46 protein-coding genes are annotated in these 46962 nt (G+C 25.7%); 36 read left to right on the top strand and 10 right to left on the bottom strand.

The window, feature by feature from the left end; all coding sequences use genetic code 11:
• Positions 1–273: 273 nt before the first annotated feature.
• The 7 genes from Q1K13_RS13010 to Q1K13_RS12980 all read left to right on the top strand — a co-directional run bounded on the left by Q1K13_RS13010 (position 274) and on the right by Q1K13_RS12980 (position 9761).
• Positions 274–1011, top strand: a complete 738-nt coding sequence (locus tag Q1K13_RS13010; protein WP_300351750.1) for a glycerophosphodiester phosphodiesterase — start codon at positions 274–276, stop codon at positions 1009–1011.
• A gap of 257 nt (positions 1012–1268) precedes the next feature.
• Positions 1269–2546: an MFS transporter gene (locus tag Q1K13_RS13005; RefSeq protein ID WP_300351749.1), complete on the top strand. Its 1278-nt coding sequence runs from the start codon at positions 1269–1271 to the stop codon at positions 2544–2546.
• 544 nt (positions 2547–3090) lie between these two features.
• Positions 3091–5706 carry a 3'-5' exonuclease gene (locus tag Q1K13_RS13000; protein WP_300351747.1) on the top strand — a complete coding sequence of 872 codons (2616 nt, stop codon included), beginning with the start codon at positions 3091–3093 and terminating at the stop codon, positions 5704–5706.
• Between the two features lie 182 nt (positions 5707–5888).
• Positions 5889–6554 (top strand): tRNA (guanosine(46)-N7)-methyltransferase TrmB, encoded by a 666-nt coding sequence (gene trmB, locus Q1K13_RS12995; RefSeq protein ID WP_300351745.1) that lies wholly within the window; start codon positions 5889–5891, stop codon positions 6552–6554.
• Between the two features lie 277 nt (positions 6555–6831).
• Entirely contained in the window at positions 6832–8115 is a 1284-nt protein-coding gene (locus tag Q1K13_RS12990; protein WP_300351743.1) for a glycoside hydrolase family 125 protein, read from the top strand.
• A 137-nt stretch (positions 8116–8252) separates the two neighbouring features.
• The gene (locus tag Q1K13_RS12985; protein ID WP_300351741.1) at positions 8253–8828 is read left to right on the top strand and encodes a hypothetical protein; all 576 of its coding nucleotides are present in this window, start codon (positions 8253–8255) and stop codon (positions 8826–8828) included.
• A 405-nt stretch (positions 8829–9233) separates the two neighbouring features.
• On the top strand, positions 9234–9761 hold the full coding sequence (locus tag Q1K13_RS12980; protein ID WP_300351739.1) for a hypothetical protein: 528 nt from the start codon (positions 9234–9236) through the stop codon (positions 9759–9761).
• 18 nt (positions 9762–9779) lie between these two features.
• Here the strand turns inward: Q1K13_RS12980 and lepB are convergent, their stop codons facing one another.
• On the bottom strand, positions 9780–10322 hold the full coding sequence (lepB, locus tag Q1K13_RS12975) for a signal peptidase I (protein ID WP_300351737.1): 543 nt from the start codon (positions 10320–10322) through the stop codon (positions 9780–9782).
• A gap of 113 nt (positions 10323–10435) precedes the next feature.
• On the opposite strand from lepB, the gene Q1K13_RS12970 reads away from it, so the two are divergent.
• Positions 10436–11278: a metallophosphoesterase gene (locus tag Q1K13_RS12970; protein WP_300351735.1), complete on the top strand. Its 843-nt coding sequence runs from the start codon at positions 10436–10438 to the stop codon at positions 11276–11278.
• 495 nt (positions 11279–11773) lie between these two features.
• Positions 11774–12253: a GNAT family N-acetyltransferase gene (locus Q1K13_RS12965; protein WP_300351733.1), complete on the top strand. Its 480-nt coding sequence runs from the start codon at positions 11774–11776 to the stop codon at positions 12251–12253.
• Between the two features lie 79 nt (positions 12254–12332).
• Here the strand turns inward: Q1K13_RS12965 and Q1K13_RS12960 are convergent, their stop codons facing one another.
• The 3 genes from Q1K13_RS12960 to Q1K13_RS12950 all read right to left on the bottom strand — a co-directional run bounded on the left by Q1K13_RS12960 (position 12333) and on the right by Q1K13_RS12950 (position 13407).
• Entirely contained in the window at positions 12333–12668 is a 336-nt protein-coding gene (locus tag Q1K13_RS12960) for a hypothetical protein (protein ID WP_300351730.1), read from the bottom strand.
• Between the two features lie 3 nt (positions 12669–12671).
• Positions 12672–13091: a YtxH domain-containing protein gene (locus tag Q1K13_RS12955; RefSeq protein WP_300351727.1), complete on the bottom strand. Its 420-nt coding sequence runs from the start codon at positions 13089–13091 to the stop codon at positions 12672–12674.
• Between the two features lie 166 nt (positions 13092–13257).
• A complete protein-coding gene (locus tag Q1K13_RS12950) occupies positions 13258–13407 on the bottom strand; it encodes a hypothetical protein (protein ID WP_300351725.1) in 150 nt (49 codons plus the stop codon).
• A 258-nt stretch (positions 13408–13665) separates the two neighbouring features.
• On the opposite strand from Q1K13_RS12950, the gene Q1K13_RS12945 reads away from it, so the two are divergent.
• The gene (locus tag Q1K13_RS12945) at positions 13666–15006 is read left to right on the top strand and encodes a hemolysin family protein (protein ID WP_300351722.1); all 1341 of its coding nucleotides are present in this window, start codon (positions 13666–13668) and stop codon (positions 15004–15006) included.
• An 81-nt stretch (positions 15007–15087) separates the two neighbouring features.
• On the opposite strand, the gene Q1K13_RS12940 is transcribed toward Q1K13_RS12945, so the two are convergent.
• The 5 genes from Q1K13_RS12940 to Q1K13_RS12920 all read right to left on the bottom strand — a co-directional run bounded on the left by Q1K13_RS12940 (position 15088) and on the right by Q1K13_RS12920 (position 19644).
• Positions 15088–15657, bottom strand: coding sequence for a 4Fe-4S binding protein (locus Q1K13_RS12940; protein WP_300351719.1), 570 nt, complete (start codon positions 15655–15657; stop codon positions 15088–15090).
• Between the two features lie 58 nt (positions 15658–15715).
• The gene (locus Q1K13_RS12935) at positions 15716–15937 is read right to left on the bottom strand and encodes a 4Fe-4S binding protein (RefSeq protein ID WP_300351717.1); all 222 of its coding nucleotides are present in this window, start codon (positions 15935–15937) and stop codon (positions 15716–15718) included.
• 370 nt (positions 15938–16307) lie between these two features.
• On the bottom strand, positions 16308–16868 hold the full coding sequence (locus Q1K13_RS12930; protein WP_300351715.1) for a DUF3794 domain-containing protein: 561 nt from the start codon (positions 16866–16868) through the stop codon (positions 16308–16310).
• A gap of 17 nt (positions 16869–16885) precedes the next feature.
• Positions 16886–18136 (bottom strand): DUF3794 domain-containing protein, encoded by a 1251-nt coding sequence (locus Q1K13_RS12925; protein ID WP_300351712.1) that lies wholly within the window; start codon positions 18134–18136, stop codon positions 16886–16888.
• Positions 18137–18216: 80 nt separating this feature from the next.
• Positions 18217–19644, bottom strand: a complete 1428-nt coding sequence (locus Q1K13_RS12920) for a collagen-like domain-containing protein (protein ID WP_300351710.1) — start codon at positions 19642–19644, stop codon at positions 18217–18219.
• A 184-nt stretch (positions 19645–19828) separates the two neighbouring features.
• On the opposite strand from Q1K13_RS12920, the gene Q1K13_RS12915 reads away from it, so the two are divergent.
• The 7 genes from Q1K13_RS12915 to Q1K13_RS12885 all read left to right on the top strand — a co-directional run bounded on the left by Q1K13_RS12915 (position 19829) and on the right by Q1K13_RS12885 (position 24629).
• The gene (locus Q1K13_RS12915; protein WP_300351707.1) at positions 19829–20335 is read left to right on the top strand and encodes a hypothetical protein; all 507 of its coding nucleotides are present in this window, start codon (positions 19829–19831) and stop codon (positions 20333–20335) included.
• A gap of 202 nt (positions 20336–20537) precedes the next feature.
• The gene (locus Q1K13_RS12910; RefSeq protein ID WP_300351704.1) at positions 20538–21227 is read left to right on the top strand and encodes a ferredoxin-like domain-containing protein; all 690 of its coding nucleotides are present in this window, start codon (positions 20538–20540) and stop codon (positions 21225–21227) included.
• 167 nt (positions 21228–21394) lie between these two features.
• Positions 21395–21568, top strand: coding sequence for a (2Fe-2S)-binding protein (locus Q1K13_RS12905; RefSeq protein ID WP_300351701.1), 174 nt, complete (start codon positions 21395–21397; stop codon positions 21566–21568).
• A 200-nt stretch (positions 21569–21768) separates the two neighbouring features.
• Complete coding sequence (locus tag Q1K13_RS12900) at positions 21769–22140, top strand: GntR family transcriptional regulator (protein WP_300351699.1); 372 nt, start codon at positions 21769–21771, stop codon at positions 22138–22140.
• 306 nt (positions 22141–22446) lie between these two features.
• Positions 22447–23319: an ABC transporter ATP-binding protein gene (locus tag Q1K13_RS12895; RefSeq protein ID WP_300351696.1), complete on the top strand. Its 873-nt coding sequence runs from the start codon at positions 22447–22449 to the stop codon at positions 23317–23319.
• A gap of 1 nt (position 23320) precedes the next feature.
• Positions 23321–23947, top strand: coding sequence for an ABC-2 transporter permease (locus Q1K13_RS12890; RefSeq protein ID WP_300351693.1), 627 nt, complete (start codon positions 23321–23323; stop codon positions 23945–23947).
• A gap of 1 nt (position 23948) precedes the next feature.
• Complete coding sequence (locus tag Q1K13_RS12885) at positions 23949–24629, top strand: ABC-2 transporter permease (RefSeq protein WP_300351690.1); 681 nt, start codon at positions 23949–23951, stop codon at positions 24627–24629.
• Between the two features lie 244 nt (positions 24630–24873).
• Here Q1K13_RS12885 and Q1K13_RS12880 read toward each other — a convergent pair whose 3' ends face one another.
• Positions 24874–25719, bottom strand: coding sequence for an AraC family transcriptional regulator (locus tag Q1K13_RS12880; protein ID WP_300351687.1), 846 nt, complete (start codon positions 25717–25719; stop codon positions 24874–24876).
• Between the two features lie 189 nt (positions 25720–25908).
• Between Q1K13_RS12880 and yiaY the strand changes: the two genes are divergently transcribed.
• The 19 genes from yiaY to Q1K13_RS12785 all read left to right on the top strand — a co-directional run.
• On the top strand, positions 25909–27057 hold the full coding sequence (yiaY, locus tag Q1K13_RS12875) for an L-threonine dehydrogenase (RefSeq protein ID WP_300351684.1): 1149 nt from the start codon (positions 25909–25911) through the stop codon (positions 27055–27057).
• A gap of 219 nt (positions 27058–27276) precedes the next feature.
• Positions 27277–27660 (top strand): SMU1112c/YaeR family gloxylase I-like metalloprotein, encoded by a 384-nt coding sequence (gloA2, locus tag Q1K13_RS12870; protein ID WP_300351681.1) that lies wholly within the window; start codon positions 27277–27279, stop codon positions 27658–27660.
• 304 nt (positions 27661–27964) lie between these two features.
• Positions 27965–29560 (top strand): DUF4091 domain-containing protein, encoded by a 1596-nt coding sequence (locus tag Q1K13_RS12865; protein ID WP_300351678.1) that lies wholly within the window; start codon positions 27965–27967, stop codon positions 29558–29560.
• A gap of 607 nt (positions 29561–30167) precedes the next feature.
• Positions 30168–30872 (top strand): response regulator transcription factor, encoded by a 705-nt coding sequence (locus Q1K13_RS12860; protein WP_300351675.1) that lies wholly within the window; start codon positions 30168–30170, stop codon positions 30870–30872.
• Positions 30847–33105 (top strand): sensor histidine kinase, encoded by a 2259-nt coding sequence (locus tag Q1K13_RS12855; protein WP_300351672.1) that lies wholly within the window; start codon positions 30847–30849, stop codon positions 33103–33105. Before Q1K13_RS12860 ends, Q1K13_RS12855 begins: the two co-directional genes overlap by 26 nt.
• A 150-nt stretch (positions 33106–33255) precedes the next feature.
• Entirely contained in the window at positions 33256–34305 is a 1050-nt protein-coding gene (locus tag Q1K13_RS12850; RefSeq protein ID WP_300351669.1) for an FUSC family protein, read from the top strand.
• A 651-nt stretch (positions 34306–34956) separates the two neighbouring features.
• On the top strand, positions 34957–35457 hold the full coding sequence (locus Q1K13_RS12845) for a MarR family winged helix-turn-helix transcriptional regulator (RefSeq protein WP_300351666.1): 501 nt from the start codon (positions 34957–34959) through the stop codon (positions 35455–35457).
• A gap of 422 nt (positions 35458–35879) precedes the next feature.
• The gene (locus Q1K13_RS12840; RefSeq protein WP_300351664.1) at positions 35880–36566 is read left to right on the top strand and encodes a YveK family protein; all 687 of its coding nucleotides are present in this window, start codon (positions 35880–35882) and stop codon (positions 36564–36566) included.
• Positions 36567–36580: 14 nt separating this feature from the next.
• Positions 36581–37234, top strand: coding sequence for a CpsD/CapB family tyrosine-protein kinase (locus Q1K13_RS12835; RefSeq protein ID WP_300351662.1), 654 nt, complete (start codon positions 36581–36583; stop codon positions 37232–37234).
• Between the two features lie 203 nt (positions 37235–37437).
• Entirely contained in the window at positions 37438–38100 is a 663-nt protein-coding gene (locus tag Q1K13_RS12830) for a sugar transferase (protein ID WP_300351659.1), read from the top strand.
• Positions 38101–38116: 16 nt separating this feature from the next.
• Positions 38117–39163 (top strand): mannose-1-phosphate guanylyltransferase, encoded by a 1047-nt coding sequence (locus Q1K13_RS12825; protein ID WP_300351657.1) that lies wholly within the window; start codon positions 38117–38119, stop codon positions 39161–39163.
• A gap of 26 nt (positions 39164–39189) precedes the next feature.
• Complete coding sequence (locus tag Q1K13_RS12820; RefSeq protein ID WP_300351654.1) at positions 39190–39924, top strand: WecB/TagA/CpsF family glycosyltransferase; 735 nt, start codon at positions 39190–39192, stop codon at positions 39922–39924.
• Between the two features lie 12 nt (positions 39925–39936).
• Entirely contained in the window at positions 39937–41046 is a 1110-nt protein-coding gene (locus Q1K13_RS12815) for a glycosyltransferase family 4 protein (protein ID WP_300351651.1), read from the top strand.
• Entirely contained in the window at positions 41015–42433 is a 1419-nt protein-coding gene (locus Q1K13_RS12810; protein ID WP_300351648.1) for a hypothetical protein, read from the top strand. Before Q1K13_RS12815 ends, Q1K13_RS12810 begins: the two co-directional genes overlap by 32 nt.
• On the top strand, positions 42430–43509 hold the full coding sequence (locus Q1K13_RS12805) for a glycosyltransferase family 4 protein (protein WP_300351646.1): 1080 nt from the start codon (positions 42430–42432) through the stop codon (positions 43507–43509). The genes Q1K13_RS12810 and Q1K13_RS12805 overlap by 4 nt, the downstream gene beginning before the upstream one ends.
• A 5-nt stretch (positions 43510–43514) precedes the next feature.
• Positions 43515–44324, top strand: coding sequence for a LicD family protein (locus tag Q1K13_RS12800; protein WP_300351644.1), 810 nt, complete (start codon positions 43515–43517; stop codon positions 44322–44324).
• Between the two features lie 4 nt (positions 44325–44328).
• Positions 44329–45354, top strand: a complete 1026-nt coding sequence (locus Q1K13_RS12795) for a glycosyltransferase (protein WP_300351641.1) — start codon at positions 44329–44331, stop codon at positions 45352–45354.
• Positions 45347–46369 carry an acyltransferase gene (locus Q1K13_RS12790; RefSeq protein WP_300351639.1) on the top strand — a complete coding sequence of 341 codons (1023 nt, stop codon included), beginning with the start codon at positions 45347–45349 and terminating at the stop codon, positions 46367–46369. Before Q1K13_RS12795 ends, Q1K13_RS12790 begins: the two co-directional genes overlap by 8 nt.
• Positions 46362–46962, top strand: a 601-nt coding sequence (locus tag Q1K13_RS12785; RefSeq protein WP_300351636.1) for an oligosaccharide flippase family protein, incomplete at its 3' end; no start/stop codon positions are given. The genes Q1K13_RS12790 and Q1K13_RS12785, both read left to right, overlap by 8 nt.

Raw genomic sequence — 46962 nt, 5'->3', positions numbered from 1 at the left:
CAATTAAATATAGATTTTTGAAACGTTTAATAATAAATAAAACATAAACTTATTTTTTTAATAAATTGATATCTTAAGTTTAAGAAAATGTTTTCATAAATGATATAATATTAAATATAAAGTAAATAATGATTAGACATATAAGTTAGACAAGGAGATTTAGAGAGAAGTTCAACTTAATTTTTAAAGTTGGGCTTTTTATTTAAGGAAGCTATTAAATTTCAAATAAATAGTTTTAAAAACAATTTAGTAGAAGATGGAAGGAGAATAATTATGAAAAGAACATTAAATATTGCCCACAGAGGATTAAGTGGATTGTATCCTGAAAATACAATAATAGCTTTTAAAAAAGCTGTTGAAGCCGGATGCGATGGTATAGAGATGGATGTTCATCTTACAAAGGATGGTATACCAGTTGTAATACATGATGAAGAAGTGGATAGAACAACTAATGGATCTGGATTTGTAAAAGATTTTTCATATGAAGAACTTTCAAAGTTAGATGCTGGTATTAAGTTTTCAGAAGAGTTTAAAGGAGAAAGAATACCTACTTTAAAAGAATTTTTTGATCTTATGAAGGATAATGACAAGCTTATAAATATAGAACTTAAAAATAGTATTATTCATTATGAGGGACTTGAAGAAAAGGTTTATAATGAAATAAAAAATTATGGATTTGAAGATAGAGTAATAATATCATCTTTTGATCATTATTCAATAAGAAAATGTATAAGAATTAATAGAAATATTAGAACAGGAATACTTTATTGGGATTGTATATTTGAACCACATAATTATTGTAAAGTAGTTGGAGCAAATGCTCTTCATCCAGAATTTAATAGTGTTACAGAGGAAATTGTAAAAAAAGCACATGAAGATTTCCAAGAAGTGAATGTATATACAGTAAATGAAGTTAAAGATATGGAAAAAATGATTGATTTAAATGTTGATATGGTAATAACAAATTACTGTGATGTATTTAAAAAAGTGTTAGAAAATAGATGCAAATAGAAAAAAATAACATTTAGTTTTAGCATTCGTTTAGAGAATTTTATAATTTTTATAAGTTACTTATATTTTAAAAGACTTTATAAATTTTTATTTTATATTTAAACATAAATGGTTAATGGTCAAAAAATAAAACATTTTAATAATTGGTTTTATTTTAAAATAGTATTGATTTCTACATATAACTAGAAAGTTACTTATATTTAATATAGAACTTAATAATTAAATTTGTTTTATAAATAAAGAGGGGTTGAAAAGAGATGAAGAATAGTAAGGCTAAGAAATGGATTACTCTTTTAGTTTTGTGTGCCGGTGGTGGTGTAATTTATAGATTACCATATTTAAGAGAAGTTTTTTATATACCAATGCAAAATGCTTTTCATTTAACTAACTTTCAAATGGGATTTTTAACAAGTATGTATGGTATAGTTAACTTCTTATTATATATACCAGGTGGAGTTATAGCAGATAAATTTTCATATAAAATATTAGTGCCATTTTCACTAATAGCAACAGGTCTTTTAGGTTTTTGGTATGCAACAATACCATCATATACAGTATGTTTAATAATAAATGGAGCTTGGGCAATTACAACAGTATTTACTTTTTGGCCAACAATGGTTAAGGCTGTTAGAATGCTTGGCGATAGTTCAGAACAAGGAAAATTATTTGGTGTATTAGAAGGTGGAAGAGGGGTTGCTTCTACTATAGTATCTTTCATAGCATTAGGAATGCTTGCAAAACTTGGAGAAGGATTATTAGGAATTAGATCAATAATAATATTCTACTCAGTAACAGTCATTGTGATTGGTATTGCAGCTTACTTTTTATTAGATGATTCAAAAGAAGAACAAGCTAAAGATAAACAAACAAGAAATGATATTATGAATGGTATTAAAAAAGTTGTAAAAATGCCAGAAGTTTGGTTAGTTGCATCATTAGTATTCACAACATATGCAGCATTTTCAGGACTTTCATTCTTAACACCATATGTTACAGAAGTATTCAAAATGTCAGTTTCAGTTGCAGCATTCATAGGAATAATAAGAAGTTACGTAATCATGGCATTTGCACCTCCTATAGCAGGGGTTATTGCAGATAAAATGCATTCAACAATTAAATTTATGATAATTGGCTTTGTATTATCAATAATATTTACAGCAGTTTATGTTTTTATTCCAGGAAACACTTCATTTATAGTTATTGTACTAATTAATATGTTAGTTTTATCAATTGTTTTACTTGGAATGAAAGGGGTATTCTTTGCTCCATTAGATGAAGTTAATGTACCAAGAGAATATACAGGTATTGCAGCTGGTATAGTATCATTTATAGGATATGTACCAGATATGTTTATAAATTCTTATTATGGAGGACTTTTAGATGCTCATCCAGGAATAACAGGATATAATCTTATATTTATATCAATGATAGTTCTTTGTTTAATTGGACTTGCTTGTGGATTGGTTCTTTATAAATTAGTTTATACTAAAAGAAAAGCAAAGGATTCAAAGGAAATAAAAACAGAAATAGCCTAGGATAGTTTATTAGAAGTTTTTAAGCCAGTATTAATTTTATATAGAGGTATGTACAGTTTAAAGTAGAGATAAAAATTAAAATAGAATTTAAAATATGATGATAGAAATAGTAAGTGGTATAGAGTATATAATAATTAAAAATGCTTTATACCACTTTTATTTTGATAAAGTATTTTTATTTTAGTCAATATGAAAGTAATTTTTACTTTTACATAAAATTTATAATATATAAATTGAATTTTAGAGCTAATATTAATATATAACGATTTTGTAGGTTTATAGATTATTGTAATTTTATAATAATTTAAATTTTAAGTCATAAATAAATTTTAACTGAATCTCTAATATATTATTATAATGTTATAATAATAGTGGCTTTTTATTTTAAGATTTTGTTTTAATAGAGTATTGATTTTAAATTGAAAAATTCTAAGTAATTGGGTTTCAAAGAATAGCTAAAATTAATACTAGTTTAAAGTAGATTATATTTTAAAAAGCATAATTTTTTTATGTATTAGATTTAATTTAGAATGGGTGATAGTTTATGTCATTTTTAAATAAAGAGCAACAAAAAGTAGTTAATGAGAAAAGGGAAAATGTACTTTTAGTAGCATCAGCAGGTACTGGGAAAACTAATACCTTATCTGAGAGAGTAGCATCAATAATTAAGAATAAAAAATGTAAGCCATCAGAGATTTTATGTATTACCTTTACTAATAAGGCTTGTAAAGAAATGAGTGATAGAGTTTTAAAAGTAATAGGGGGAGAAGCTAGGGAGGTTGTAGTAAGAACTTTTCATAGCTTTTGTTTTGATATAATAAAAACCTATGCAAAGAGAAATACTGATATATTTTCTGACTTTACTATTTATGATGAGGAAGATTGTAAGGAGATTATAGGTAAGCTAAATTATTTTTATGCTTCTAGTAATTTAATGGCTGGCCCATCTTTGATTCAAAGAGTTATTGATTTCATAAAGGTTGAAAAAGTTAGAAGAGAGCTTCAAGGGAAAAGTTCTTCTGTAGATTATAAAGAAGTAATAGATGACTTATTTAAATTTAATCAGGAAAAGGTAAATCAAGCTTGTAGTGAGAAAGGAGTTTTAAATTATAGATTAAAGGATTATATAAAAATTCATGGACATGAGTTAGTGGGTTTATATGAAAAACTGTTAAGAGATGACCATGCTTTGGATTTTAATGATTTAATCATACAAACTAAAGAATTGTTTAAAGATGAGAATGTTGTAGATTCTTTAAGAAAGAGATTTAAGTATATAAATATTGATGAGGTACAAGACACAAGTCTTGTGGAATATTCAATAGTAGAAAAGCTTTTTGAAGGAAATAATGTTTTAATCTGTGGAGATTTCTTTCAAACCATTTATACTTGGAGGGGGTCAAATCCTGAGATAATATTTAAAAGATTTAAAGAAAAATACAATCCAGTAGAAATTGTTTTTTCAAAAAATTATAGAGCCACTAAGAATTTAACCAGTTCCTCATTAAACTTTTTAAATAATGCCTTTTCAGATAAGGTTTCACAGCTTTATAAGGATGGAATCACAGCAGAATCTGAAAAAGAAGGGGAAAAAATTATTGTAAAAGGAACAAGGTCACCTAGAGAAGAGGCTAGATTTATATTTAATGGAGTAAATCAATTGGCTAAAAAGGGGGAAGACATAAGTAAAATTTGTGTATTAACTAGAGATAATAAATACAATATTTCTTTAAGTGAAGAACTTTATGCAATTGCTTCTTATGAGGGAGCGGATTTTGAGTTTATACTTGTTGATCAGTTTAAATTTTTTAGAAGACAAGAAATTAAAGATATATTAGCTTTCCTAAAATTAATAGCTAACAGATATGATTCACTAAGTTTAAAAAGAATAGTTAATAGGCTTCCGACAGGAATTGGAATGACTACCTTAACTCATATAGATTCAAATGTTTATAAAAAAATAGGAATTAGCTTAGCAGATTTCATAGATCCTATTGTAAGAGAGTATGGAGAAAAGTATGCTCTTTTAATAAATGAGTTTCATAAAGAAAATATAATTGTTTTTGATGTGGAAAGTACAGGGGTAGATGTAACAGAAGATGAAATTATTCAGATTGCTGCCATAAAAATAAATAATCAGGGTGAAATAGTAGATAGATTTGAAAAACTTCTAAAAAATAATAAGCCAGTTGGAGATTCAGAGTATGTTCATGGTTTTTCTGATGAAAGACTAGCTAATGAGGGAGAAGATAAGGAAAAGGTATTAAAGGAGTTTGTGGAATATTCAAAGGACTCCATAATTGTTGGTCACAATGTTCAGTATGATATAAACATATTATGTAGTGAACTAAATAGGGCAGGCCTTGGAAAACCTAAGTTTAAAGCTTTTTATGACACCTTAGATATTTATAGAAGATTTTATCCAGGAGAAAAAAATTATAAACTTGAAAATTTAAGTAGGGTATATGAAACAAAGCATAAGCCAAGCCATGATGCCATGGATGATATTATTGCAACAGGAGAACTTTTAGTACGTGCTTTAAATGAGAAAGTAATTAAAACATCCATGGAGAGAATTTCATTAATGGAAAAACATTTAAAACAATTTACTAAAATATCAGAAAAGTTAAATCAGCTTTTTGAAGAAGCTGAAAATAAACGTCCTTATGAACTTGTTGCATATATAATGAATGAGTTTAATATAAAAAGTATGTATTCAGGGGAAGCGAATGTTGAAAAATTAAATAGATTAAGAGATTTGTATGCCTTGTTAAGAGATTTAGATGATAAAACAAAGGGTAATAGAGATTCACTTTTAGATATTATAAGAATTACAGGCCTTTCAAATGGAGAGCTTGAATCTTTAATAATAAATAGAACTAAAAAACCAAGAATTCCAATAATAACAGTTCATCAGGCTAAGGGGTTAGAGTTTGATACTGTGTTTTTAGCAGGAATTCAAAATAATACATTCCCTTCTTATATGGCAATAAAAAGTGGAAATTTAGATGAGGAAAAAAGAGTCTTTTATGTTGCAATAACAAGGGCTAAAAAGAGGCTTGTTATAACATATACTCATGAAAGTAAATTTGGAAGAAGAAATGATTGTAGTGACTTTATAAGCTATCTTCCAGAAGAAAATATAGTTCAATTGAATTAGTTAAAATATCCTTAATATTATAAACATTGATTTCTAAAATTTTTAATTCAATTGTGCATTAAGGGTATAATTGAATTAAAAATTTGGTAATGTGTTAATAAATTTAGATAAATACTAAGGTTTACATACTTACTATAAATCTGTATAATAATTCTGAAACTAAACAATGGAGTGGATTAAAAATGAGAATGAGAAGAAAACCTTGGGCAAGACCTGAATTAGAGGCTTGTGACTTTTTCGTAGCTAACCCAAAAGAGAATAAAGGAAATTGGAAAAATACTTTTAAGAATACAGAGAATCCAATATATTTGGAGCTTGGATGTGGTAAGGGAAATTTTGTTGCAGTTAAAGGTTCAGAAAATCCGGATATAAATTACATGGCTATAGATATAAAGGATGAGGTTATAGTTTTAGCTAAGAGAAATATTGAAAAGGCTTATGGAGAAAAAAATATGCCAATAGAAAATGTTAAAATAATGCCTCAAGAAATAGCTTTAATAGATAATATTTTAGATAGTAATGATAAAATAGAGAGAATTTACATAAACTTCTGTAATCCATGGCCAAAGGATAGACACAAGAAGAGAAGATTAACTCACACAAGACAATTAACAAACTATAGAAATTTCTTAGTAGATAATGGAGAAATACACTTTAAAACTGATGATGATGAATTATTTGAAGAGTCATTGGAATATTTTAAAGAGTGTAATTTTGAAGTTACATATATAACTTATGATTTACATAATAGTGGATATGAGCATAATGTTGTAACAGAGCATGAAGAAATGTTCTCAAAGCAAGGAATAAAAATAAAGTTTTTAATAGCTAAAAAATTAAATGCTTAATTTACAAAAAAGAGTTTTGAATTTTATTTCAAAACTCTTTTTTCTATTAATATTTGGCTACTTTCTAGATTTAGGTGATAAATTTTAGAAACTTAAACAAGTTTAATAAAGTATATTTATTACATTTATGAAATGGTATACAATGTATCTTAAGTTACTAAAAACTTTATTTAAGATTTCCTTTTTATAAAAACATCTTGAAAGTTTTTGTTAATTCAAATGTTTTTTAAAAGTAAATCATTCAAAATAATTATTTAAACTTGTGGGGGGAAAGTAAATGAGTTTATCAACTGATGAATTAAAAGGATTAGTAAGAAAAATCGGTAAAGATTTATCAACTAAAATAGATGACAAAGAGTTACAAGAATTATTTTATAACTGTTTTATAAATACAATGGATACAACTGTTCAAATTTCTAATGGGGATGCCTTTGTAATAACAGGAGATATTCCAGCTATGTGGCTTAGAGATTCTACATCTCAAATTGAGCATTATTTACCATTTGTAAATGAAAATCCAGAATTAAAAGAAATTTTTGTTGGATTAATAAATAGACAGGTTAAGTGTATTTTTATAGATCCATATGCAAATGCTTTTAATAAGGAGCCAAATGGACAAAAATGGGATAATGATATAACTAAGGATAGTCCATGGGTTTGGGAGAGAAAATATGAAATAGATTCTCTTTGTTATCCAGTAAGATTAATGTATAAATATTGGAAAGAAACTAAAGATGAAACTTTCTTTAATAAGGATATTAAAAAGGCCTTAAATATGATAATAGATCTTTGGATAGTTGAGCAATATCACAGAGAAAAATCAGATTATAGCTTCCAAAGATTAAATTGTTCTGTAACTGATACTTTAAGTAATGAAGGACTAGGAACTCCAGTAACTTACACAGGTATGACATGGTCAGGATTTAGACCAAGTGATGATGCTTGTGAGTATGGATATTTAATTCCTGCCAATATGTTTGCTGTTGTTGCCTTAAGATATATGGCTGAGATTGCAGAAGAAGTATTTAAAGATGAAGAATTAAAAGAAAAAGCAGACAGCTTAAGAGTTGAAATAGAGGATGCTATAGAAAAGCATGGAAAAGTTTATAAAGAAGGCTTTGGAGAAGTTTATGCATATGAAACTGATGGTTTTGGAAATTATAACTTCATGGATGATGCTAATGTGCCAAGTCTTTTATCAATTCCTTATTTAGAATATAGAGGAATTGATGATGAAGTATATCAAAATACTAGAAGATTCATTTTAAGTGAAAACAATAGATTCTTCTTTGAAGGAAAAGCTGCTAAGGGAATTGGAAGTCCACATACTCCAGACAAATATATTTGGCATATTGCATTGAGTATGCAAGGATTAACTACTAATAATAAAGAAGAAATAGATAACTTGGTTAAATTATTAAAGGAAACTCATGCTGGGACAGGATATATGCATGAAGGATTCCATGTTGATGATCCAACTAAATTCACAAGAGATTGGTTTGCATGGTCAAACTCATTATTCTCACATTTCATATATGAGAAAGTTATAGAGAAAAAATAATAAATTATATTTATAGATTGAGGGCGTAAAACCTAATGGCTTTATACTTTAGGTAGTCCAATTAAACTTATTTTATGAGATATTTAAAATAGAATAAAAATTTCTTTTAAAGGGAAAAATATACTGAGGTGAAGTTTATGAAAAAAATAAGCATAATTCTACTCAGTTTATTTTCCCTTTTTTTATTTATATCTTGTGGAAGTGAAGGGAAAGATATTGTTATAAATATTATAGATAATGAAATAGAAGTTGAAGAAAATGAAAAAAGAGATATAAAAATACAATCTAAAGATACATATAAGCAGTTTAGAGAAAACAAAAAAAAGGTTAATAAAAATGATTTAAGAACATATTATAAAAATGATTTAACACTTAAAAAGTTTCAAGCTCCAAAGAAAACCATAGAGGAATATGAAAGTTGGTTTATTGATATGGTGAGAGATAGAGGGGAAAACACTAGAGTTCTTTCTGATGCATTTAGATCAGTTGATATTTTAGTTGGAGAGAATATTGTTAAATACCCTGTAATTATTGATACTGTAATATTTAATGATAAAGAATCATATATCATAGCATATCTTTTTGAAGAGGTGGAAAACTTAGATATGGAATCACAAGAAGCTATGAATCTTAGAGAGTTTAAAGATGTATTAGTCATAGGGGTTTATAAGGAATCATCAGATGTATTTTATGAAAATAGGTATAAGTTTTAAAAAAGTTATATTAATTAGTAAGTTAAGAAATTTTATAAGTGGTGTTATATAAAGTTTTAAAATCAATTTTATTAACTAATAAGTATTAACTTCTATAAAGGGTTGAATTAGTGAACTACTCACTATTTACTCCTTTGAGGTAAGAAAATTCTTTAATATTTAGCAAAATAGATTAAATCAAAATTTCTATAGTAGCTATATATAATTAAAGGAAAGAGAATCAAAAAATGTTTATTTTTTGAAAAGATACTTGTAATTTAGTTAATATTATGTTAATATAATATTAACAGGTTAAAGCATAAACCTAATTTCCCTATATTTCATATATATATGCATTTGTCCTATAAGTATCCCTTAGCTTATAGGACTTTTTATTATATTTTAAAAAATAAGTGAGGCGTAATTATGTTTGGTAAAAAAATTAAAGGGTTAACAAAAGTGATTTTAGTGCTTATTTTATTAGTACCAATAACATTTAAGGTTTACGACCTTTATTATTCTAATGCTAATTTGGATATAAATTCTAAAGTTATTAAAAGAGGAAAAACATATAGAGATTATAAAAAAGTAAAAAATAAAGTAGGAATACCTAAAGTTTATTTTACATATAAGAAGTTAACACCAGAAGAGATGATGACTTTAGATATATTGTCAAATACTAATGGGTATAATATAAATGATACTATTTTAAATGTTAAAAGTTTTGTTTTAGCACAACATGGTAAAAGTTTAGATTCAACACTTTCAAAGAATGAAAGTGTAGAAGTTGATAAATATATGGATCAAATAAAAAGTAGTGTAGAAAATAATTTAAAAAAGAATTCAAAATATATATATGGAATGAAAATAATTTTATCAGTGGCTACATCATTAATGATTGTCATGTTAATTTACAATATTTGCATGACTGCTGTATTTATGAAAGAAAAATAAAATACAAGTAATTTTATTTTAACTTAAAAACCCAAATCTTTTACAAGAAGAAAGGGTGAAAAAAGCTTTTCCATCTAAATTTTTTTTATGAACATAGGGATTATCCCATTTTCTTGCGTCAAAAGAGGAAATTCTATTATCTCCAAAAAATAAATAATGATCTTCAGGAACATTAAATGTTCTATCTAAAATTTCATTATTTTTTACGTAAGGTTCATTTAAAAGTTTTCCATTTATATAAATATTTCCATTCTTTAGGGTTATTGTTTCTCCAGGAAGTCCAATAACTCTTTTTATTAACAATTCTTTAGAGGACTCATGAGAAAAAACAAAAATATCTCCTCTCCTTACATGAGAAAAGATCTTACTTACTAAAAGAACGTCTTCTTCAACTATGGTTGGTTTCATTGATCCAGTTGGCACATATGCTTTGAAAAATAAATAGTTATTAACAAAGTATAAAAGAATAAAAAATGCAATAAAAAAAAGAAATTTTCTTTTTTTATTATTATAAATTTTAAAATTAAAAGTAGATTTCTTTTTCTTTACTATTGACTTCATAAACATATCCCCCTATCTTAGAAAACATATTACCATAAAATGGAAATTTTTAAAAGTGATTATATTAAAAATATCTAATATAAATATATAAAGAAATTTTTTAGAGGATTCTTATGGATGATATTTCAGATTTAGTTAAGATTACATCAGTCTTAGGTACTGTTACTTTAGGGTATTTAATATATGAAAATAACAGTATAGAAATAAGAGAGTTTGATTTATTTACTAAAAAAACACCTCATTATTTTAAGGGATTTAAAATTCTTCATTTAAATAATTTGTATGGAAAAAATTTTGGGGAAGCAAATAGTAAACTTTTAAATAAAATACATGAATTAAAGCCAGATATTATTGTAACCACAGGAAATATGTTAAAATCTAATTTAGATAGGGGATGGACTTTTTTAGAACTTTGTAAAAACTTAAGAAGATTTTATCCTATTTATTATTTAGTTGAAGAAAGTATAGTTAATGAAGAAAAAAAAACTAAGGAGTATTTGCTTTATTTAAAAGAATTAAGTAAAAATGGAGTAATACTTATTAATGATGGAAAAGTAGCACTTATTAAAAGAGAAGATAAAATAAATATTTATGGTATTTTCATAAGAAGTGATGAGATAAAGGATTATAAATTTGATAAAAAAGATGGGAAAATAAATTTTTTAAAGGAAAATATAGAGAATAAAATAGGACTTCCCAATAAAAGTGAATTTAATATAGTGTTGACTAATGAGGTTTTAAATTTTGACTCTTATGTTAAATGGGGAAGTGATATTACTTTTTCAGGATATAATAGGAGGATTAACAAATATATTTTTAATAATTTAAATGATAATAAGAAGGGGATTTTTATAAAAAGAGATTCATCTATGATTTTAAGTAGAGGTCTAGGAAATAAATTTTTAAGAGCTAGATTATTTTATAGACCTGAAATAACTCTTATAACTTTACGGTAATATTGCATACTTTTAAATAATATGAATTTAGTGTAAAACAAATATCAATGACCTTATAAAATATAGCTTAAAAAGGTGATGAAATTTAAAAACATAAATAAATAAGATGTGATTTAGGAAATTTTAAAGTTCAAAATAAATGTATAAATAGAGAAGAAAAGTACTATATTTAATATGGAATATAGTACTTTTTATTTATTTAAAATATATAGAATATTGAGTTTAAAAGCATATTTAGTGTATATTTATATTAAAATATTTAATTTTAGACCTTAAACCTAAACTATGAAATATATAAGTTAAGAGTGCTTTTGAATTAGTGTATAAATTAGAATAAATGTACATATAATATGTATTCAAAGCTTTAAAATTAGTATTTATCATTGGAAATAATAGAGAAAAAATTCTATAATAAAATTTAAATGGTAAATTTTTTTTATTAAATTTACAAATAAATAATATTTTAAATATAGTTTAAATTGTAGGTGAGTCAATGTGGATAATAAAGAAAATAGTGAAAAATTAGTGAAAATTAAAAGTAAATTAGAAAAAGGTTATAGTAGCTCCTTACCTCATGGGTATAGATTTACTAATTTTAGAGAGGGAGATGAAAATAACTGGGCATATATTCAGTATAAATCAGGTTCTTTTAAAGAATATCAACAAGCTATTAGAGTTATTTTTAAAGAGAGTAGATTGTTGAAGAATGAAATTAAGAAAAGATGTATATTTCTTGAAAACGAAGTAGGTGAAAGAATAGGAACTTTTATTCTTATGCCTAAAAATAGTAATGAAAATAATATAGAAGAAATAAGATACTTAGCTATAAATTCTAAGTATAATGATAAAGGATTAGAAAATCTACTTGTTTCTAAGGCGTATCAAATTGTTAGTGAGTTAGGTGGAGAAATTAAAAAAGAGTTAGAAGAAGCAAAAAAAAACTCAAGTGATGGATTAGAATTAGGATTAGTTTAAAACAGAGCCAAATAATAAGCTAAAATAAAATTAATATGTAATTTAAAAACTCATTCCTAAAATATAGGAATGAGTTTTTTTATCTTTTTAAGAAAACCTGGCTAATTATTTTAGCTATTTCTCTAACAGTTTCAACATTAGTTTCAATATTTTCCTTAGCAACTATTAAGTCAGCTGTAGTTTCTGTTGCAACTTCAGATATATCTTTAATGTTTTGACAAGCATCATTTACATTATTAGCTATGCTAGGTAAGTCTGCAATTGTTCTACTTAGGTTGTCCTTATTTTGATCTAAAATACTATTAACATTAGTTAATAATTTTAGAATCTTATTTAAAGTAAGGATTAAATAAACTACTGCAACACATCCCAAGATTGCTAATATTAAGTATATTACATTTAAGTCTATATACATTAGTTATTGGTTATTTTCTCTAATTTCTTCAGTTTCAGCAGCAACTTCTTCACTAGCTTCAACTGGAGTTTCTATTAAATTTTCTTCTACAGCTTCTTCAGTTTTTTGTCCTTTTTTGCTAGCTAAGTATTCTTTTATTTTACTTTTAGCTTCACAAATATTTTCTTTTCCTTTTGAAACTTGTGTATTTAAATTTCCTTTTAAATCTACAGTTTTATCATTTAAAGTTTGTATGGCTTTTTTTGATCCTTCTTTTAAATCATTTCTAGTTTCTTTTCCAGATTTAGGAGCGAATAATAATCCACCTAAAACTCCTGCTAATGTACCAACAGCAGCACCAGTTACTGCAACTTTAGCTTTTTTATTTCTTTCTACTCTTGCTTTAGCTTTTCTTTTTTCTTCAATTAATCTTGATAAACTCATATTCCATACCTCCTAAGTTATTAACCTTCTATATAATTAAATTATACTATACAGTATAAAAAAATCAATAATAATTATCATTTAACATAGATATGAGTTTTTACTTAGTATTTTATAATCAAAGGTTAATTTTAGAAAATTATTTAAAATAAAGATTTACATTAGTTTAAATTTTATGATTATTTATTTTAGAAATCTTAGATTTAAGTTTAGTTTTTGAATATTTCATTGCATTTGAAACTACATCTTTGCTTGTATTATATAAGAGTAAGGTTGTTACTAAGATGAATTTTAAAAGTTTTAAATTTTCTTTCACAATAAATCACCTTATTCATATTATTTATTATAAAAACTTAAAAAGGAGAAACTTTACAATATATTATATGTACACTAGCTTTCATAAGTTAAATATTATATAAGTATATTTCAAATATATATAAGTAATATAATTTGAGATTTAAATTATGTATTTGGCATAATTTGGCTTAAATTGTACATATTATATAATTGAATAAAACACATTGATATGTTATTATGGTTTAAAAATTATTTATTTTAGAGGAGGAATTATAGGATGGACCCGAGTCCCAGTATTTTACCTAAAATTATTCTAATATTAGTTCTTATCTTAATTAATGCATTTTTTGCAGCTGCAGAGATGGCAATGGTATCTGTGAATAAATCAAAGATAAAGGTACTTGCAGAGAAAGGGAATAAGAAAGCCCTTTTATTAAGAAAGGTGTTAAAATCACCAAGTAACTTTTTATCTACTATTCAAATTGGAATAACATTTGCAGGATTTTTTGCCAGTGCATCAGCAGCCACTAGCATTTCAGAAAACCTAGCACAATTCATGCATAAGCTAAACATTCCTTATGGTAGTGAAATATCAGTTATACTTATAACTATGCTTTTGTCTTATGTAACTTTAGTATTTGGAGAGTTACTTCCAAAGAGAATTGCATTACAGAAGCCAGAAGAAATAGCTTTAATGGCTATAAGACCAATATCTTTTGTATCTAAAATATCAACACCCTTTGTAAAACTTTTATCAGCTTCTACAAATTTATTTATTAAAATTTTAGGATTAAATAATAAGCATCAAGAAGAAACTGTGTCAAAGGATGAAATAATGTCCATGATAAATATTGGACAAGAAATTGGTGTAATTGATAAGACAGAAAAAGATATGTTAGATGGTATATTTGAATTTGACCACAAATCAGTAAAAGAAGTTATGACACCTAGAGGGGAAGTTTTTGCAATAAAATCTTCAACTCCAAATGATGTTATAGCTAAGAATCTTATAAGTGAGCAGTTTTCAAGAATTCCTGTTTATTCTGATAATAAGGATAACATAGTAGGAGTACTTTATTTAAAAGATTTCTTTGAAGCTGTTGTTAAGGTTGGAGTGGAAAATATCAAATTGGATCAATTAATAAGACCTGCTTATTTTGTTCTTGAAAATAAAGTTATTGATGATTTATTTAAAGAACTTCAAGATAGTAAACAACATATGGCTGTTGTAATAGATGAGTATGGTGGTTTTTCAGGAATTGCTACTATAGAAGATTTAATTGAGGAAGTTATGGGCGATATATTAGATGAATATGATGACTCAGAAAGCTTCATAGATAAAATAGATAATAATACCTATGTAGTTGATGGTTTATTACCTTTGGACAAGTTAAATGATAGTTTAAATTTAAATCTTGAAAGTAAAGACATTGAAACAATTGGTGGTTTTGTGGTTAATCTTATAGGTAATATACCACAAAAAGAAAATGAAATGATTGAATATCAAGATCTTTCATTTCAAGTTTGTAAAACAAATAAGAAGAGAATAGAGAAACTTAGGATTTGTTTAAAAAATCAAACTAGTTCTTTTAAACCTGAGATTATATTAAACAATTAAAAAATAAGTAATAGTATTCAATAAGTAATAAAGAAGAGTATGAGGTTTTAATACTAACTCATACTCTTTAATTTTTTTATTTTATTTGTTTTTTAATTTGCATATTCCTTGAGTCATTGTTCCCATTGGACAATAAATACACCAAGAACGAGGCTTATATAGAATTGAAGTTATTATTCCTAATAGGGTTGAAGTCAACATTAAACTATAGAAACCAAAGGCAAACTGAGTTATCCAAGGGGATACATTAGTTAAGCCATTTAATTTCCAAGAAAGTTTAAATGTCCAAAGCAGTGTAATAACTTCTTTTAAGGAGTTTGTACCTTTAAAAACAAGGTAAGTTGAGATAAGCATATTAAAAAACATAAATAAAAAGAAGGTTAAAAATCCATATCTAAAATATTTGCTTACAAAAAATCTAGGCATAGTTTTTTTCCTAGATAGTTTAAGTTTTTTTCCTAATAAATCTAATAGTTGTCCTCTACCACAAAACTCATTACAATATTTTTTACCTCCTCCTAATAAGGAGATAAGAAGAGGAACAATAAAACATATAAGTCCAAGCCAAGCAAAAAGTATATTAAATAATCCAAGTATTAAATATAAACTAGAAAATATCCAAAGATATTCTCTAAAAAGTTTCTTTTTCATATATAAATCCTCCATAATTTAAAGTTTTTATTATGTTTTAAGTTATTATTGATTTTAGCTATCCCATAAGATCTACTATTTCTATTATAGAAGCAGGACATTCTTTAGCACATTTAGAGCAACCTATACATTTATTTAAATCAACATTTGCATGAATCCCTTTATTTATAGTAATTGCATTTATTGGGCAGACTTTAGTGCAAGATCCACATGCTACACAAAGAGATATATCTACAAAGGCTTTTTTTTTAACAATAAGTTTTGTTGATTTTTTATCCATTTAAATCCTCCTTATTAATAACTAAGTTTATTACTTAAGTATATTTGATTTTATAAAATACTTAAGTGACTAAGTTACATAAGAATAGATAAAAATATTTTTATCTATTCTTATAACAAATGATAGAGATTAACTAAAAAATTATAAGGTGAAATTGTAGAACTAAAGAGTGCAAAGATGGGTAGAGTTGGAATTATAATAGAATTAAGTTGAAAATTATAAATTATAGCTTTAAATTAATTAGGCTATATTATGATTTTAAATAGTAAAACTTATAAATATACTTTTAATATTTATAAGTTTTATGAAAAATCTTAATATAGCCTTTTATAATATATTATTATTTTAAAAAAATTAGTTATAGCTAGTACTAATTATCTGAACTACTTAAAGGTAGACATGATGGAACTAGCTTTTCTGCAAGTAAGAATAAAGTTACACTTTTAAATATTGTTTTTGGAGTTAAAACTTTAGCATAAACATCTTCAACACAAGCTTCAACACAGAAATTTTGATCTAAATCAACATCTTCAGGTAAAACTATATATTCACAGAATGGATATTCAAAGTTTACTGAATGAAGAGATTGAACGCAAACATCAGCTGTATAAACTATTGTTTGACATAACTTTCCACTAACTATTAATTTTCTACCAGTTGCTATAGCGCCTTCATTATTCATACCATCAATCAAAGAATCTCCATTGGCATCTTTAATTGAACTAGGAGTTTCTATAACCATTGATTTTGTAATTTCAACAGTTATATAAATTTTTTCGATATTTTCAATATCTGGATAACAATCTGGTATATATAATACTTCAGGTATTATTACTTGAGCCCAATTTTTTTTACCTGATACATCTAAATCAGCTACATCACATAATCCAACTACTTGGTAATTATGACCTTTATTACATGTGCAATACATAATACAAATCCTCCTTATTAATCACATACCAAAGATTCAGCTTTGATAAATAATGTTGTATTTTTAAATACTTGTCTTTCATTAATAGCGCAAGCAAATAAATCTTCTATATAAGCATCTATTTTGAATTTAGAACCTATATCAAAGTTGTCGTTATCTGGGAGAATTATATAAGCTGAGATTGGTATATCATAGTGGGCAGAATGAACAGAATTACAGTTTTCAGTTGACACATAAGTTATTCTTTGTCTTAATATTAAATGAACTAAAAGTTTTAATCCAGTTAAATTAAATCCTTCATTATTCTGTGGAGGAATAGGAGTTTTTATAACATTTTGGCATACTATTTTAGCACTAGATGTTACACTTAGAAGTTTCTTCACATCAGGTTTAAAGCAAGGAATTGTTAATAATTCAGGAACTGAAATTTCAGTCCATAGTCTTGGGTTTTTTCCAGGTACTAAGACTTTAGTTAATTCATCCTCTGTTGCAACCCCTTTTATTATTAGAGGTTCAATACCACATCCATGTTCTGAACAATTTGAAGTGTCACAAGTACAATCAACCCCATAATTTTTATAAAAAGATTCAGCACAAAGATTAACACTTTTTGTTGCTTTAATCATTATAGCGGCTGTTAAATCTATACTTCTTTCACAAACTTTATTGACACAAATTTTTTCTATACAAGAATCAACTAAGAAGTTTTGGTCCAAATCTGTATTTTCAGGTAAAACTATGAAAGAAGAGAATGGTATTTGGCCGTGGAAACTGTGAACACTTTGGTCAATATTTAATGACACATAAGAAATACTTAAGCAGATTAAACCTTCTACTATAAGCTTTCTACCAGTAGTAATTTTACCTTCTATATTAGTATTTTGTAATCCAGTAGCATCTTTCAAAAAAGGAGTTAGTATAACTTTTTTACTTATTATTTGAACATCAGCATTTATTGAATCTATTTGTTCTATGGATGGTTTTTCACATGGAACTACAACGGTACCGACGAATACTTCTTCTTGCCAATTATCACCTAAAATAAAGCAATCTGGATGTTCGCAATTAGTTGAAAAGAATATGCTATCTTCATCAACACAAATATTACAATCATCTTCATATTTTATACAATCACCATTGCATTTACAGCCTTTACATTTATCTTTAGAACAATCTTTTTTACATATTTTATCACATGAACAAGGTTTTAATTTACAATCAAGATTTTTATTTTTATCATAACCACATAAGCAGTTTAGTTTATCCATTCTTATAATCCTCCTAAGATTTAGTTTAAGGTATCATTTGCAATAAAATAAATATATATATATTTTAAAATTTGAATTCATTAAGATAATATAACATCATCTATTAGCCATATACCACCAGGTCTACTTGTATTATAAGATTCTGCTACAAATACGATTGTAGCTTTATTTGTTCCAGAAGGAATATTGCTAGTAGTATTACAAATAGAACTTCCATCACAATTAGGAATTAGAGTATATGATTCAAAATCATAATTTTGTAACTTAAGTGTAGGGCTTTCGCCAGATATTTCTACTTGTTCTGCTCCTCCTATAGGAATATATATAGAAGCAACAGGATCTGCTTCTGAATAGTTACAAATTTTTTCGGTTATTGGCCAATTTGCTGGATTTTCTATGAATTGGGTTATAGGATTTGAGATATTTACAAAGTCACCCCAAAAAATATATGCACCAGTAATTAAATTATATGCTGCTCTATCTCTAGTGTTTATATCATCACCAGTTATATAATGATTATAATCAAATTTTGCTCCCCAGAAATTTAGTGAATAGGAACATTCAGGATCTATATCAACAACTTGTATTAGATAGCTAGGAGAAAATTCACTTCTATCTACATTAGGTTGGGGCTGTAGATAAGCAGAAAATTCTCCGCTATGAGAAACGTTCCAAAAATTCCCTGTATCTACATTGACTTGAGTTCCTAAACCTTCTAAGGTTATTGACGATGCTAAGGAATTAATAGTTTTTTCATCAGTTCTTTTAACACCTTCAATATTCCAAATACAGTTGCTATTTAGTGGGAATTCAAAACTACTGTTACAAATATGGTTACATTTTAAGCAACAACATCCATCCTTACCATCTTTACCATCTTTGCCATCTTTGCCATCAGTACCATCTTTACCGTCTTTACCATCAGAACCATTTATACCATCTTTACCGTCTTTACCAGGAGGACCTGGTATGCCTTTGCATCCACAACAACAAGAATTACAGCAACAATTATTCATTCCATAATTCATTATAGGATAGTATATAGGTAAAATTTGTCCGTTATCACCTTTAGGACCAGGAGGACCTTGGCAACCTTGAGGACCTGGAGGGCCTTGAGGACCTTGAGGACCGGGACATCCAGGAAATCCATTTTGACCAGGAGGACCTTGGCAACCCTGAGGACCTTGAGGGCCAGGACAACCTTGAGGACCCTGAGGGCCTTGGCAACCATTTTGACCGTTCTGACCTGGAGCACCAGCAGGACCGTTTATTCCATTTTGACCGTTCTGACCTGGAGCACCAGCAGGACCATTCATTCCATTTTGGCCGTTTTGACCTGGAGCACCAGCAGGGCCATTTACTCCATTTTGACCATTTATTCCATTATAGGAAATATCGTTTGGTGATTGAGGAATTACATAATTAATATGAGATGAGTGTTGTAAATAATCATCTGATAAATTTTTACTATTTGATTCTGGATTATAGTAAATTGGATACATACTCATTTTTATCACCTCTCATTCTATAAATATGCAATAAAAGACAAGTTGTTCCATGAAATTATAAAAAACAACATTTATATTTAAAGTAACAACACATATTGCTTTTGAATAAAATATAGTGAATATAAAATATTATTTTATAGATTGAGTGTGAAAGGAGAATTTACCTTTGGTAAAGTAATTTTATATGAAGAACAAGTGTAATAAATCTTATAAATGTTTTAATTTTAATAAGGTAAAGGACTTTAAATATATTGATGAGGTTTGTTTAGCAAATAATTGTTTTAAAGTAGATTATATATTAGAAGTAAGTTGTTGTGTTGAAATCATTGAGACTAAAGTTATAGAAATATGCTCTGAATACTATCTTATAGTTAAGGGTATTAAAATATTGAAAGTTTTTTATGAAGCTTCAAATTTATGTACTTGTGGAAAAGTTTTAAGTAAAAAGTTTGTGGTTCCTTTCTTTGAAAAAATTAAAATAAAATGTGGAAGTAAGATAGAAAATGTAGAGGGACATGTTTCTTATTGTGATTTTGATAATTGTGGTTTAGAACATATATTTATTAATACAATAATTACAATATGCATTGAAGGAATTAAAAAGTGCGAAGAGCCAACAATATGTTTTGAGGAAAAGGAAGATATATGTAAAGAAAAATGGCATTTAAATAATGACTGTATTAAGTATTAAAATACTATAGACACCTATAATAATTAAATTTGTAACTAAGGTTACGTTAAAATTTTTTATATAAGATATAATAATGTTATAGGATATATAAAAAAATTATTGATTAGAAAGTGAGGTGTCTAGTAGTTAAGCTTTTTTTATAAATATATTGGGATTTAATATTAGTAATTTTATTATAAATTTAGCTTGCTATAGTGTTGATATGGATAAGATAGGAATTGAGATTCCAAAGATGGTTAGTGGAACTCATCATGGAAATTTACAAAAGATAAGAAATGGCAAAAGAACATTTGGAATTACACCACATATTCCAGGTGGATTTATTAGTCCTGAGAATTTAGAGAAGATATCTAAAGTTGCTAAGAAATATGGTGGAGTAATTAAGATAACTTCAGGACAAAGAATTTTGATTACAAATTTACAGGGAGAAGATTTGCCAAAGATTTGGGAAGAACTTGGGATGGAACCTGCTGTTATGAAGCAAAATTCAATTAAGAATGTGGAGATTTGTCCAGCTGGTTTTTGTAAGAGATCTAAATTTAATACTATAGGAACTGGAATGAAAATATTAAAGAAGTATAAACATATGGATATGCCATGTAGAACTAAAATTGGGGTTGCTGGCTGTAGAAATGCATGCGGAAGTGTTTATGCTAAAGATATTGGAGTTATTGCAGATAAAACAGGATTTTTAATTTCTGTAGGAGGATCTGCAGGTTATAATCCTAGAATGGCTGATATTCTTATTAAGGATGTTGATGAAAAAGAAGCTTTAAGAATAGTTGATAAAGTAGTAGAAGTTTATAAAAAAGAGGCTGAAGCTGGAGAAAAACTTGGTGATTTTATAGATAGAATTGGAATTGATAGCTTTAAAGCGAAAACAATAGAATAAAAGAGAAAATATATTTATATTCGACTAAAATAGTCGGAAATGAAGAAGAATAAAATGTGCAATAAATATAAAATTTTGATATTATTATCTCACAATAAAGAATAATTATTATTAATTAAAAATAAAAATTGCTTTAAACATATAGTTAGTGAGAGGAGAGTTTAATTATGTCAAATGTTTGTTTATGTAAAGGTGTTTCAGAAGAGAAAATAGTAGAGGCTATCAAAGAAGGAGCTCTTTCATTTGAGGCTGTTGGAGAAAAAACTGGAGCAGGAAAAGGTGCTTGCTGCGGAGCTAGATGTAAGTGCAAAATTGAAGAGTTAATAGAAGAAAATAAATAATTTATAATTAATTACATAGTCTATAGCAAAGAGATACAAAGTATGTATCTCTTTTTTTTATGCAAATTTTTAATGATCTAAATTAGAAGAAAATAGAATTATAAAAAATATTTAGAAAATATATTGACGCTATATGGTAAGTGTGTATATACTGTATATATAAAATATATACAGTATATACAGAGAGAAGGGGTGAATTTTTGAATATAGTAGTTTCAAACACTTCAGGGTTACCCATATATGAACAGATAGCTAAGGCTATAAAAAATGATATTTTATCAGGAGAGTTAAAAGAAAATGCCTCCTTACCATCTATAAGAAGTTTAGCATCAGAACTTAGAGTAAGTGTAATTACAACTAAGAGAGCTTATGAAGAACTTGAGAGGGATGGATTTATATACACATTACCTGGTAAAGGATCATATGTAGCAGAACAAAACAAAGAACTTTTAATTGAAGAAAAGTTAAGAGAAATTGAGGAGAAGCTTAGTGATGCATTAGATATTGCTAATAGTATTGGACTTGACTTTGAAGAATTAGTTAAGATTCTAGAAACATTGAAAGATATTTAGTTTTATGACTTTGTTTTGAAAATATGTGTTGGTTTTATTTAAAACTAAGCTTATGTTTTAGGTGAATATTAAGCTTAACTAGAAATTTTAAGTTTTATTTAATGGAGGTTTATACAGCTTATTAAGATTGTATTTATAACTTTATTTAAAATCAACACTAGTTTAAAACAGAGCTATAAAGAAAAAATTATTTATTAGACAATTAAAATTAAGAGGTATTAATTAAAAAAGAATATTTACTAAGATAGGATTTTCAATAACTTATGATAATAATATTTTATGGTTATAAGAAGGAGCGCTATTTACATGAAAAACTATGAAAATACATTGGAAGTAAAAAATATAAATAAAGAGTATAAAGAGTTTTCTTTAAAGAATGTTAGTTTTAACATACCAAAAGGATTTGTAATGGGACTTATTGGGCCAAATGGTGCAGGTAAGACAACTACAATAAAAGCCATAATGAGTTTAGTACATTTAGATAGTGGAGAAATAAAGGTATTTGGAGAAAGTTTAAAAGAAAATGAAATTGAGATAAAAGATAGAATTGGATTTGTTTATGATGACTGTTGTGCTTTTGAAGATTTCACAATAAAAGAAAATAAAAAAGTAGTTTCTTCATTTTATTCAAAGTGGGATGAGGAAAAGTTTAAATATTATTTAGAGAGATTTGAATTAAGTGAAAAGAAGAAGGTTAAAGAGTTATCTAAGGGACAAAAAATGAGATTCTCCTTAGCAATAGCACTTTCTCATAATGCAGAGCTTTTAATACTAGATGAACCAACATCAGGATTAGACCCAGTATTCAGAAGTGAAATGCTTGATATTTTATTTGAAATAATAGCAAATGGAGAAGTATCAGTTTTATACTCAACTCATATAACAACAGATCTTGAAAAATTAGCAGATTATATAACTTTTTTAAATAAGGGAAAGGTTCAATTCTCTATGGAAAAGGACTTATTATTAGAAAAATATATGGTTGTTAAGGGTGGTTTAGATGACTTAAGCAAAGAGCTAGAGAATGAGCTAATTGGAGTCAGAAAGAGTAGATATAATTTTGATGCTTTAACAAGGGATATCAGTAAAATAAGAAATATATGTGGAGATAAGGTTGTTTTTGAAAAGGCTACTTTAGATGACATTGTTGTTTATTATTCAAAGAGAGGTGTGAATTAGTATGAAAAATTTAATAGAATTAGATTTTTTTATACAAAAGAAATTCTTAAAAACTTTGATTTTAGTTTTTGTTTTCCTAGGCATATCTTATGGTGCTATTTATGGGGTTGAATTTTTATATCCAGCAGGAATATTTGTAGTTTTTTATCTTATGATAATTCCAATTGAGTATGAAAAGAGAAATGGATTCACAAAAGGAATAAAATCACTTCCTGTAAAACCAATTGATTATGTAGGTGCTAAATATATAACTAATTTAATTTATGTATTTATAGTAAATATTACTTTAATTTTATTAAGTTTTGTAATTGAAAAGAATACAGGACAGAATATGAGTATAACTTCTGGTATTGTATTATCAACAATAACTGTTCAATTGTTATACATGGCAGTAACTCAGCCAATATATATAGCTATAAATTATAAATATTTTAGATTTGTTAATATTATATTTAGCATTATGGCAATGATTGGAATTGTAGGATTTTTCACAGGAATACAAAATATGAAATTGGGGTTTTTATTTCAAAAGTACACAAGCTTATATGGCTTTATATTTGGAATCCTAATTTTCATCATATCATTCATAATATCATTGATTATCTATGGTAAAAAGGAGGAGAGATAGGATGAAGACCCTAATTTTAAGAGATATTAGAAGTATTAAGTCTGTATTAATATTTTTATCAGTAGGGGGGATATTAATATATGGTCCATTTTTTATTGCTTTTAAAACAGGAGAAGTTGGAGAACTAGGAGAAGTTGGTAATATTATATTAGGATTTTATCTTTTAATAGCTTCTATGGGATGTGTAAATTGGATTATTGCAAAAAATACAAACAAGGGGGCAGGAACAAACAAATTGTTAAGATCTCTTCCTATTAATCCTAAACAAATAGTTATTAGTAGATTTTTAGAACCTTCACTTATTTATGGTATGTTTTTAATAGTTAATTTATTGTTGATTGGAGTAAGTTCAATAATATTAGGTACTAAGCTGTATATTTCAATAAGTATAATGATTTTATGTTTTTTAGTGGCGCAGATTTATGGAGTTATTTCACTAGGGGTTGATTTAGCATATCCAGAAAGTAGCTATGTTAATTATGTAAGAACTATTCCATTTTTCGTAATAATATTAGCATTTTCATTAGGCAGAAAGTTTTTTGAAAACTATGGATCATATATAAAAATGGATATAAATTTGGCAGTAATATGGTTTACAGGATTATTATTAATAGCAACCTTAGTAATTACATTCGTAATGTATAAGTTATCATTAAGAAAATTTTTAGTTAAAGAGTTTTAGTTTATATTTATAGAATGAGGGCGTAAAACCTCGTGGCTTTATGCCCGAGGCTATAAGCCTATTATTTTAATTTTTGTTCTTGTATATATTTTTTGATTATATAGAAATAATAAAGCTTTAGATTAATATATGATAAAACTTTATAATATATTTAAAAGTTGTATGACGAGTTTTGCTCATTATACAACTTTTTATTGAATATTGCTTAAGTAAGTGTTTATTTTAGATTTTATTTAAAGTCCTATTACTCACAGTTAGAATAATTTAGTGAATATTGTTTAGGGGTTAGTCCAAACTTCTTTTTAAATAAGTTTATGAAGTGTGATATATTTTCATATCCTAATTCATAAGCCACTTCAGTAACTGATTCTGTTTTAAGAAGTTTTTTAGCCTCATCTAATTTTAAGTTTTTAAGATAATCATTAGGTGTTATTCCAATAACCTTCTTAAATTTTGATGAGAAGTTAGGAAGAGACATATTTAAATCAAAAGCAATTTCTGAAACTGTTATATTATTTTTTAGGTTTGATTTCATTAATTGAATTGAACGCTTTATTGGGTTATTAAATTCACTAGCTAATATATCTTGAGCACCCTTAGTATTAAGAAGACTATAGGTTATCTCTTGAGCATATAAATCAAGAAGAAATTCCTTATGATTAGTAGAATTTGTTGAGGTTTCAACAATTTTTTTTAGTGTTGAATCCATAAGTTCATTACTATTACTAAAAAAAGGCATATCTAAATTAGTATTTGTTAAATCTATATCTAAATCATAACTTAGTTTTTCAGAAACATTATTTATTAACTCATCATTTAATTCTAAAACAAGAGCTTTGGTTGGCTTTTCTATTTTCATTTCAATACTTGAATTTGGAGGAAGTAGCATATACTTAGAAGAATCATAAGTAAAACTTTCTCCATTATTTATTTTCACATTTTTTTCGCCATCAATTATTGTGCATAATCTTTTATATTCATAGGATTTATATGTATCCTTATAATTTTTATCAAAGGTGTAGTATAGAACTCTTAAATACTCTGTTTCTATACCATTTGATAACTCAAGTTGTCTATGAAATTTGTCCATGTTTTTCACCTCATAATCAATAATATATAAGCTATTATAATGTTGTCAATTTTTGAAAATTAAAAATTGGCTATTTTTAAAAAAAATGAATTAGTTAAATTTTTAACATAGTCATAAAATAAAAGTGTAACAAATGGAAATTGAATATTAAAAATTTAATGTATGGGTATATACTTAGGAGGAATAAATATGAGTTACAAATTTTTTATGCCAGCTATAAGTTTAATGGGAGCAAACTGTTTAGAGGATGCTGGAAATCAAGTAGCAGAGTTAGGATTTAAAAAAGCTTTGATAGTAACAGATAAGGTTTTAGGTCAAATAGGAATAGTTAAAAAGGTAACTGATGTTTTAGAAAGCAAAAATATTGATTTTGCAATATATGATGAAACAAAACCAAATCCAACAGTTAAAAATGTTAATGATGGATTAAAGGTTTTAAAAGAAAATAAATGTGATTTTGTAATATCATTAGGTGGAGGATCAGCTCATGACTGTGCTAAGGGAATAGCTTTACTTGCAACTAATGGTGGAGAAATAAAGGATTATGAGGGAGTAGATAAATCTGAGAAACCTCAATTACCAATGGTAGGCATTAATACAACTGCAGGTACTGGTAGTGAAATGACTTTATTTGCAATCATCACTGATGAAGAAAGACATATAAAAATGGCTTTAGTTGACAAACATTTAACACCAATTATTGCCGTAAATGATCCAATGTTAATGCTTGCAATGCCAAGATCATTAACAGCAGCCACAGGAATGGATGCTTTAACACATGCTGTGGAAGCTTATGTTTCAACAATAGCTACACCAATAACTGATGCTTGTGCAGAGAAGGCTATAGAGCTTATAAGCCATTATTTAGTAAAAGCTGTTGAAAATGGAGAAGATGTAGAAGCAAGAGATATGATGGCTTATGCTGAATATTTAGCAGGAATGGCCTTTAATAACGCTAGCTTAGGATATGTACATGCTATGGCTCACCAATTAGGTGGATTCTACAACTTACCTCATGGAGTATGTAATGCAATATTATTACCTCATGTTCAAGAATATAACAAGGCTGTAAGTTCAAAGAGATTAGCTAAAATAGCTAAAATAATGGGTGGAAATATAGAAGGATTAACAGATGAACAAGGGGCTGACCTTTGTATAGATATGATTAAATCATTATCACAAACTGTTGGAATTCCAGAAGGGCTTAATATTTTAGGAGTAAAAGAAAGTGATTTTGAAACTTTATCAAATAATGCCTTAAAAGATGCTTGTGGATTAACAAATCCTAAACAAGCTAATTTAGAAGAAATAATAGCTATATTTAAAGCAGCTATGTAATTTAAGTCACCACTTGAATTTTTCATAAATTCACAATAATATATGAGGGAGATGCAATTTTTTAGTGCATCTCCTTTTTTAATTTTGATTTAGCTATGGGCTAGATTAGGTTTTTTTAAATAAGTTAAGAGTAGCATTGATATGTATTGATATAACTTAAAATCCGATATTATTTTGTTATGTAATTTTTATATTTTTTATAGTATAAGGAGAAAAGATATGAATTTGAAAAAAATACATCATGTAGCAATAATTGCTTCAAATTATGAAAAATCAAAGGAATTTTATGTTGATATACTTGGACTTGAAGTTATAAGAGAGGTTTATAGGGAGGAAAGAGATTCTTACAAACTTGATTTAAAGATTGGAGATTCACAAGTAGAATTATTTTCTTTTAAAAATTCTCCTAAAAGACCAAGTTATCCAGAGGCTTGTGGACTTAGACATTTAGCTTTTGAGGTTTTAGACATAGAAAAGGAAGTTAATGAGTTAAAGAAAAGAGGAATAAAGGTTGAGCCTATAAGAATTGATGAGTTTACAAATCGTAAATTTACTTTCTTTTTTGACCCAGATGACCTTCCAATAGAGCTTTATGAAATTTAATATTTAAATTTTGAACAAACTTTAGATAATTTTTCATTTTGTAAGTATTATATGAAGAGCTGAAAATTTATATAATATGAAATATTAATATATATTTCTTATATAAGTGAAATTATAATTTGGAATAGAAAATTTTTAAACTTATAATTATTTTGCTTGTTTCCTTTAAAATGTATTTTTGGTAAAATTATCTTAAATGTTTTTAAAAAAGAATTTATTGGCTCTTATGAAATAAATGTTTAATCATGAATAAGATAGGTTATTCTTTAAAGTTTATATTTTAAATTTAGATAGGGGAGAATTTATGGGTATGATTTTAGGGTTTATGAGTAAGGATAATCATTATTTAAGTAGTGATTATGAAAATTTTAAGGGGAAAGTTAAAGAGAGGGTATTTAAAGAAACTGCTTGGAAAAATGAGAAGATAACAGGTGAATTCATAGTTTTAAGGGAAGAGGGTATTTTAGAGGAAAATGATGAATTCACTTTAAAAATTACTGACTTAAGTAATGAAAGTGGAGAAAAAATAAAGGCAGAAAATATAGAGTTTAGCCTGATTAAGCCTGTAAGAGCAGAAGGTGAAATGATTCCAGACATCTTAGAAAAAGCAGAGAGTTTTTCTTTTAAAGATGAAAAGTTTAAGAGTTTTTGGTTTTCAATAAAAGTTCCTGAAAATTGTGAAAAGGGAATTTATAAAGGGAAAATAAAAATTATACAAGGGGAAGAAGTAAAGGAAAGTTTGAGTATAAATTTAGAGGTTTTAGATATAACTTTGCCTTCTGTTGAAGAGTGGACATTCCACTTAGATTTGTGGCAGAATCCATATTCAGTTGCTAGATATTTTAATGTGGAGTTATGGAGTGAGGAACATTTTAATTATCTAAAGCCTCATATGGAAAGACTTAAAAATGCAGGTCAAAAGGTAATAACAACAACCATAGTACATGATCCATGGAAAAGTCAGACTTATGATCCCTATGAATCCATGGTTAAGTGGATAAAAAAAGAAGATGGAAGCTTTGAATTTGATTATTCTATTTTTGATAAATGGGTTGAATTTTGTATGGATATTGGAATTGACAAGCAAATAAATGCTTATACAATGGTTTCTTGGAATGAAAAGTTTAAGTATTTTGATGAGATTCAAGGAGAATATATAATTAAGGATGTAAAAATAGGGGGAGAAGAGTGGAAGGAAAACTTTAGACAGTTTATAGTTTCATTTAAATCTCACCTAGAAGAAAAGGGCTGGAAAGAAAAAACTTATATTGCCATGGATGAAAGACCAGTTGAAACAATGAAGGCTGTTTTTGAATTGTTAGATGGAACAGGATTTAAGATTTCAGGTGCTATGAATTATGGGAATGTAGGAGAAATAGTAGATAAAATTGATGAAATATCTATGTCTATTAATGAGGTTAATGAAAACTTCAAAAAGATATTTAAAGAGAGGAAAGAAAAGGGTAAGGTAAGTACTTACTATGTGTGTACTGGTTTATATCCAAATGTATTTACAAAATCTAAACCTGCTGAAGGGGTATGGCTTGCATGGTATGCAGAAAAATGCAAAGTTGATGGATTTTTAAGATGGGCGTATGATTCTTGGGTGGAGAATCCTTTAGAAACAACAGACCATGTAACTTGGGAATCTGGTGATTGTTTCTTAGTTTATCCAGAAAGAAGTTCTTTAAGATTTGAAAGACTTTTTGAAGGAATTCAGGATAATGAAAAAATAAGATATATAAGAAAAAATCATAAGGAATATGAAAATAAAGTTGATGAAATATTAGAGGAATTAAAAAGAGGATATTCACCTAATGATGGGGTAGACTTTAGTTTTGAAATAAATAAGGCAAAAAAATCTCTTGAAAAGTTAACAAAAACTATTATAAATATGTAATATTATTTTGAAATCAATAAGGAATAGTTTTTAAGTAACAGTATAGATTTAAAAAATACAAATATAAAAAGTTATGAAAACTAAAAATTATTTTAGAAACTCTTTAGAAAATCTTTAGATTTATCTAAGGGGTTTCTTTATTTTTTATCTTTATTATTAATATATAGCAAATAAAGGAAAGGAATTATAAAGAAAGTTTTAAAGAGAGAATATAGGAGGTAGTGAAGTAGTTTAAGTTTTAGAAAATAGAGCAATGGATTTATGACGTAAAATAAAAGAAGTTTTAACATATAATTTATTTTTAAATCTCCGCGAAATTAAGTAGGTCTGAAGGGATAGCTAAAATCAACACTCTCTTAAAACAGAGCAATTTTTAAAATGAAATTTTGGAAAGGGGGATAAAGAATTATTAACAAAGTTTAAAGAGTATAAGGAAAGAGTTAAAGATAGAGCTTGTTTTTGACAATAGAAAAGCTTTCTATGATATGATTGTAATTGAATTTAATGGTAAAAATTAGTGTGGATATTTAAAAGAGAATTGAATTTTAATATGAGTTTAAAATATTAAGTTTAATTATGATTGTAGAAAAGAAAGGGAGTAATAAAAATGAATAAGTTTAATATTTTAGTTGTTGAGGATGAAAAGGAAATAGCAGATGCTATAGCTATATATTTAAAAAACCAAGGATACAATGTTTTTAAAGGAAGTAATGGATTAGAGGGGTTAGATATTATTTATAGAGAGGAAATTCACTTAGCTATTGTAGATATAATGATGCCTAAGATGGATGGAGTTACAATGGTTATGAAAGCAAGAGAAAATCATGAATTCCCTATAATAATGCTTTCTGCAAAATCAGAGGATATGGATAAAATTTTAGGATTAAACATAGGTGCTGATGATTATGTAACAAAACCTTTTAATGCTTTAGAACTTTTAGCAAGAGTAAACTCTCAAATTAGAAGATATTCAAAATACTTAAATGTAGTTAAAAAAGATTTAATTGAAACTAATTCATATACAATAGGTGGATTAGAATTAAATTTAGATAGAAAAGAAGTAACCTTAGATGGGGAAATAATAAAAACAACCCCTATAGAATTTAAGATACTTCAATTATTAATGAAAAGTCCTGGAAGAGTTTTTTCAGCTGAAGAAATTTATGAAAGAGTGTGGAATGAAAATGCAGTAAACACAGATACTGTCATGGTCCATGTTAGAAATATAAGAGAAAAAATAGAGATAAATCCAAAGAATCCAAAATATTTAAAGGTGGTGTGGGGTGTTGGCTATAAAATGGAAAGTCAATAAAAATAAAAAAGAAGATGAAACTTATAAGGTTAATTGGGGTGTTACTTTTATAGTATTAATATTATTAATTATATACTCAATAGGATTGATATATAATTATGGCTTAATAGAGAATATTGCTAAAGAAAATATGAAAAAAAATTATAGTGTTTTTAATAACAATAATTTAAAGGAGAGGATATATTCAACTAACTATGGAATATACTTTGATACCATTGAAAAAGAAGCTAATAGTGAAGGAAAGAGCATAAATTTAGTAAATGAATTTTTTTCATTAGAGGATAATAAGAACCATAAAGAAGCTAAAGATTATGAAGAACGGGTTAAAGAGGATGAAAGTAATTTAAATAATTATATTAAAGAAAGAATTGAAAGCTTAAATTATTTAGAAAACTTAGAGGTATATGCCATAAATTCATCTGGAAAAACAGTATTTAATAGCAATAAAGAGCAGGAGTGGATGCTTGAAGCCTTGGCTAAAGGAGAAAAAATAGAGAAAAAAGATTTAAATGATTATTTTAGATTTTGTGTTGTTATAAAGTTTGATGATAGAGGAAAAATTACTATAGAGGATGCTTATGGAGAAAATGGTTTTAATGTTAGAAAGAATTTAAGTAATTATTCATATAGATATTCCTATGATGGAAGGGTGTTTAATGATTATGAGCTTAAACCAATAAAAAATATGACCTATGTTTATGCAGTTCCAAAGGAATTAAAATATAAAGATTCCCTTTATGCAAGTGAAATTAACCAATGGTATTATGAGGTTAATGATGCTAGTTTAATATTTATTATGATAGCAGTTTGTTTAGCCTTAATACTTGCAGTTATAATTCCATTTAGATATTCAAAAAATATATTGGGATTTAAAACATTTAAAAAAATACCATTAGAAATTAATTTTGTTTTATTAAGCATTTTAATAGCCATAATTGCTGAATGTGGGAACTTTTTAATAGTTTCAACTCTTGAAGGGAGATTAAGAGAAATATTTAAAACAACTAGCATGCCATTTTTAGATCAAGCTACCTATTTATTAAATTTTGCTTACTGGATTTTTGTTTTAGGTGATTTATTATATGAGGTTGTTTATGTTAAATATATATTTAATTCTGGATTTAAAAACTTTTTGAAAAATCATTGTATTATTTATAAATTAAAGAATTTTATATTAGATGGAATTAAAAAGTGTATTAAATACATTAAGAAAATAGATTTAAATAAAAAGAGTGATAAACTTCTTTTAATATTAGTAGGAATTAATTTCATAATTGTTTCAATACTTTGCTCAATGTGGTTTGTTGGAATAATAGGAGCAGTTGTTTATTCAATAATATTATTTCATTTTGGAAGAAAGTATTTTAATAAGTTAAAAAGTGATTATAACAAAATTTTAGATAAAACTAGAGAAATAGCTCATGGAAAACTAGAATTAACTAAAAATGAAGAGAAAGAAGATATGGGACTTTTTAATCCTTTAAATGAAGAACTAAATCATATTAAAAATGGATTTAAAAAGGCTGTTGATGAAGAGGTTAAAAGCCAAAAAATGAAGACAGAGCTTATATCAAATGTTTCTCATGATTTAAAAACTCCACTAACTTCCATAATAGCTTATGTTGATTTATTAAAAAATGAAAAAGATGAAGAAAAAAGAAAAGCTTATTTAGAAACTTTAGATAAAAAATCTCAAAGATTAAAATTCTTAATAGAAGATTTATTTGAAGTGAGTAAGGCTACAAGTGGAAATATAAGTTTAAACTTAATGGATATTGATATTTCATATCTTTTGAGACAGGTTATAGTAGAATTAGATGACAAGATAAGTGAGGCAGGATTAGATTTTAGACTAAACCTACCAGATAAAAAGGTGGTGCTAAAGCTAGATAATCAAAGAACTTATAGAATATTTGAAAATCTAATTATAAACGTAGTTAAATATGCCATGAAAAATTCAAGAGTATATGTGGATATTAATGAAAGTGAAAGTGATGTTGAAATTATAATAAAGAACATATCAGAAAATGAGATTACCTTTAACTCAGAGGAGATTTCAGATAGATTTGTAAGAGGAGATAAATCACGTAACACAGAAGGATCAGGATTAGGTCTTGCCATAGTTAAGAGTTTTGTTGAAATTCAAGGAGGAATGTTTAAAGTAGAAGTGGATGGAGATTTATTCAAAGCCATAATAAACTTTAAAGTGGATTATAAAGAAAATCTAATTTAAATTTAAGATTTTTATTAAGAGTTAATTGATTAGAGTTTAAAGATTGTAAAAAATCTTTAAACTCTAATTTTTGTTTTAACTTTAATTCACTAACTTTAATAAATATGGTATAATGCTCAACAGAATAAATAACTAAAGGGGAAATATGGGATGATAGAAAGTATAAAAAAGAATTTAAAACCTAAAATTCTTGTAAATAACTTAATATTGATAGTTGGAATAATTTTATTTGTCTCTTTATATGGAAAAGTATTTGGAAGTTCTAACACTCTTATAGGGGTTTGTGTTATAACTGCAATGCTAATGTTTGCAAATGTTCATTTAAGTTTAAAATTAAATGAAGCCATTATAACTACAATATTATCTTTCGTTTTCATGGGATTTTTAACTCAAATATCTTCAATGAACATATTTCTAGTATTAGTGATAAATTTTATAGGTATTTTCATAGTTTCATATTTAGTTACTAACACTATGGAAACAAAGGCATATTTACCTTTTATGCTTTGTTATGTATTTATAGAAGGAAATCCTGTTTCTTGGAGTGAATTTCCAAAAAGACTTATGGCATTGCTTGTTGGAGGAATATTAATATCTGCAGTTTATTATTTCAGTCATAGAAAAAAAGATGATTCAGAACATATTAATATAAGTGAAATGATAAAAACTATGGACAAGAACTCTCTTCAATTTAACTTTTCTTTAAGAATGGCAATATCAGTTTCACTTGCTATGCTACTTGGAAGTTTAATTGGTGCTCAAAAATCAATGTGGATAAGTATTTCAGCTATGTCAATAACTCAGCCACATTTTGAGGATTCTAAAACAAAAAGTAAAGAAAGATTTTTTGGAACTTTAATAGGAGCAGGGATATTTTTAGTGTTGTTTGGATATATTATTCCAAAACATTTTAGTAATATAGTTTTACTTATTTTAAGTTATATATACACTTTTATTAATGAATATAAAATAAAAATGATATTTACAACTATGAGTTCTTTAGGAGCTGCAATGATTTTATTCCAACCAGGAGTTTCAGTGCCTATGAGAATAATTTTTATATCTTTAGGAATAGTAATAGCCTTAATAGTAAATAAAGTTATATATGGTTGGTATAAATTAGAGAAAGAAAATGAGATGTTAGAAGAAATTAAAAAAGAGAAAAATAGAGAAATAGATAAGGTTACAAATGAATTTTAGACTAAATTTATAAAATTAAATTTAGATATATTAAAGAGGGCTGCATCAGAATATAATAATAAAACTTACAAATATATTCCTAGAATTACTAGATTTCGCTAAGAATTTATAATCATTACTACGAAAATATCACTAAAGCTTAGAAACTTGCTACGCTTCGAACAATCTAAGCTTTTTAACGTGATATTTTCTACGTAATAATTTAAATTCTAAAGCTCATCTAGATATTCTCTTCATATTATTTGTAAGTTTTATAAAAAGTTATTTTGATATAGGCCTTTTTTCTTTTGAAAGTATTTTTAATTAATAACTCTGTTTTTAGAAAGTCTTGATTTTAGTTATCACATAAGACCTATTTAGATACACTAGATATAAATATATAAAGATTTATTAAGATAAACTTTGATATCAATAAGAACTACTTAATATATACACTAGTTTAAAAGAGAGAGGTAAAAGTAGTTTTAGTGGCTTTCTTAAAGGATTTATTTAACTTATATAATAGTTTAAAAGAGAGCCTAATAAAAAAAACTATTAAGAGATTCAAAGTTAAATAATAAAATGTTAACTTTATATACATTGATTTTAATGCTAAAATATGAGAATTTTAGTAGTGTTAAGAGTTATATATTCAGTTTTTTGGAGGAAATTATGAAAAACAAAGAGCAGAGGGCAGAAAAAATATTAGATATTATGAAAAGAGTGGCTAAAGATGACTATAATAAGGATGATTTGACTTATGCTATTAATTTGTGCTCAAAATTGATTAAAAATAGAATGAATAAAGAACTAGAGAAAGAGGGAATAACAGTAGCTCAATTTATTCTTTTAAAAGATGTTGAACTTCATTTGAATTTAGAAAAAAATGATGAACTTACACCAGTATTAATTGCTTCCAGACTTGATATGGACAAGCCAACCATATCTGGAATAATAAATAGACTTATATACAAAGGATACTTAGATAAGCTTCCTAATGAGAATGATAGAAGATCATACTTAGTAACATTAACAGAGAAAGCTAAAATACAAATGGAATCTTTTGAAAAAATAAATAGAGAAATTGTAGAATTAGCTATTTCAGGAATTGATAAAGAAAAATTGTATATTTTTGGAGAGGTATTATCAGAGGTTATGATAAATGTAAGATAAATTTAGTTTTAGAATATTATTTGAAAAATAAAAAAAAGTTAACAGAAAGTTAATAATTATATTGATTAAAATATATGTTGAAAAAAGTCATATGATAAAAGTTTTTTAAAAATAAAAAATGAATAATTAAGAAATAATATATTAAATTTTTGATATATTAGGATTTATTTTTATAAAAAAGGTTATTTTTTTAGAATTATAAATTTAGTATTTTTTTATTGGAAAAAATAATTATTTTTTTAAGAAAAAGATTAATTTAAATATATTTTAAAGTTTTTTTAAAAACAAAAAAAGTAAAAATAAAACAATTTACAATAATTAGAAATACTATTTATTAAAATTTAAAAATGGTATATTATAGATTAGTGAGATAAATTTAAAAATAAGATAAAAACTAAACAAGAAATAAAGTGGGAGGATTCATGGAAGAAAATACTATAAGCTTACAAGAGATTGCTTATGCATTAAAGAAAAGATGGAAGTTAATAGCTTTAATAACAATTGGGGCTACATTAATATCAGCAATATTAAGTTTTTTTGTTATAAAGCCACAGTATGAAGCTACAACTAAACTTTTCATTGGTAAGCAAGAAACACAAGGAAGTACTAATTATGACAATAATGATGTTATGATGTACCAAAAACTTATGAAAACTTATTCTGAAATTCTTAAAACTTCAGACTTAGTAACTAAGGCAACTAAAAATGCAAATTTAAATTATAATGATAAAGAAATTAAAAAAATATTAGGAAATCTTACAGTTACACCTAGTGCTGATACACAGATTTTAGATATTAAATATAAGTGTGGAAGTCCTAAGGATGCTTTAACTTTGACTAAGGCAATTACATATGAATTTATTTCTGAATCTAAAAAACTTATACCAAATGGTAATGTTCAAATAATTCAAGCGCCTCAGCTTCCAGAATACCCTGAAAGTCCTAATAAGAAGCTTAACATACTTATTGCTTTTATTTTAGGATTAATGGTTGGAGTTGGAGTAGTTTTACTACTTGAATATTTAGACAATACATTTAAATCAAGAGAAGAATTAGAAAAAGCTTTAGATTTACCTATAATAGGAACAATACCCGATTATACGGAATAAGGAGGAAGAATTAAATGTTAATATTAGAAAGTAATCCAATGTCAGTTGCTGCTGAAAGTTATAGAACATTAAGAACTAATATACAGTATTCATCCTTTGATAAACCTGTAAAATCTATTGTTGTTACTAGTTCAGAACCAGGAGAAGGTAAATCAACAACGGCAGCTAATCTAGCAATATCATTTGCTAAGGATGGAAAAAAAGTAATAATAATTGACTGTGACTTAAGAAAACCAGTTGTTCATAAGGAATTTGGAATAAGTAATTCAGTTGGTTTATCAGAATTTTTAATTGGAAAGGTTGAATTTAATAAGGTAGTTTATAAACATGAATCAGGACTTCATGTTATGCCTTCTGGAACAATTCCTCCAAATCCAGCAGAAATGGTAGCTTCAAAGGCTATGGAACATCTTTTAAATCAATTAGAAGATAAGTATGATTACATAATACTAGATGCCCCTCCAGTAAACGCTGTGGCAGATCCTAAAATACTTTCAACAAAGGTAGATGGAACAATATTAGTTGTTAAATATGGATATGCAAAAAAAGAGGGAGTAATAGAAGCTTCTAAAAACTTAAAGGCCGTTAATGCAAACATAATTGGAATTGTATTTAATGGAGAAGAACAAAGAAGAAGTGGATATTATCACTACTATAAAAAAGATTAATAAATTTTAATAACAGCTTTCCACCCTATGAATGGGTGGGTAAGTTGGGTTTTGTTATGGAAAAAAACATAAATTAAGGTTATTATTGGTGGGGTTATAGTGTTTTTATATAAAGTTATGTAAACAAATATTTAAAATTACAATTATGATAAAACGTGGTTAGGTAGAATTAAAAGTTAATTTGGTTAGGGGGTAAGCTTAATATGTATGAATCTCTGGAAAAGATTCAAAAAGAAGAAAAAAAAACGAATGAAGGGAAAAAAAGCTACTTAATTTGTAAACGAACTATAGATTTGGTTGCATCAATATTTGGATTAATAGTTTTAAGTCCATTAATTTTAATAATAACAATTTTAATTAAGGTTGAAGATCCAAAGGGAAAAGTTTTTTTTTCTCAAAAAAGAGTTGGACAAAATGGCAAGGAATTTTATATGTATAAATTTAGATCTATGGTTAGTAATGCAGAAGAGTTAAAAGAAAAATTAATGGCTCAGAATGAAATGAGCGGGCCAATGTTTAAAATGAAGCATGATCCAAGGATAACTAAGATTGGAAGGTTTATAAGAAAGACAAGCATAGATGAGCTTCCTCAACTTATAAATGTTCTAAAAGGGGAAATGAGTTTAGTTGGACCTAGACCAAGTCTTCCTAAGGAAGTGGCTCAATTTGAACCATGGATGATGGAAAGACTTGAAGTAAAACCTGGATTAACATGTTATTGGCAGGTTATGGGGAGAAATGATATAGGATTTCAAGAATGGATGAAGCTTGATCTTAAATACGTGGAAGAAAGAAACACATTAGTTGATATAAAATTAATAATTAAAACATTTTTTGTGCTTTTTGGAGATAAAAGTGCAAGCTAAAGGGGAGATAGTATAAATGTTATGTGCATTAATAATGGCAGGGGGAAAAGGAACAAGATTTTGGCCTTTATCAACTGAAGAAAAACCAAAACAATTCTTAAGATTAATAGGCGAAAAAACTATGATACAAATGACTATAGATAGAGTTAAACCTATTATTCCTATAGAAAGAATATTTGTGTGTACTGGTGAAAAATATGTTGATTTAGTAAAAGAACAATTACCAGAATTACCACTTAGAAATATAATTGTTGAACCAGAAGGAAGAAATACTGCACCTTGTATAGCTTTATCAGCTTTAGTTATTAAAAGATATTATGAAGATGCTACTATGGTTGTCTTACCTTCAGATCATTTAATAAACAATGAAAATCGATTTAGAGAGATACTTTTAGATGGAGAAGAGTATTTAAAAGAAAATAAAGAAGCTATTCTTACCTTAGGCATGACTCCTAATAGGGCTGAAACTGGATATGGATATATTAAGTTTACTGAAAATAAGAGTTTAGTAAATAATAGTGAAGTTATTAAGGTTGAAAAATTTGTTGAGAAACCTAATAAAGAAAAAGCGGAAGAATATTTAGAGGATGGTTCATACCTTTGGAATGGGGGAATGTTCCTGTGGACTGTTGATAACATAATAAACAGAATAAAAGAACATATTCCAAATACTTATGAAGCCTTAAAAGAAATAGAAGAAGTGAATGAAGAAAAACTTCAAGAACTTATAAATAATAATTATAAAAAGACAGACTCTATTTCAGTTGATTATGCAGTTTTAGAAAATGCAGATGAGATAAGAGTTATTCCAAGTGATATTGGATGGGATGACATTGGAACTTGGAGATCTGTAGAAAGATATAGAGAAAAAGATATTAATAATAATATTATAGATGAAAATGTTAGAGTTATAGAATCAAAATCTAATATGGCTATTAATAAGGAAAAAAGAGTAGTTATGATTGGAATAGAAGATATTATGACTGTTGAAACAGAAGATACTATTTTTATAGTTAAGAAGGATTATATGGATAATCTTAGAGACTATAGGGAAGTGTTATAAAAATTAATGATGAAAGTGTTGATAATATGAGTAGAATGAATTTTCTTAATACAGAAGTCGATAATTTAACTATGGATGAAGCAATAAATAGGGCTGAAGAATTAATTTTAAATAAGAAACCAAGCTATGTTGTTACTCCTAATGTTGACCATATAGTTAAATTAGAAAGTGATAAGGAATTTCAAGATGTATATAAAAATGCAGATTTAATTTTAACTGATGGAATGCCTTTAATATGGATATCAAAAATTAAGGGTAATCCAATAAAAGAAAAAATATCTGGATCAGATTTTTTTCCAAAATTTTGTGAAAGAGCGGCAAATAAGGGATATAGTATGTTCTTATTAGGGGCTGCTGAAGGAGTTGCTGCTAAAGCTGCAGATAATTTAAAAAGAAAATATGAGGGTCTTAATATAGTAGGAACATATTCTCCAAGCTATGGTTTTGAGAAAAAAGATGATGAGATAAAAGAAATAATAAAAATGATTAACAAAGTAAAACCAGATATACTAGCAGTTGGGCTTGGTGCACCTAAACAAGAAAAGTTTTTATATAAGTATAAGAATGAATTGAATGTTCCAATTTCACTAGCTATAGGAGCTAGTATAGATTTTGAAGCAGGGAATATAAATAGAGCACCAAGATGGATGCAAAATTGTGGATTAGAATGGTTTTATAGATTATGTAAAGAACCGAAAAGAATGTTTAAAAGATATATAGTTGATGATTTGAAGATATTATCAATTATTAGAAAATATTAATTGGAGATTAAGATGAATATATTGTATTTAAGTTTAGGAAGAGAATATGGAGGTACAGAAAAAGTTGTTGAAAATTTAATTGATAGTTTTAGTGATAATTATGAAAATAATATAACTATAGTAGCTTTGGAAAATACTCGCTTTTTTGAAGTTTTAAATTTAAAATATAAAGAAAATAACAATATAGTAATTAAAGGGTTATTATATGATAGTAAACAAATATTTAAAAATATTTGTTTATTAAGAATAATATTGAAAAATAATGATTTTGACATAGTTCATTTACATTCAATATTCTCTAACCTTATATTTCAATTAGCTAATATAGGATTGAAGAATAAAAATATTGTTACTGTACATAGTAGATCGGATTTTGATAGAAAAAAAGGAATCAAAAATATTTTAATGAATAAAATTGAAATAAAATTGCTTAAACGAAATAATAAAGTTATTGCTGTTTCTGAATCAATAAGAGAATATTTATATAATAAAATAAGTAATGTATATGTAATACATAATGGAATAAAAGGTATAAAATATGAATCTAATAATATTCATATTAATGAATTTGATAGAGATAAATTTTTAGTTATTTTTATTGGAAGATTGACAGAAGTTAAAGGTATTTATAATTTAGTTAAAATAATTAAAAAAATTAAATATATAAATAAAAAAATTGAATTTTTAATTCTAGGTGAAGGTGAATTAAGAGAATATTTGGAATGTGAAATTTTAAAAAATAAACTTGATAATGTTAAACTGCTAGGATTTAAAGAAAATGTAGGAGAATATCTTTTTAGCAGTGATTTACTAATAATGCCATCTAATATGGAAGGGATACCAATAACTATATTGGAAGCTATTAGTTGTGGTATTCCTTGTGTAGCATCAAATGTTGGAGGTATTCCTGAAATAATAAATGATACTAATGGAGTATTATACGAAAACTATGATATAGATGATGCTGTATCAAAACTAGATTTTTTAGAAAATAATAAGGGAAAAATGGAAAATTTGAAACGAAATTGTAAAATAGATTTTGAATTGAAATGGAATATAGATAAATTTTATATAGAATACAAAAAGCAATATGAGAATATTATTAAAGATAGGTGTGATTAATATAAAGAATAATAAATTAATTTTAGTTTATGTAGTACTTATTACAATTTTTAAGTTAATTGGTTTAAATACAATGTTGACATCTTCAGTAATTATGTTGCTATTAATATTAATTGAAAATAAATACAAAAGCTTAAATACAATGTTAGTATTATCCATATTTGCTCCAAGTTACTTAATAACACATGGAGTTATAATTTATGTTTTATTAAAATCTATGTTATCAAAATTAGTAATAAAGAAAGATATTAATTTTAAATTTTATATAACATTTATTAGTTTGTCACTTATATCATATTCTATTAGTTTAGTAAATGATTTTTCTTTCATACCATTAATAATATATGGTTTTATGATTTTTTCTTTATATTATATGTATTTTGTTTTTAAAAGTGATAAAGAAGATAATTTAAAGGAATTTTATTATTTATGTAAGCTACAGATAATACCAGTTGTTGCTCAATGCATTTTTTTGTTGAAAAACGGAACTTTTTATCCAGACTGTATTACAGGAACTTGTGATAATGCTAATACAATTTCTATAATTCTATTAATTTATTTAATATTAATTTATAAAGACAGTACTATATCATTTAATAAAAAAGTATATAATTTAATTGTTTATGGATTTATTATATATTTATCAGGAGCAAAGTTAATATCATTAATTTTTATATTTATAATTATTACTATTAATGTATTTGTGAATTTTGAAAAAAAGACATTGCTGAAAATATCAATTACTTTATTCGTATTATCACTTATTATAGTATCTTTACCTTTAACAACTAGTTTATTAAAAAATGTAGTTGATGAAAATAATCTTAATTATTATATAACTAATGATAATATGAATTTAAAATTCAGAGCTTATAAATATACCTTTAATAATATAAATGGAGTTAATAATTTAATAGGTGTTGGTGTAGGAAGATATGGATCTAAAACTGCAAATTTATTGGCATATGATACAATGTATAAACCAGATGACAAATTGATGATAGCAAAATTTTTAAAGCCTAAAACTAATGAGGAATATAGATATATTGCTAGTTCATTTACTAAAAGTTTTTTTGAAAATATATCGAATTTTAGTGGAGTTTTATCATACCCTCAAAATAGTATTGTTACTATAAAAGGTGAGATTGGGTATTTGGGACTATTGTTATTTAGTTTATTTATATTATTTAATATAAGATTTTTATATAAAAATATGGTGTACAAAATAAATTACAAAGAAAGTTATTGTTCAATAATATTTATAGTATCATTAGCTATTTTAAGCTTTTTTGATAATTTTTTAGAAATGAACAATGTAATGCTATTATTTATGTTTATATTGTCATTAGCTTATAAGTTTAATTATGGAAAAGAGAGTATAAAATGAATAAAAAAATAAAATTAACTTACGTTATTTCTGAAATGAAAATAGGTGGAGCTGAAAAATTACTAGAAGATATATTAGAAAGATTAGATAAAAATGTATATGATATATATTTAATTGTATTAGGGGAAAAAATAGAAAATGAATTGTACTTTAATATGAAAAAATATGTAAAAAATATATTTTTTTGCAACAAAGTCGGTAAAGAGTTTTTTAAAACATCATTTAAGATTATAAAGATATTAAGAAAAATAAAAACTGATGTGATACATATACATACATCTATAAGTCATATAGTTATGTTAGGAATTATTTTAAATAGAGTTAATAGTAGATTTTATACAATACATAGTATGCCAGAATTTGATTCTCCAGGGATAAAAAAACATATTAACTCTGTATTGTTTAATAAATTTAATCTGAAGGCAATAGCCATTTCAAAAACAATAGAAATGAGGAGTAAAGAATACTTTAATACTAGTAATATAATATGTATAGAAAATGGAATTGATACATCTAAATTTAACGGAGATGATATAATAAATAGAAAACCTAACAATATATTGCACGTTGGAAGGTTTGTAGATGTTAAGAATCAAGAAATACTAATTAAAAGTGTTAGCAAAATAAAAGAAGAATTTAAATTAACTTTTGTTGGTGATGGAGAAACTTTAAAGAAAAATATGGATTTAACAAATAAATTATGTTTAAATGAAAAAATAAAATTTTTGGGATATAGAAATGATATAGCAAATATTATGAACCAAAATTCTATATTTGTTTTGTGTTCTAAAGTAGAAGGTGCTCCTATAAGTATTGTTGAGGCTATGTCTAATGGTATGTGTATAATAGCAACAAATGTTGGAGGAATTTCTGATTTTATAGAAAATGGAAAAGAAGGATTTTTGTTAAATGATAATATTGAAGAATCTTTAAGAGAAAAAATAGAATATTTGATAAAAAATAAAGAGGAAATAGTAAAGCTAGGCAAAGCTGCTAAAAAGAAAGCTACTATGTATGATATAAATGTATGTGTAAAAAAACATGATAATTTATATAGAATCTTTAAAGGAGAATAATTAATATGTGTTTAAGGGATGCACAAGTTTTAATGACTACTATACTAAGAGATATAGATAAAATTTGTAAAAAAAATAATATAAATTATTGGATAGAGTCAGGGACTTTATTGGGAGCTGTAAGACATGGTGGATTTATTCCATGGGATGATGATATAGATATAGGTATGCTTAGAAGCGATTATAATAAATTTTTAAAGGTTTGTGTAGAAGAACTACCTAATGATTTGTTTTTAAAAAATTTTAATACTGATAAGAGTATGATATGTCAATGGAGTAAAATAGTTCATAAAAATAGTGAGTTTATAGAAGAAAGTGGGATAAATGGTCTATTTGTAGATATTTTTCCTTATGACTTTTTTGATTCAGAAGGTAAAGTATTGAAAGAAAAAAATAAATTAGCTAAATTTTATGAAATTAGTGTGAATTCAAATAAAGTATTTAAAAATAATTTTATTAAGAATATAAAGCCCAATATTAAAATATTAGTATGTAAAATTTTATCTTTTTTTTATAGAGATAAAGATTATTATAAATTTTATAACAGAGCTAAAAATATCTCAACTAAGTCTAATGATATTAATAATGAAATTATTTGTTATGGTATAGAAGTTTCTGGATTTAATAATTTTTTTAATATAAATGATATATTTCCGTTAAAAAGTATTAAGTTTGAAGATATATATGTTTTAGCTCCTAGAAATGAGAAAAACTGTTTGAATGAATATTATGGTGATAATTATATGGAATTACCAGAAGAAAAAATGAGAGTTTATCATAATAAAGGTATTAAAATATTTAACAATAGGGAGTAGTTATATGGAAAAATTAAATTGTAAAATGATTATTCATAATGTAGAATCTCCTCATTTAAATCAGATAATTGCGGGTTTTGTTGAACTAAAGAAACAAGGATTAATTTCTATTGATAAAGAAATAATTAATGACTCTCAATTAAGCTATATTGAGGTTTTAATAAATAATAATATTAGAGTTATTTATGAAACTCAAGATAGCGGAGATGTATTTGCGTGTGATTTTGACAAGGATGAAATAGACTTTTATTTTAAAAGAAGCTTTAAATGTGATATGAAAAAAAATATTTCAGATAAAATATATCCATTAGGACTTAACTATGATGTTAATTCTAAGTATGGGGATTTTCATAGTTTTAAATATAATGCAAAAAATTTGTTGAAAAAAATGTTAAAAAAAGGTAAAAATAAATTTTATATAGAAGATTTTGAATGTGAAAATTCTAATTGTGATGGTAAGATTTGTTTTTTAACTAGATTTTGGAATCCCGATAGTGAAGAGGTTGAGAATGAAACGATTAGAAATGAAAGAATTAATATAAATAAATTTAGAGCTAACTGTATAAGAAGTTGTAAAAAAAAATATGGTAATAAATTTCTGGGTGGAGCTTATAAAGATGAATATTCATTAGAAAATTATAAAGATTGTGTAATTTTTGATAGTAGTATTACAGAAAGAGAAAAATATTTAGATATACTAAAAGGTTATGATATATGTATCGCTACTAAAGGATTACATAATTCTATAGGATGGAAATTTGCTGAATATGTTGCTATGGGTAAAATTATAATTTCAGAACCACTAGATTATGAGGTGCCAGGTAATTTTGATAAAAATAAAAATTATTTAGAATTTAATAATGTTGAAGAGTTAATTGAAAAAATAGATTTGATAAAAAAAGACAGTAAATTAGCTACTAAATTGAAAGAAAATAATGAAAAGTACTATAGAGATTATTTAAGACCAGATAAGTTAATAATTAATACATTTAAGATTGTTTTTAATAATAGAGGTTTAGATTATGAATAAAAAAATTGAAAGAAAATCAAATTTTGAATTATTAAGAATTATATGTATGATTATGATAGTAATCCTACATACTCTTGGACATGGAGGAGCATTAGACGGGACAAGCATAGGAAATTATAATTTTATTATAGTTAATTTATTAGAGTCTATATCTATAGTTGGTGTAAATTGTTATGTAATTATATCTGGATTTTTTAATATAAAATCAAGTTTTAGATTGCATAAAATTTTGAAAATATATGTAGAGGTAATTTTTTATTCAGTTAGTATATTTTTAATATTTTTTTTATTTAAAATATCTACATTAACCTTAAAAGATTTTTTGCAAGCTATATTTCCAATAATTATGCAAACTTGGTGGTTTGTAAGTATATTCTTGGTATTATATATATTATCATTTTATATAAATAAATTACTTATAGTACTTTCTTTAAGAGAATATACTATATTAAATATAGTTATGTTTTTGGTATTTGTAATGTGGCCATCAATACCTAAAGCGGTTCCAATTGACAACGAATCAGGTTATAGTTTGTATTATTTTATATTTTTATATATCATAGGTGCATATATAAGATTATTTTTTTATGATTTAAAAATTAAGAAGACTTTAACATTAAGTATTTATATAGTTACAGGAATTTTGCTAGCATTATTTAATATATTTACTTCATATATTTTGGATAGAGCATATGGAAAGTATTCTTATAATTTTGGACTTGTATTTATAATGTCGGTTGCTTTATTTTTGTTTTTTAAAGAAATAGAAATAAAAAATACATATATAAATAAAATTTCTAGTTTGACATTCGGTGTATATTTAATACATGATAATCCTTTGGTAAGAAATGTTATATATAAATGTTTTAATTACAAAAATTATTTTAATAAAAATAATTTTTTAATTTATACAATAGCTATTGTTTTATTTATATTTATTTGTTCAATTTTAATTGAACTTTTAAGAAAAAAATTTTTTGAGTTTTTGAATAGGATTAGGGGGAAATATGAGTAAGTCTATATCAAAGAATATAATATTTAAGTTCTTACTAAATATTTTTAACGTAGTAGTTCCTATAATCATAGGTCCTTATGTCCTTAGAGTATTAGGGCCTGATTTAATGGGTACTATAAACTTTTCACAAACTATATATGGATATTTCTTCATATTTGCAGGGTTTGGAGTTTATCAATATGGTTTAAGGGAAATTAGTAGAGTAAGAGATGATAAGGAAAAATTATCACAAGTATTTACTAGTTTATTTACATTAACTTTAATCACTAATATAGTTACAACTTTATCATATATAGCTTTTATAAAAGTAAGTTATTCAGGAAGTGAACTATACGTTGCTTGTATGATATTAACATTTAACCTTTTAGCTAATATGTTTTATACAGAATGGGTTAATGAAGGATTAGAAAATTATGATTTTATAACAATAAAAACCATAATAATAAGAGCAGTTTATGTTGTTTTATTATTTGTTTTTGTTAGAACTGCAAATAATTTTAAAGAATATATGATTTTATTAGTGGTGTCAACATTCTTAAATAATATAGCTAGCTTTTTCTATATTAAGAAGAGAATACCTTTTAATTTTAAAG

The organism is Clostridium sp., assembly GCF_029267215.1.
Taxonomy (GTDB): domain Bacteria; phylum Bacillota; class Clostridia; order Clostridiales; family Clostridiaceae; genus Sarcina.
Note: the sequence above shows the minus strand (reverse complement) of the source record. Positions and strands in the feature narration are given on the sequence as shown.

What these genes read in the sequence shown, in the direction of transcription:
- Q1K13_RS13010 (WP_300351750.1), top strand. Translation starts at nt 274, where the DNA reads ATGAAAAGAACATTAAATATTGCCCACAGAGGATTAAGTGGATTGTAT.
- Q1K13_RS13005 (WP_300351749.1), top strand. Translation starts at nt 1,269, where the DNA reads ATGAAGAATAGTAAGGCTAAGAAATGGATTACTCTTTTAGTTTTGTGT.
- Q1K13_RS13000 (WP_300351747.1), top strand. Translation starts at nt 3,091, where the DNA reads ATGTCATTTTTAAATAAAGAGCAACAAAAAGTAGTTAATGAGAAAAGG.
- trmB (WP_300351745.1), top strand. Translation starts at nt 5,889, where the DNA reads ATGAGAATGAGAAGAAAACCTTGGGCAAGACCTGAATTAGAGGCTTGT.
- Q1K13_RS12990 (WP_300351743.1), top strand. Translation starts at nt 6,832, where the DNA reads ATGAGTTTATCAACTGATGAATTAAAAGGATTAGTAAGAAAAATCGGT.
- Q1K13_RS12985 (WP_300351741.1), top strand. Translation starts at nt 8,253, where the DNA reads ATGAAAAAAATAAGCATAATTCTACTCAGTTTATTTTCCCTTTTTTTA.
- Q1K13_RS12980 (WP_300351739.1), top strand. Translation starts at nt 9,234, where the DNA reads ATGTTTGGTAAAAAAATTAAAGGGTTAACAAAAGTGATTTTAGTGCTT.
- lepB (WP_300351737.1), bottom strand. Translation starts at nt 10,322, where the DNA reads ATGAAGTCAATAGTAAAGAAAAAGAAATCTACTTTTAATTTTAAAATT.
- Q1K13_RS12970 (WP_300351735.1), top strand. Translation starts at nt 10,436, where the DNA reads ATGGATGATATTTCAGATTTAGTTAAGATTACATCAGTCTTAGGTACT.
- Q1K13_RS12960 (WP_300351730.1), bottom strand. Translation starts at nt 12,668, where the DNA reads ATGTATATAGACTTAAATGTAATATACTTAATATTAGCAATCTTGGGA.
- Q1K13_RS12955 (WP_300351727.1), bottom strand. Translation starts at nt 13,091, where the DNA reads ATGAGTTTATCAAGATTAATTGAAGAAAAAAGAAAAGCTAAAGCAAGA.
- Q1K13_RS12945 (WP_300351722.1), top strand. Translation starts at nt 13,666, where the DNA reads ATGGACCCGAGTCCCAGTATTTTACCTAAAATTATTCTAATATTAGTT.
- Q1K13_RS12940 (WP_300351719.1), bottom strand. Translation starts at nt 15,657, where the DNA reads ATGAAAAAGAAACTTTTTAGAGAATATCTTTGGATATTTTCTAGTTTA.
- Q1K13_RS12935 (WP_300351717.1), bottom strand. Translation starts at nt 15,937, where the DNA reads ATGGATAAAAAATCAACAAAACTTATTGTTAAAAAAAAAGCCTTTGTA.
- Q1K13_RS12930 (WP_300351715.1), bottom strand. Translation starts at nt 16,868, where the DNA reads ATGTATTGCACATGTAATAAAGGTCATAATTACCAAGTAGTTGGATTA.
- Q1K13_RS12925 (WP_300351712.1), bottom strand. Translation starts at nt 18,136, where the DNA reads ATGGATAAACTAAACTGCTTATGTGGTTATGATAAAAATAAAAATCTT.
- Q1K13_RS12920 (WP_300351710.1), bottom strand. Translation starts at nt 19,644, where the DNA reads ATGAGTATGTATCCAATTTACTATAATCCAGAATCAAATAGTAAAAAT.
- Q1K13_RS12915 (WP_300351707.1), top strand. Translation starts at nt 19,829, where the DNA reads ATGAAGAACAAGTGTAATAAATCTTATAAATGTTTTAATTTTAATAAG.
- Q1K13_RS12910 (WP_300351704.1), top strand. Translation starts at nt 20,538, where the DNA reads ATGGATAAGATAGGAATTGAGATTCCAAAGATGGTTAGTGGAACTCAT.
- Q1K13_RS12905 (WP_300351701.1), top strand. Translation starts at nt 21,395, where the DNA reads ATGTCAAATGTTTGTTTATGTAAAGGTGTTTCAGAAGAGAAAATAGTA.
- Q1K13_RS12895 (WP_300351696.1), top strand. Translation starts at nt 22,447, where the DNA reads ATGAAAAACTATGAAAATACATTGGAAGTAAAAAATATAAATAAAGAG.
- Q1K13_RS12890 (WP_300351693.1), top strand. Translation starts at nt 23,321, where the DNA reads ATGAAAAATTTAATAGAATTAGATTTTTTTATACAAAAGAAATTCTTA.
- Q1K13_RS12885 (WP_300351690.1), top strand. Translation starts at nt 23,949, where the DNA reads ATGAAGACCCTAATTTTAAGAGATATTAGAAGTATTAAGTCTGTATTA.
- Q1K13_RS12880 (WP_300351687.1), bottom strand. Translation starts at nt 25,719, where the DNA reads ATGGACAAATTTCATAGACAACTTGAGTTATCAAATGGTATAGAAACA.
- yiaY (WP_300351684.1), top strand. Translation starts at nt 25,909, where the DNA reads ATGAGTTACAAATTTTTTATGCCAGCTATAAGTTTAATGGGAGCAAAC.
- gloA2 (WP_300351681.1), top strand. Translation starts at nt 27,277, where the DNA reads ATGAATTTGAAAAAAATACATCATGTAGCAATAATTGCTTCAAATTAT.
- Q1K13_RS12865 (WP_300351678.1), top strand. Translation starts at nt 27,965, where the DNA reads ATGGGTATGATTTTAGGGTTTATGAGTAAGGATAATCATTATTTAAGT.
- Q1K13_RS12860 (WP_300351675.1), top strand. Translation starts at nt 30,168, where the DNA reads ATGAATAAGTTTAATATTTTAGTTGTTGAGGATGAAAAGGAAATAGCA.
- Q1K13_RS12850 (WP_300351669.1), top strand. Translation starts at nt 33,256, where the DNA reads ATGATAGAAAGTATAAAAAAGAATTTAAAACCTAAAATTCTTGTAAAT.
- Q1K13_RS12845 (WP_300351666.1), top strand. Translation starts at nt 34,957, where the DNA reads ATGAAAAACAAAGAGCAGAGGGCAGAAAAAATATTAGATATTATGAAA.
- Q1K13_RS12840 (WP_300351664.1), top strand. Translation starts at nt 35,880, where the DNA reads ATGGAAGAAAATACTATAAGCTTACAAGAGATTGCTTATGCATTAAAG.
- Q1K13_RS12835 (WP_300351662.1), top strand. Translation starts at nt 36,581, where the DNA reads ATGTTAATATTAGAAAGTAATCCAATGTCAGTTGCTGCTGAAAGTTAT.
- Q1K13_RS12830 (WP_300351659.1), top strand. Translation starts at nt 37,438, where the DNA reads ATGTATGAATCTCTGGAAAAGATTCAAAAAGAAGAAAAAAAAACGAAT.
- Q1K13_RS12825 (WP_300351657.1), top strand. Translation starts at nt 38,117, where the DNA reads ATGTTATGTGCATTAATAATGGCAGGGGGAAAAGGAACAAGATTTTGG.
- Q1K13_RS12820 (WP_300351654.1), top strand. Translation starts at nt 39,190, where the DNA reads ATGAGTAGAATGAATTTTCTTAATACAGAAGTCGATAATTTAACTATG.
- Q1K13_RS12815 (WP_300351651.1), top strand. Translation starts at nt 39,937, where the DNA reads ATGAATATATTGTATTTAAGTTTAGGAAGAGAATATGGAGGTACAGAA.
- Q1K13_RS12810 (WP_300351648.1), top strand. Translation starts at nt 41,015, where the DNA reads ATGAGAATATTATTAAAGATAGGTGTGATTAATATAAAGAATAATAAA.
- Q1K13_RS12805 (WP_300351646.1), top strand. Translation starts at nt 42,430, where the DNA reads ATGAATAAAAAAATAAAATTAACTTACGTTATTTCTGAAATGAAAATA.
- Q1K13_RS12800 (WP_300351644.1), top strand. Translation starts at nt 43,515, where the DNA reads ATGTGTTTAAGGGATGCACAAGTTTTAATGACTACTATACTAAGAGAT.
- Q1K13_RS12795 (WP_300351641.1), top strand. Translation starts at nt 44,329, where the DNA reads ATGGAAAAATTAAATTGTAAAATGATTATTCATAATGTAGAATCTCCT.
- Q1K13_RS12790 (WP_300351639.1), top strand. Translation starts at nt 45,347, where the DNA reads ATGAATAAAAAAATTGAAAGAAAATCAAATTTTGAATTATTAAGAATT.